Annotated in this window: 50 protein-coding genes and 1 pseudogene (1 of these 51 running past the window's edge); 36 read left to right on the top strand and 15 right to left on the bottom strand. The window is 74.4% G+C overall.

What is annotated here, in order from left to right; translation table 11 throughout:
* Together ABZ793_RS07325 and ABZ793_RS07320 are read left to right on the top strand one after the other, a co-directional pair.
* Positions 1–898, top strand: the 3' portion of a protein-coding gene (locus ABZ793_RS07325) for a Rieske 2Fe-2S domain-containing protein (protein ID WP_357453322.1). 692 nt of this gene lie to the left of the window's left edge; only the last 898 of its 1,590 coding nucleotides appear in the window; the start codon falls outside the window, past its left edge; its stop codon occupies positions 896–898.
* 112 nt (positions 899–1,010) lie between these two features.
* Positions 1,011–1,658, top strand: a complete 648-nt coding sequence (locus ABZ793_RS07320; protein WP_357453737.1) for a TMEM175 family protein — start codon at positions 1,011–1,013, stop codon at positions 1,656–1,658.
* Here the strand turns inward: ABZ793_RS07320 and ABZ793_RS07315 are convergent.
* Together ABZ793_RS07315 and ABZ793_RS07310 are read right to left on the bottom strand one after the other, a co-directional pair.
* Positions 1,639–3,234, bottom strand: coding sequence for an NAD(P)/FAD-dependent oxidoreductase (locus ABZ793_RS07315; RefSeq protein WP_357453319.1), 1,596 nt, complete (start codon positions 3,232–3,234; stop codon positions 1,639–1,641). The two genes, ABZ793_RS07320 and ABZ793_RS07315, sit on opposite strands and share 20 nt — an antisense overlap.
* 61 nt (positions 3,235–3,295) lie before the next feature.
* Positions 3,296–4,009: a TetR/AcrR family transcriptional regulator gene (locus ABZ793_RS07310; protein ID WP_357453316.1), complete on the bottom strand. Its 714-nt coding sequence runs from the start codon at positions 4,007–4,009 to the stop codon at positions 3,296–3,298.
* A 103-nt stretch (positions 4,010–4,112) separates the two neighbouring features.
* On the opposite strand from ABZ793_RS07310, the gene ABZ793_RS07305 reads away from it, so the two are divergent.
* The 15 genes from ABZ793_RS07305 (at position 4,113) to ABZ793_RS07235 (ending at position 22,849) form a co-directional block, all read left to right on the top strand.
* Positions 4,113–6,287 (top strand): MMPL family transporter, encoded by a 2,175-nt coding sequence (locus tag ABZ793_RS07305; RefSeq protein ID WP_357453313.1) that lies wholly within the window; start codon positions 4,113–4,115, stop codon positions 6,285–6,287.
* 142 nt (positions 6,288–6,429) lie between these two features.
* On the top strand, positions 6,430–6,975 hold the full coding sequence (locus tag ABZ793_RS07300) for a GNAT family N-acetyltransferase (protein WP_357453310.1): 546 nt from the start codon (positions 6,430–6,432) through the stop codon (positions 6,973–6,975).
* A gap of 46 nt (positions 6,976–7,021) precedes the next feature.
* Positions 7,022–7,225, top strand: a complete 204-nt coding sequence (locus tag ABZ793_RS07295; RefSeq protein ID WP_357453307.1) for a hypothetical protein — start codon at positions 7,022–7,024, stop codon at positions 7,223–7,225.
* A gap of 248 nt (positions 7,226–7,473) precedes the next feature.
* Positions 7,474–7,803, top strand: a complete 330-nt coding sequence (locus ABZ793_RS07290; RefSeq protein ID WP_357453304.1) for a hypothetical protein — start codon at positions 7,474–7,476, stop codon at positions 7,801–7,803.
* Complete coding sequence (locus ABZ793_RS07285) at positions 7,800–8,123, top strand: hypothetical protein (protein ID WP_357453301.1); 324 nt, start codon at positions 7,800–7,802, stop codon at positions 8,121–8,123. The genes ABZ793_RS07290 and ABZ793_RS07285 overlap by 4 nt, the downstream gene beginning before the upstream one ends.
* Before the next feature lie 65 nt (positions 8,124–8,188).
* On the top strand, positions 8,189–8,641 hold the full coding sequence (locus tag ABZ793_RS07280; RefSeq protein WP_357453298.1) for a hypothetical protein: 453 nt from the start codon (positions 8,189–8,191) through the stop codon (positions 8,639–8,641).
* 813 nt (positions 8,642–9,454) lie between these two features.
* The gene (gene dxr / locus ABZ793_RS07275; protein WP_357453295.1) at positions 9,455–10,669 is read left to right on the top strand and encodes a 1-deoxy-D-xylulose-5-phosphate reductoisomerase; all 1,215 of its coding nucleotides are present in this window, start codon (positions 9,455–9,457) and stop codon (positions 10,667–10,669) included.
* Positions 10,669–11,919 (top strand): site-2 protease family protein, encoded by a 1,251-nt coding sequence (locus ABZ793_RS07270; protein ID WP_357453292.1) that lies wholly within the window; start codon positions 10,669–10,671, stop codon positions 11,917–11,919. The genes dxr and ABZ793_RS07270 overlap by 1 nt, the downstream gene beginning before the upstream one ends.
* Before the next feature lie 9 nt (positions 11,920–11,928).
* Positions 11,929–13,101 carry a flavodoxin-dependent (E)-4-hydroxy-3-methylbut-2-enyl-diphosphate synthase gene (gene ispG, locus ABZ793_RS07265; protein ID WP_350704934.1) on the top strand — a complete coding sequence of 391 codons (1,173 nt, stop codon included), beginning with the start codon at positions 11,929–11,931 and terminating at the stop codon, positions 13,099–13,101.
* A gap of 120 nt (positions 13,102–13,221) precedes the next feature.
* Entirely contained in the window at positions 13,222–14,448 is a 1,227-nt protein-coding gene (locus tag ABZ793_RS07260) for an MFS transporter (protein ID WP_357453288.1), read from the top strand.
* A 54-nt stretch (positions 14,449–14,502) separates the two neighbouring features.
* Positions 14,503–15,342 carry a GNAT family N-acetyltransferase gene (locus ABZ793_RS07255; protein WP_357453284.1) on the top strand — a complete coding sequence of 280 codons (840 nt, stop codon included), beginning with the start codon at positions 14,503–14,505 and terminating at the stop codon, positions 15,340–15,342.
* Between the two features lie 116 nt (positions 15,343–15,458).
* Positions 15,459–16,337, top strand: coding sequence for an ABC transporter ATP-binding protein (locus ABZ793_RS07250; RefSeq protein WP_357453281.1), 879 nt, complete (start codon positions 15,459–15,461; stop codon positions 16,335–16,337).
* Positions 16,334–18,568, top strand: coding sequence for a YhgE/Pip domain-containing protein (locus tag ABZ793_RS07245; RefSeq protein WP_357453278.1), 2,235 nt, complete (start codon positions 16,334–16,336; stop codon positions 18,566–18,568). Before ABZ793_RS07250 ends, ABZ793_RS07245 begins: the two co-directional genes overlap by 4 nt.
* Before the next feature lie 38 nt (positions 18,569–18,606).
* Positions 18,607–19,200, top strand: coding sequence for a TetR family transcriptional regulator (locus tag ABZ793_RS07240; protein ID WP_350704944.1), 594 nt, complete (start codon positions 18,607–18,609; stop codon positions 19,198–19,200).
* Positions 19,201–19,303: 103 nt separating this feature from the next.
* On the top strand, positions 19,304–22,849 hold the full coding sequence (locus tag ABZ793_RS07235; RefSeq protein ID WP_357453275.1) for an ABC transporter ATP-binding protein: 3,546 nt from the start codon (positions 19,304–19,306) through the stop codon (positions 22,847–22,849).
* Positions 22,850–22,881: 32 nt separating this feature from the next.
* Here the strand turns inward: ABZ793_RS07235 and ABZ793_RS07230 are convergent, their stop codons facing one another.
* The 4 genes from ABZ793_RS07230 to ABZ793_RS07215 form a co-directional block, all read right to left on the bottom strand.
* Positions 22,882–23,949 carry an NADH:flavin oxidoreductase/NADH oxidase gene (locus tag ABZ793_RS07230; RefSeq protein WP_357453272.1) on the bottom strand — a complete coding sequence of 356 codons (1,068 nt, stop codon included), beginning with the start codon at positions 23,947–23,949 and terminating at the stop codon, positions 22,882–22,884.
* Between the two features lie 195 nt (positions 23,950–24,144).
* A complete protein-coding gene (locus tag ABZ793_RS07225) occupies positions 24,145–25,452 on the bottom strand; it encodes a dicarboxylate/amino acid:cation symporter (RefSeq protein WP_357453734.1) in 1,308 nt (435 codons plus the stop codon).
* Between the two features lie 265 nt (positions 25,453–25,717).
* On the bottom strand, positions 25,718–26,353 hold the full coding sequence (locus ABZ793_RS07220) for a DUF998 domain-containing protein (RefSeq protein ID WP_357453269.1): 636 nt from the start codon (positions 26,351–26,353) through the stop codon (positions 25,718–25,720).
* Positions 26,354–26,387: 34 nt separating this feature from the next.
* Positions 26,388–27,353: a glutathione S-transferase C-terminal domain-containing protein gene (locus ABZ793_RS07215; protein ID WP_357453266.1), complete on the bottom strand. Its 966-nt coding sequence runs from the start codon at positions 27,351–27,353 to the stop codon at positions 26,388–26,390.
* 107 nt (positions 27,354–27,460) lie between these two features.
* On the opposite strand from ABZ793_RS07215, the gene pcaF reads away from it, so the two are divergent.
* The 8 genes from pcaF (at position 27,461) to ABZ793_RS07175 (ending at position 40,391) form a co-directional block, all read left to right on the top strand.
* Positions 27,461–28,666, top strand: coding sequence for a 3-oxoadipyl-CoA thiolase (gene pcaF, locus ABZ793_RS07210; protein ID WP_357453263.1), 1,206 nt, complete (start codon positions 27,461–27,463; stop codon positions 28,664–28,666).
* A 283-nt stretch (positions 28,667–28,949) separates the two neighbouring features.
* Positions 28,950–29,768, top strand: coding sequence for an SAM-dependent methyltransferase (locus tag ABZ793_RS07205; protein ID WP_350704956.1), 819 nt, complete (start codon positions 28,950–28,952; stop codon positions 29,766–29,768).
* Positions 29,769–29,772: 4 nt separating this feature from the next.
* A complete protein-coding gene (locus tag ABZ793_RS07200) occupies positions 29,773–31,947 on the top strand; it encodes an EAL domain-containing protein (RefSeq protein WP_357453259.1) in 2,175 nt (724 codons plus the stop codon).
* On the top strand, positions 31,944–32,444 hold the full coding sequence (locus ABZ793_RS07195) for a DUF456 domain-containing protein (protein ID WP_357453256.1): 501 nt from the start codon (positions 31,944–31,946) through the stop codon (positions 32,442–32,444). The genes ABZ793_RS07200 and ABZ793_RS07195 overlap by 4 nt, the downstream gene beginning before the upstream one ends.
* Before the next feature lie 577 nt (positions 32,445–33,021).
* Positions 33,022–34,386, top strand: a complete 1,365-nt coding sequence (locus ABZ793_RS07190; protein ID WP_357453253.1) for a glutamine synthetase family protein — start codon at positions 33,022–33,024, stop codon at positions 34,384–34,386.
* A gap of 34 nt (positions 34,387–34,420) precedes the next feature.
* The gene (locus ABZ793_RS07185) at positions 34,421–35,776 is read left to right on the top strand and encodes an aldehyde dehydrogenase family protein (RefSeq protein WP_357453250.1); all 1,356 of its coding nucleotides are present in this window, start codon (positions 34,421–34,423) and stop codon (positions 35,774–35,776) included.
* 5 nt (positions 35,777–35,781) lie between these two features.
* Entirely contained in the window at positions 35,782–36,549 is a 768-nt protein-coding gene (locus ABZ793_RS07180; protein ID WP_357453247.1) for a 3-oxoacyl-ACP reductase, read from the top strand.
* Positions 36,550–36,728: 179 nt separating this feature from the next.
* Complete coding sequence (locus ABZ793_RS07175) at positions 36,729–40,391, top strand: SpoIIE family protein phosphatase (RefSeq protein WP_357453244.1); 3,663 nt, start codon at positions 36,729–36,731, stop codon at positions 40,389–40,391.
* Between the two features lie 39 nt (positions 40,392–40,430).
* On the opposite strand, the gene ABZ793_RS07170 is transcribed toward ABZ793_RS07175, so the two are convergent.
* Positions 40,431–40,748: an STAS domain-containing protein gene (locus tag ABZ793_RS07170; protein WP_357453241.1), complete on the bottom strand. Its 318-nt coding sequence runs from the start codon at positions 40,746–40,748 to the stop codon at positions 40,431–40,433.
* A 95-nt stretch (positions 40,749–40,843) separates the two neighbouring features.
* Here ABZ793_RS07170 and map point away from each other — a divergent pair, with 95 nt between their 5' ends.
* The gene (gene map, locus ABZ793_RS07165; RefSeq protein WP_357453238.1) at positions 40,844–41,701 is read left to right on the top strand and encodes a type I methionyl aminopeptidase; all 858 of its coding nucleotides are present in this window, start codon (positions 40,844–40,846) and stop codon (positions 41,699–41,701) included.
* A complete protein-coding gene (locus tag ABZ793_RS07160; protein ID WP_357453235.1) occupies positions 41,698–42,414 on the top strand; it encodes a VIT1/CCC1 transporter family protein in 717 nt (238 codons plus the stop codon). Before map ends, ABZ793_RS07160 begins: the two co-directional genes overlap by 4 nt.
* A gap of 87 nt (positions 42,415–42,501) precedes the next feature.
* Here the strand turns inward: ABZ793_RS07160 and ABZ793_RS07155 are convergent, their stop codons facing one another.
* The 7 genes from ABZ793_RS07155 to ABZ793_RS07125 all read right to left on the bottom strand — a co-directional run bounded on the left by ABZ793_RS07155 (position 42,502) and on the right by ABZ793_RS07125 (position 48,864).
* The gene (locus ABZ793_RS07155; RefSeq protein WP_357453232.1) at positions 42,502–43,239 is read right to left on the bottom strand and encodes a nucleotidyltransferase domain-containing protein; all 738 of its coding nucleotides are present in this window, start codon (positions 43,237–43,239) and stop codon (positions 42,502–42,504) included.
* 85 nt (positions 43,240–43,324) lie between these two features.
* Positions 43,325–43,825, bottom strand: coding sequence for a nitroreductase/quinone reductase family protein (locus tag ABZ793_RS07150; RefSeq protein WP_357453230.1), 501 nt, complete (start codon positions 43,823–43,825; stop codon positions 43,325–43,327).
* A 28-nt stretch (positions 43,826–43,853) separates the two neighbouring features.
* On the bottom strand, positions 43,854–46,562 hold the full coding sequence (locus tag ABZ793_RS07145) for an FtsX-like permease family protein (protein ID WP_357453227.1): 2,709 nt from the start codon (positions 46,560–46,562) through the stop codon (positions 43,854–43,856).
* Positions 46,559–47,317, bottom strand: coding sequence for an ABC transporter ATP-binding protein (locus ABZ793_RS07140; protein WP_357453224.1), 759 nt, complete (start codon positions 47,315–47,317; stop codon positions 46,559–46,561). The genes ABZ793_RS07145 and ABZ793_RS07140 overlap by 4 nt, the downstream gene beginning before the upstream one ends.
* On the bottom strand, positions 47,314–47,901 hold the full coding sequence (locus ABZ793_RS07135) for a PadR family transcriptional regulator (protein ID WP_350704982.1): 588 nt from the start codon (positions 47,899–47,901) through the stop codon (positions 47,314–47,316). Before ABZ793_RS07135 ends, ABZ793_RS07140 begins: the two co-directional genes overlap by 4 nt.
* 64 nt (positions 47,902–47,965) lie before the next feature.
* Positions 47,966–48,418, bottom strand: a complete 453-nt coding sequence (locus ABZ793_RS07130) for a ferritin-like domain-containing protein (RefSeq protein ID WP_357453221.1) — start codon at positions 48,416–48,418, stop codon at positions 47,966–47,968.
* Positions 48,415–48,864 carry a hypothetical protein gene (locus ABZ793_RS07125; protein WP_357453731.1) on the bottom strand — a complete coding sequence of 150 codons (450 nt, stop codon included), beginning with the start codon at positions 48,862–48,864 and terminating at the stop codon, positions 48,415–48,417. The genes ABZ793_RS07130 and ABZ793_RS07125 overlap by 4 nt, the downstream gene beginning before the upstream one ends.
* 230 nt (positions 48,865–49,094) lie before the next feature.
* Between ABZ793_RS07125 and rimP the strand changes: the two genes are divergently transcribed.
* The 9 genes from rimP to ABZ793_RS07080 all read left to right on the top strand — a co-directional run bounded on the left by rimP (position 49,095) and on the right by ABZ793_RS07080 (position 57,158).
* Positions 49,095–49,796, top strand: coding sequence for a ribosome maturation factor RimP (gene rimP / locus ABZ793_RS07120; protein WP_357453218.1), 702 nt, complete (start codon positions 49,095–49,097; stop codon positions 49,794–49,796).
* Complete coding sequence (gene nusA / locus ABZ793_RS07115; protein ID WP_357453215.1) at positions 49,793–50,836, top strand: transcription termination factor NusA; 1,044 nt, start codon at positions 49,793–49,795, stop codon at positions 50,834–50,836. The genes rimP and nusA overlap by 4 nt, the downstream gene beginning before the upstream one ends.
* Positions 50,837–50,852: 16 nt before the next feature.
* Complete coding sequence (locus ABZ793_RS07110) at positions 50,853–51,185, top strand: YlxR family protein (protein WP_350704988.1); 333 nt, start codon at positions 50,853–50,855, stop codon at positions 51,183–51,185.
* A gap of 93 nt (positions 51,186–51,278) precedes the next feature.
* Positions 51,279–54,275, top strand: coding sequence for a translation initiation factor IF-2 (gene infB, locus ABZ793_RS07105; RefSeq protein WP_357453212.1), 2,997 nt, complete (start codon positions 51,279–51,281; stop codon positions 54,273–54,275).
* A gap of 87 nt (positions 54,276–54,362) precedes the next feature.
* A complete protein-coding gene (locus ABZ793_RS07100) occupies positions 54,363–54,656 on the top strand; it encodes a DUF503 domain-containing protein (RefSeq protein WP_091096658.1) in 294 nt (97 codons plus the stop codon).
* 240 nt (positions 54,657–54,896) lie between these two features.
* The gene (gene rbfA / locus ABZ793_RS07095; RefSeq protein ID WP_357453209.1) at positions 54,897–55,376 is read left to right on the top strand and encodes a 30S ribosome-binding factor RbfA; all 480 of its coding nucleotides are present in this window, start codon (positions 54,897–54,899) and stop codon (positions 55,374–55,376) included.
* 101 nt (positions 55,377–55,477) lie between these two features.
* Positions 55,478–56,455, top strand: coding sequence for a bifunctional oligoribonuclease/PAP phosphatase NrnA (locus ABZ793_RS07090; protein ID WP_357453728.1), 978 nt, complete (start codon positions 55,478–55,480; stop codon positions 56,453–56,455).
* 86 nt (positions 56,456–56,541) lie between these two features.
* Positions 56,542–56,949: a hypothetical protein gene (locus tag ABZ793_RS07085; RefSeq protein WP_350680576.1), complete on the top strand. Its 408-nt coding sequence runs from the start codon at positions 56,542–56,544 to the stop codon at positions 56,947–56,949.
* Positions 56,949–57,158: a DUF6186 family protein gene (locus ABZ793_RS07080; RefSeq protein WP_357453725.1), complete on the top strand. Its 210-nt coding sequence runs from the start codon at positions 56,949–56,951 to the stop codon at positions 57,156–57,158. The genes ABZ793_RS07085 and ABZ793_RS07080 overlap by 1 nt, the downstream gene beginning before the upstream one ends.
* Before the next feature lie 413 nt (positions 57,159–57,571).
* On the opposite strand, the pseudogene ABZ793_RS07075 reads toward ABZ793_RS07080, so the two are convergent.
* Positions 57,572–57,671, bottom strand: a pseudogene (locus ABZ793_RS07075) (sugar O-acetyltransferase); the annotation flags it as partial.

Genomic DNA, 57,671 nt, shown 5'->3' with positions numbered 1-57,671 from the left:
GCAGTTCAACGACATCCACGGCGACGAGGGCAACATCTTCCCCGACCAGTCGGTCTTCCTCAGCGAGTACGCGAAGGTCGGCGGCACCAACGGCGTCGTGCTGCTCCCGGGCAGCGTCGCCGAGATCACCACCGAGAGCTGCGAGACCAGCCACCCGGTGCCGGTGGAGGAGTTCTTCGCGAACAAGGTCGCGCACCTGGAGGAGATGCGGGAACGCAAGCGGCCGGTCATCGAGGCGGAGAAGGCGTCCTGGCGGCACCCCGAGGTGGACGTGCTCGGCGAGATGAAGCGCCGGATCGAGCCGCTGCTGGACGAGTCGATCTACCTGGCCAAGGGCGTCGGCGGGCCGGTCCGCTTCGACCTGGTCGGCACCGACAGCTCAGGCGGGGAGACGGTTGAGTCAATCGTGGTGGACTTCCCGGGCAAGGAGGTCCGGCCGTACGCGGACGAGAAGGTCCGCTACCGGTTCCGCACCGAGCGGGCGCTGGTCGAGCACCTGCTGCACATCGGCGAGGTGGACTGGGTCAACTCCCTCTTCCTCTCCTGCCGCTTCTCCGCCGCCCGGATCGGCCAGTACAACGAGTTCGTCTACGCGTTCTTCAAGTGCCTCTCCGAGGAGCGGCTCCAGTACGCCGAGGGCTGGTACGACGAGCACGAGCGGACCAGCGACGCCGAGGACATCACCCTCGGCGACTGGGTGGTGCAGCGGCGCTGCCCCCACCTGAAGGCGGATCTGACCCGGTTCGGCATCGTCGACGGGGACCAGCTCACCTGCCAGCTGCACGGCTGGAAGTTCGACCTGGCCAGCGGCCGGTGCCTGACCAGCGTCGGGCACAAGATCCGCGCCCACCGCGTCGACGAGCAGACCCCCGCCCCGGCGGGTGAGGCGATCAGCTAGCGGCCGTTTCCCCGCGCCCGCCGCCCCCGCCGGGTGACCATCAGGTCGGAGAGGGGGCGGCGTGGCCGAGGGCGCGGAGAAGAGCGGGTACCGGTACCGGCGCGACCGGGAGATGGCCCGGGACGCCTCCCGGGTGGAGACGTTCAGCGACGGCGTCTTCGCGGTCGTGCTGACGGTGATGGCCGTCGAACTGCTCCAGAACGGTCCGGCGAGGGCCGGCGGGAGGGAGCTTCCCGACGCCCTCGCCCACGCCTGGCCGTCCTACCTGGCGTACGTGATCACCTTCGGGATCGCCGGCCAGATCTGGCTCGGCCACCACAACATGTGGCGGTACGTGGTCCGGGTCGACCAGGTGCTGCTGGTGTTCAACCTGCTCGTGCTGCTCTTCGTGGCCGCGATCCCGTTCACCGCCGACCTGCTGTCGGACAACCTGCGCGGCAGTCCGACCGAGCAGCGGCTGACGGCCGCCCTCTACTTCGGCAGCGTGCTCGGCGAGTCGATCTTCTTCAACCTGAGCTGGTGGTGGGCGCGGCGGCGGAGGCTGCTCCACCCCGACCTGGATCCCCGGCTGGCCCGGGCGGTCGCGCGGCGACTGCTGCTGCGCCCACTGCTCTATCTGATCGCCTTCGCCTTCGTCTTCGTCGACCCGATCCTCAGCCTCGTTCTCTACCTGCTGCTCCTCGGTCTCTCCCTCATCCGCCGCCCCGGCGACCTGCCCCCCGCCGAGGACGGCGGCAAGGTCAGCGGCCGAGGTCGGTGAGGATACGGCGGGCGGCGTTGTGGCCGGCGGCGCCGATGACACTGCCGGCGGGGTGGCAACCGGCGCTGCCGGCGTAGACGCCGTCGACGCCGGTGGCGTACGGCATCCGGTCGGTGAACGAGACGGTGTTGTCGACGTGGTGGATGTGCCCGCCGGTGATGCCGAAGTGCGCCTCGATGCCGGGCGGGGGCAGCGGCACCGCGTCCGCGATCAGGTCGGCCGTGCCGGGGGCGTACCGCTCGCAGATCCCGACCAGCCGCTCCACGTACCCGGGCAGCGCCTCGTCCCAGGTCGTGCCGGCCAGCTCGTAGGGCACCGACTGGACGAAGAGCGCCGAGGAGTGGTGCCCCCGCCCGTCCGACAGCGACGGGTCGACGGTGGTGTGCAGGTACCACTCGATCGTCGGCTCCTCGGGCAGCCGGCCCGCCTGGACGTCCGCCCACATCGCGCGCAGCGCCGCCATCGGCGACTCGCCGCCCCCGCCGATCAGCGACGTCGAGCCGGGCAGCAGGTGGATGGTCGACCCGAACGGGCTCGGCGCGTCCGCCGGCAGGCAGGAGAAGCGGGGCAGGCCGGTCAGCGCCAGGTTGAGCTTGAGGGTGGTGCCGGGGCGGCGGACCGCCGCCATCCGGTCGGCCAGCGGCGCCGGGAGCGCGCCGTCGGGCAGCAGGTCCATCAGCCGGTACGGGTCACAGGCCCCGAGCACCACCCGGGCGGCCACCTCCCGCCCGTCGGCCAGGGCCACGCCGCTGGCCGCGCCGCCGGCCAGGGTGATCGCGCTGACCGGGGTGCCGGTCAGGATCGTCGCGCCGGCGGCCCGGGCGGCGTCGGCGAAGGTGCGGGACACCGTGCCCATGCCGCCCTCGGCGATCATCCACGTGCCGTCGGAGCCGGGCAGGCGGCACATGTTGTGCACGAGGAAGTTGTGGCCGGTGCCGGGGTCGTCGGGGCCGGCGTTCAGCCCGGACAGGCCGTCGGTCACCGCGTACATGCTGAGCAGCAGCTCGGAGCGGAAGTCGAAGCGGGCGAGGTGGTCGGCGACCGAGCCGCGGACCAGGTCGACGAAGACCTGCCGCAGCGCCGGGCGGACGTACCGCTCGGCGGTCTCCTCGACCGGCAGCGGGTCGGCCAGCCAAACCGGCGCGAGGTCGGCGCGCAGCGCGGCCAGCTCGGCCTGGAGGGCGTCGTCGGCGGCCATGTCGGCGGGGGAGAAGAACTCCGCGAGCTGCGCCCGGGTGGCCGCGGTGTCGCTGCCGAACAGCAGGTACGGGGAACCCTTCGGGCCCGGGGTGGGCAGGAAGTAGTGCGGGTCGCGGCGCAGCACCGGAATGCGCACGTCCAGCGTGGCGAGCAGCTCCGGCGGCATCAACCCGAGCAGGTAGGAGCCGGTGGAGTGGCGCAGGCCGGGCACCTTCGGGAACGGGTTCTCCGTCCGGGTGGCTCCGCCGATCACGTCGGCGGCCTCCAGCACCAGCACGTCGAGCCCGGCGCGGGCGAGCAGGATCGCGGACACCAGACCGTTGTGCCCGGACCCGACGATCACCACGTCGGCCCGGGTCGGCAGCTCGTCGCTCATGCCGGGGGAGCCTAGTGCCCGCCGGCCCCGCCGGTCAGCCCTTCGCCGCCGGTCGCCGGTGTCAGCTCGCCGCCGGCGGATCGGCGCGCAGTTGGGCGGTGAACGCGGCCAGCTCCAGCTCGAACAGTGCCTCGGCCTCGGTGACCGCCCAGGCGAGCTGGCCGAAGACCTCCATGGCGACCAGCCCGTAGAGCCGGGTCCAGCCGGAGAGCAGCGCGTACGCGACCTCGATCGGCACCTCGCCGTGGCTGAGCCGCAGCGGCTCCAGCCGCCCGCCCAGGCGCTCTTGGAGCAGCTCGGCGGGCGGGGTGGGGAAGGGGGCGCGGTGCCAGAGCTCGAAGATCGGCTGCACGAAGACCGCGCCGAACCGGGCGCCCGGGTGGTCGGGGTTGACGCAGTCGTCGACGAATGCGTCCAGCCCGGGGGCCCGGGCGCCGAACATCAGCCCGAACTCGGCGGGGTGGGCCACCGACCAGGAACGGAACGCGCGGCCCATGGCCAGCAACTGGTCGACGGGCTCGGCCCCGGCGTCGTCCCGGGCCGCCTCCAGCCGCAGCCGCAGCTCGTCGTAGAGGTCGCCGGCGAGCGCCGCGACCAGCGCCTCCAGGCTGGGGAAGTAGCGGTAGATGGCTGGCGCCGTCATGCCCATGTCCCGGGCGATGGCCCGCAGCGAGATCGCCTCGACCCCGCCGGTCACCAACAGCCGCCGTGCCCCGTCCTTGATCTCGGCGAGGGTCGCCGTGCGCAGGCGTTCGCGTCGGGACGGTGCGGTCATGCGGCTAACCCCCTTGACCAAAGCGAACGCCGTTGTCATAGTTAACGCCGTTCACTCGGATGAGCGATGGTTACAGCTTAGCCGTCGGCGGAGGGGGAGGCGAATGTTCGCCTGGTGGGGACATGCGGTGGTGCGGCTGCGTTGGGCGGTGCTGGCCGCCGCCCTGGTGGTGGTCGTGCTCGGCTCGACCTGGGGGGCCGGGGTCTTCGGGCAGTTGACCGGGGGCGGATACGACGACCCGGCGAGCGAGTCCAGCCGCGCCGCCGAGCGGATCACCGCCGAGCTGGGGCCGCAGGGCGCGGACCTGGTCGTGCTCTGGACCAGCGACGGGGCGACCGTCGACCAGCCGGCCGTCCGTGACGCGGTCACGGCCACCGTCACCGGCCTGCGCGGGCGTCCCGAGGTCACCAGCGTCGTCACCTGGTACGACACCCAGGCGCCCGCGCTGCTGTCGACCGACCGGCGCGCCACCTACGCGCTGGTCCAGCTCCGGGCCGCCGACGAGGACGGCAAGACCGCCGCGTACGAGGACCTGCGACCGGCCCTGACGGCGCCCGGCGTACGGACCGAGGTCGGCGGCACGGTGGCGTTCCTGTACGAGGCGAACCGCCAGACCACCGAGGACATCACCCGGGCGGAGATCCTCTCCATGCCGGTGCTGCTGGTGCTGCTCGTGCTGATCTTCGGCGGGCTGGTGGCCGCGTTCACCCCGCTGCTGATCGGCGGGCTGTCCACCCTCGGCGCGTTCGTCGCCGTCCGGCTGGTCAACCTGGTCACCGACGTGTCGATCTTCGCCATCAACGTCATCACCCTGATCGGCCTGGGCATGGCGGTCGACTACGCCCTCTTCGTGGTCAGCCGGTTCCGCGAGGAGTTGGCCGCCGGTCACGACACGCCCGCCGCGATCCGCCGCACCATGACCACCGCCGGCCGGACGGTGCTGGTCTCCGGCCTCACCGTCGCGCTCGCCATGGCCAGCCTGCTGATCTTCCCGCAGGCGTTCCTGCGCTCGATGGGGCTCGGCGGGATGGCCGCCGTGCTGGTCGCCATGCTGGCGGCGCTGACCGTGCTGCCGGCCCTGCTCGCGGTGCTCGGCCACCGGATCGACGCGCTGCGCGTACCGCTGCCGTGGCGGCGCCGGGCGCGGGCCGGGCGGCCGGCGGCGGGGGAGACGGGCGGCGCCTGGGCCCGGATCGCGCGCAGCGTGATGCGCCGCCCGGTGCGCTACCTGGTCGGCGTGACCCTGCTGCTCCTGGTGCTCGCCGCGCCGTTCCTGCGGATCACCTTCGGCGGCTTCGACGAGCGGGTGCTGCCGGCGGACGCCACGCCCCGGGTCGTCTCCGAGCGGATCGCCGCGGAGTTCCCCGGCGGCACGGTCGCGCCGATCGACGTGCTGGTGTCCGGGGTGTCCCCGGCGCAGGCGCAGCCCTTCGCCGACCGGGTGGCCGCCGTGCCCGGCGTGACCGGCGTGCAGGTGGCGGCCAGCCGGGGCACGTCGACGCTGCTGACGGTGACCTACCCCGGCGAGCCGACCGGCGACGTCGCCCAGGACGTGGTCCAGGCGCTGCGCGACCTGCCCGCCCCGGCCGGCGCGGAGGTGCTCGTCGGCGGCCGGCCCGGCGCCGACCGGGACCTGCTGGACAGCCTCGGCGACCGGCTGCCCTGGATGGCCCTGCTGATGGCCGCCGCGACCCTGGTGCTGCTCTTCCTCGCCTTCGGCTCGGTGGTGCTGCCGGTCAAGGCGGTGCTGATGAACCTGGTGTCGATCGGCGCCTCGTTCGGCGTGGTGGTCTGGATCTTCCAGGACGGTCACCTCGCCGACCTGCTCGGCTTCACCCCGACCGGGTTCATCGAGCCCAGCAACCCGATCCTCATGCTCGCCGTGCTCTTCGGGCTGGCGACCGACTACGAGGTGTTCCTGCTCTCCCGGGTGCGCGAGGAGTGGGACCGCAGCGGAGACAACGCCGCCTCGGTGGCCGCCGGGCTCCAGCACACCGGCCGGATCATCACCGCCGCCGCGCTGCTGCTGATCGTCGTGGTCGCCGGCTTCGCCAGCGGCGCGATGGCGTACATCAAGCTCATCGGGATCGGCATGATCGTGGCGATCGTGGTGGACGCGACGCTGGTCCGGGCCCTGCTGGTGCCGGCCGCCATGCGGCTGCTGGGCCGCTGGAACTGGTGGGCCCCCGGCCCGCTCGGCCGGGTCTACCGCCGCTACGGCATCCGCGAGGCGGCAGACCCGGAGCCGGCGCCCCGGGAGCCCGCCCTCACGCCCTGACCGGCCCGTCGCCGCCATACAGGTCCCGGCCGCGCAGCGGGCGGAACGCGGCACGGGCGATCCGCCTCGCCCGCTGCCAGCCCCCACCCATCGAGGTCTCGTTTCCCCGCCGCGCCCCGCGTCACTCATAGGATTACCCGCCATGACCGTGCTCACCACCGAGCGCCTGGTCGTGCGGGAGTGGACCGCCGACCCGGCCGACCTGGCCCGGATCTTCGACCTCTACTCCCGGGCGGAGGTGACGCGCTGGCTGAACGCGACCGGCCTGCCCCTGACCGACCCGGCGCAGGCCGCCGACCGGCTCGCGCTGTGGCGGAAGCGGCACGCGGGGCACGGCGGCCGGTACGGCACCTGGGCGATCGAGGTCCACGACACCGGCGTGGTGGCCGGCACCGTGCTGCTCAAGCCGCTGCCGGGGCGGGACGAGAACGTGCCGACCGACGACATCGAGGTGGGCTGGCACTTGCACCCCGACTCCCAGGGCCACGGCTACGCGACGGAGGCGGCCCGGGCCGTGGTGGCGCGGGAACTCGCGGCCGGCACCCGGGCGGTCTACGCGGTCGTGGCGCCCGGCAACGAGGCGTCGATGGCGGTGGCCCGCCGGCTCGGCATGACCCACGTCGGCCGCCGCACCGACTGGTACGGCGGCGAGGAGGTGGAGACCTTCGTGCGCCACGCCGAAGCCTGACGGGAGGGCAGCGGCGGGCCGGCGGCCCGCCGTATCGTCTTCGGCCGTGATGATCACTTTCGAGACGCAGCCGGACCGCCGCCGTCTCACCGCCGGGCTGCGCCGGGCCTATCGCCGGATGCTGCTGCCGTTCCGTATCTGCCCGTTCGTGACCCTGCTGCCGGCGCTGGCGGGGCTGGTCTTCGGGGACCTGCTCATGGCGGGCGGCTGGGCCTGGTCGCGGCCGTCCTGGCGCTCGCCGGGCCGCTGACGCTGCGGTCCCTGGTCGCGCCAACTGGAAGATGCACGGCCTCCCGATCACCTGGACCTTCACCGACGAGGGCGTCCGCAGCGTCAACGCCGTCAGCGATGGCACACTGAGCTGGGCGGCGATCGAGCGGGCCGAGGTCATGCCCGGCTCGACTCCCGACCGAAGTGCGGAAACCGGAGCCGGCGACCATCTAGATGTGTCGGCGAGTCCCGTGAGCTGGCCACGGCAATCGCGACGCGCGCGGCCAGATGGTGAAGGCCACCCACTCCGCTGACCCGACCCGCCCGTGGACCTGGACCTTCGACCAGCGCGGCCGGATGGCCACGGCCACCGACCCGGACACCGGCACCACCCGGATGACGTACGACCACCGGGACCGGCAACTGACCGTCACCAACGCCCGCGACGTCACGGTCTGGAACGGCTACGACGAGCTGTCCCGCCCGACGCAGCAGCGGCTCGGCGACAGCGGCGGCACGCTGCTGGCCGAGTACACCTACGACTCGGTCGCCGGGCCCAGCGCGCCGGGGGACATAGCGAGCGGGTGCACATTGATGCCGACGGGAACGTCACGATGAGCGGTGACACGATGATCCATCTCGATTTTAGCGGCAACATCAAGCACACCGAGGATTTCCGCGGCTCTGGGAGCCAGATCGCCGCCTTCGACGTTCCGGAGTCGTTCGTCGACAAGCTTCGCGCCGCAGCCATAGACCAGCGCCGGCCGCCCGGTATGAGTCGGCGAACCTGGAACATTCGGAACTCGGGCAGGCCTCAGATCGATGATCCGACGAAGGGGTCGGACCTTTATGGCATTCCGTCGAACTTGTTCGGCGGGGAGAACTTCTCTGGGTTGCTTGATGCCGTGATCCCTGGTTCTGGGAGAGTGGTTCGATGACCTCTTCGCCTGAACTTGCCAGGATCGCTTTCCGTCCCGAGGCATTCCCGGATGGCCTGTTGTCGGTGTTCTACATCGAGGTGAAGGCGTGGAACGAGGCGGAGGTCTTTGGACGGCGGCTGCGGGAGTTGGTCAGGGCTGGAGTCAAGGCGGGCTTGGAGGCTGACTTTAAGGCTGAGACAATCTCGGAGACCGACGTGCCTGCTTGGGCTGCCGATGCTTGGGCGGAGGCGGCTCCAAGGTATGCGGCGCATCGGGGTGATGAGGAGTGGGCGGTTCAGGATCTCCTGTACTCATTCGAGCCGGGTCAGCGGACTTGGTCTTGGTGGGATGTGACGCTTGCGTTCGGAAACATTGTGTGCGTGTGGATTGATTCGCATGAAGAGGCAGTTTACGGCTGCGAGGAGCTACGGTGGATGGTCTATGTGGCTGGTGCGCGGTCCGTGGTTGGGCCGTTGCTGCGGGAGGTTGGGGAGTGGGAGCGGTCGGCGAGTCTCGGCAGCGGGGTCTTGCCGTGAGTCTGGCACTCCATTCGTAAGCTCCTTGCCCAACCTTCATGGGGACCTGAATTTCTCAGGATGGTCCGTATCAGAGATGCCCTGACTTGCTCAGAAAGGTTCACAAGAGGCAAGCTTTCAGTTAGGGCAATTTCCGTCTGTTGCGGGGTATGTACTCGTCGCAGCATGGGATGTTTCATGGCTGGCGTGATCATGAGTCTGTCCGGAATGAGATGGGATCACAGATGCGCACCTTTCACTGCTGACTGCTCGTAGCGATGTGTCAAGCCTCACGGCTGTTCGTCGCCGAGCTGCCAGCGAGGCGCAACTCTTCTAGAGGGCGTGATCAGCCGGAATTGGTCTGCGTCTCGGCCGCCTGAGTCATGGCCGACACTGTTCTAATCTCATGCACTCTGGATGTGCGGCCCGGAGATTGGAGGGCTATGCGCCCGGCCCGATCCCGGCGGGAAGCGATGCGCCGGCATGCAAGGGAGTTGTCGTGAAAGGTGCGACGACACCGCAGGTCGCTGGGTCCGTTGCGTGTGTCGGAGAATCAGTATGGCAGTGGCGGCGCCGGTAGAGTTCCGGGTCGATCTGCGTAACCGCCCACCATCGCCCTGTTCGAGTTGCTCAAGGGGAAGTGCCAGGCCATAAGCGCGGCGGCGGCCGGCAGCACCTTCACCATGACCGAGCCCTTCGCGTTCGCCGTCGACCCGGCCGACCTTCTCGACGAGGAGGCGCCAGCGGAAGACGAGAGAAGCCCGGAGGAGCAGGTCGACGCGGAGGGCTGAGGCTCCCAGCGGGCGCTCAGCGGCGCTGGGGAAGAATGGCCCAGTGACCTCCCCACGCGATCTTGTTCTGCTCGGCTCCACCGGCTCGATCGGCACACAGGCCGTCGACATCGTCCGGCGCAACCCGGACCGGTTCCGGGTGGTCGCGCTCGGCGCCGGCGGCGGCAACGTCGAGCTGCTCGCCGCCCAGGCCCTCGAACTGGGCGTCGAGGCGGTGGGCGTGGCGAAGGCGTCCGCCGCGCAGGACCTCCAGCTCGCCTTCTACGCCGAGGCGAGCCGGCGCGGCTGGGCCACCGGCGACTTCAGGCTGCCCAAGATCGTGGCCGGCCCGGACGCGATGACCGAGCTGGCGCAGTGGCCCTGCGACGTCGTGCTCAACGGCGTCGTCGGCTCGCTCGGGCTCGCGCCGACCCTGGCCGCGCTGCGCGCCGGGCGTACGCTCGCGCTGGCCAACAAGGAGTCCCTCGTCGCCGGCGGCTCCCTCGTCAAGGCCGCGGTGACCCGGCCGGAGCAGATCGTCCCCGTCGACTCGGAGCACTCGGCCCTCGCCCAGTGCCTGCGCGGCGGCGCCCGGGGCGAGGTACGCCGGCTGGTCGTCACCGCCAGCGGCGGCCCGTTCCGGGGCCGGCGGCGCGACGAGCTGACCGCGGTCACGCCCGAGCAGGCGCTGGCGCACCCGACCTGGAACATGGGGCCGGTCGTCACGATCAACTCCGCCACGATGGTCAACAAGGCGCTGGAGGTGATCGAGGCGCACGAGCTGTTCGACGTGCCGTACGCCGACATCACCGTGATGGTGCACCCGCAGTCGGTGATCCACTCGATGGTCGAGTTCGTCGACGGGTCCACCCTCGCCCAGGCCAGCCCGCCCGACATGCGGCTGCCGATCGCGCTCGGCATCGGCTGGCCGGACCGGGTGGCGGACGCCGCCGCCGCGGTCGACTGGACGACGGCGCACACCTGGGAGTTCGCGCCGCTGGACGACGAGGCGTTCCCGGCGGTCGCGCTGGCCAAGGCCGCCGGCGAGGCCGGGCGCTGCCGGCCGGCGATCTACAACGCGGCCAACGAGGAGTGCGTGGCCGCGTTCGTGGCCGGCCGGCTGCCCTTCCTCGGCATCGTCGACACCCTCCAGCGGGTGTTGGAGGACGCTCCCGACTTCGACGAACCAGGTACCGTCGAGGACGTGCTCGCGGCGGAGTCGTGGGCCCGCGCGCACGCGCAGGAGATCATCATCGCGGGTTCGGTGGAAGGAGCTTGATGGCGTACCTGCTCGGGGTGGTGCTCTTCGCCCTCGCGATCCTCATCTCGGTGAGCCTGCACGAGGCGGGGCACATGCTCACCGCCAAGGCCTTCGGCATGAAGGTCACCCGCTACTTCGTCGGCTTCGGCCCCACGCTCTGGTCGTTCAAGCGGGGCGAGACGGAGTACGGCATCAAGGGCATCCCGCTCGGTGGCTTCTGCAAGATCGTCGGCATGACCCCCCAGGACGACGACGTCGACCCGGCGGACGAGCCGCGCGCGATGTGGCGCTACCCGGTCTGGAAGCGGACGATCGTGATGTCCGCGGGCTCCATCACCCACTTCGCCCTCGCCCTGGTCACCCTCTGGGTGATCGCGGTCACCGCCGGCCTGCCCAACCCGGACTTCCCGAGCACCGAGGCCGAGATCCGCAAGGAGCCGGCGGTCATCCAGCTGTCGGACTGCGTGGTGCCGGAGAACACCCTGCGGGCGTGCACGACCGCCGACCCCGCCAGCCCCGCCGCCCAGGCGCAGCTGCGCGACGGCGACCGGATCACCGCGATCAACGGCGCGCCGATCAACGACTACGGCCAGCTGCTGACCACCCTGCGCGCCCTCAAGCCGGGCGAAACGGCGCAGATCGCGTACGTCCGGGACGGCCAGCCGGGCACGGCCAGCGCGGTGCTCGCGCAGACGCAGCGCCCCCCGCTGGACGACCCGAAGGGTCAGGTCGCCACGGTCGCCGCGCTCGGCGTGGGCCTCGTCCCCAGCACCCCGACCCGGGTGACGTACGGGCCGGTCGGCGCGTTCGGCGCGACCGCCGACTTCACCGGCGACATGGCGGTCAACACCTTCGAGGCGATGAAGCGCATCCCGCAGAAGGTCCCGGCCCTGTGGACGGCGATCACCGGCGGCGAGCGGGACATGGACACCCCGATCAGCGTGGTCGGCGCGAGCCGGCTCGGCGGCGAGGCGGTGGAGAACAACGCCTGGCTGCTGTTCTTCATGCTGTTCGTCTCGTTGAACTTCTTCATCGGCGTGTTCAACCTGCTGCCCCTGCTGCCGCTGGACGGCGGGCACATCGCCATCGCCTGGTTCGAGCGGGCCCGTTCCTGGGTCTACGCGCGGTTCGGCCGCCCCGACCCCGGCCGCGTCGACTACCTCAAGCTCATGCCCCTCACGTACGCGATGATCCTGATCGGTGGCGCGTTCACGCTGCTGACCATCACCGCGGACGTCGTCAACCCGATCACGCTCTTCTCAAGGTGAGTGCCTGAAGTGACCGCTGTCAGTCTCGGCATCCCGGCCGTACCGCCTCCGCCGCTCGCCCCGCGCCGGGCGAGCCGCCAGATCATGGTCGGCTCCGTGCCGGTCGGTGGGGGCGCGCCGGTGTCCGTGCAGTCGATGACCACCACCCTCACGTCCGACGTCAACGCCACCCTCCAGCAGATCGCCGAGCTGACCGCGTCCGGCTGTCAGATCGTCCGGGTCGCAGTGCCCAGCCAGGACGACGTGGAGGCGCTGCCGGCGATCGCGAAGAAGTCGCAGATCCCGGTCATCGCCGACATCCACTTCCAGCCGAAGTACGTCTTCGCCGCGATCGACGCGGGCTGCGCGGCGGTCCGGGTGAACCCGGGCAACATCCGGCAGTTCGACGACAAGGTCAAGGAGATCGCCAAGGCGGCCGGCGACGCGGGCGTGCCGATCCGGATCGGCGTGAACGCCGGCTCGCTGGACAAGCGGCTGCTGGCCAAGTACGGCAAGGCCACCGCCGAGGCGCTGGTCGAGTCGGCGCTGTGGGAGTGCTCGCTGTTCGAGGAGCACGGCTTCCGCGACATCAAGATCTCGGTGAAGCACAACGACCCGGTGGTGATGGTCCGGGCCTACCGCCAGCTCGCCGAGCAGTGCGACTACCCGCTGCACCTGGGCGTCACCGAGGCCGGCCCGGCGTTCCAGGGCACGATCAAGTCGGCGGTCGCCTTCGGCGCGCTGCTGGCCGAGGGGATCGGCGACACGATCCGGGTCTCGCTGTCGGCCCCGCCGGTGGAGGAGATCAAGGTCGGCGCCGCGATCCTGGAGTCGCTCGGGCTGCGCGAGCGCGGCCTGGAGATCGTCTCCTGCCCGTCCTGCGGGCGGGCGCAGGTCGACGTCTACAAGCTCGCCGAGGAGGTCACCGCCGGCCTGGAGGGGCTGCCCGTGCCGCTGCGGGTCGCCGTGATGGGGTGCGTCGTGAACGGCCCGGGCGAGGCCCGCGAGGCCGACCTGGGCGTGGCCTCCGGCAACGGCAAGGGCCAGATCTTCGTCAAGGGCAAGGTCGTCAAGACCGTGCCCGAGGCGCAGATCGTGGAGACGCTGATCGAGGAGGCGCTGCGCATCGCCGACGAGATGGGCGCCGAGCTGCCGGAGGAGCTGCGCGGCCTGCTGCCGGGCGCCACTGTCTCCGTGCACTGACCCACCGCGCCGTCGCGCACCGGCCCCACCGCCACCCGGCGGTCGGGGCCGGTGCGCTTTTCACGTGGTACGCCGTCGCCCGTTTACCAAACCGTACGTACGTCTTGCTAGGGTGTGGGCGTGCGGCTGCTTCCTGAACCGGGCCCGGCCCGGACCCTCACCCTCGGCACCCTCGTACGGACCGTCGGGCGCGGCCTCTGGCTGGTGGCCAGCGCGCTCTTCCTCACCCGCTCGGTCGGCCTCACCGCCACCGAGGTCGGCGTGGGGCTGACCGTCTCGGCCCTGGTCGGCCTGCTGGCCAGCGCGCCGACCGGCTACCTGGCCGACCGGCTCGGGCCCCGGGGCACCCAGGTCGCCGCGCTGGTCGCCGGAAGCGCGCTGACCGCCGCCCTGGTGACCGTTCAGTCGTTCGCCGCGTTCCTGGCCGTCGGTGCGGCCACCGCCCTGGCCGACGCCGCCGACCGGGGCGCCCGGGGCGCGCTCATCGCCGGTTCCGTCCCCGCCGACCAGCGGGTCCGCACCCGCGCCTACCTGCGCGCCACCACCAACGTCGGGATCTCGGTGGGCGCCGTGCTCGCCGGCTTCGCGCTCGCCGCCGACACCCGGGCGGCGTACGTGGCGCTGATCCTCACCGCCGCGACGACGTACCTGCTCGCCGCCGCCGTCTTCACCCGGCTGCCGGCCATCCCTCCCGCGCCCGCCCCCGCGCAGGGCCCCCGGCTGGTCGCGCTGCGGGACCGCCCGTTCCTGGCGTTCACCGTGCTCGACGGCCTGATGTCGATGCACTTCGGGCTGCTCAACATCGCCCTGCCGCTGTGGATCGTCGGGCACACCCGGGCGCCGGCCTGGGTGATTTCCGGGCTGATGCTGGTCAACACCCTGGTGGTGGTGCTCTTCCAGGTCCGGGCCGCACGGGGCACCGAGAGCCTCGCCGGGGCGGCCCGGGCGTCGCGGCGCGCCGGGCTCGCCATCGCCGCCGCCTGCGTCCTCTTCGCCGCCAGCGGCGGTCTGCCGACGGTCGCCGCCGTCGCGCTGCTGGTCGCCGGCGCGCTCGCGCACGTCGTCGGAGAGCTGTGGCACTCCGCCGCCGGCTGGGGGATCTCCTTCGGGCTCGCGCCCGAGCACGCCCACGGGCAGTACCAGGGGGCGTACAGCATGGGTTTCGAGCTGGGCCGGATGATCGCGCCGGTGGTGGTGACCACGTTGGCCGTCGGGTGGGGCGTGCCCGGCTGGTTGTTGCTCGGTGGGCTGTTCCTGCTGCTCGGTGCCCTGGTGCCCGGAGTGGTCGGCTGGGCCGCCCGCAACCGGGGCGCCGCGCCCGCGCCGCGACCGGTCCCGGTGCCGTAGTCCTCTCGCCACTCGACCGGCGCGGCGGGGGGCGGATCTGGCAGGCTGGTATCCGTGCTGACGGTGCCGGTACGGCAACTCGGGGAGTCGGAGCGCCGCGCTGTCGAGCGGCTGCTCGACCTCGACCCGTTCGCGGGCGCGCAGGTCGCGGAGCGGGTCGCCGCGCGCGGCCTGGCCTGGTGGCGCGCCGAGGGCCGGGTGCTGGGCTACGGCACCCGCCGCAACCTGGAGTCGGTCTGCTGGCTCGGCGGCAACCTCACCCCGGTGCTCGCCACCGAGCCGGCCGTCGCCGCCTACGCCGACCTGCTCGCCGGCGAGGAGCGGCTCTGCTCGTCGATCGTGGGCCGGGCCGACGCCGTGCTCGGCCTCTGGGACCGGCTCTCCGACGTCTGGGGGCCGGCCCGGGACGTACGCCCCAACCAGCCGCTGCTGGCCACCGACGCGCTGCCGGCGCTGCGGGCGGACCCGGAGGTGCGGCTGGTGCGCGGCGGGGAGGCCGACCGGCTCTTCCCGGCGGCGGTGGCCATGTACACCGAGGAGGTGGGCGTCTCGCCGCTCGCCGACGACGGCGGGCGCGGCTACCGGAGGCGGGTCACCGAACTGGTCCGGGCCGGGCGGGCGTACGCGCGGTTCGTCGACGGCCAGGTGGTGTTCAAGGCCGAGCTGGCGGTGGTGACCCGCCGGACCGCCCAGGTGCAGGGGGTCTGGGTGGCCCCCGAGTGGCGGGGCCGGGGCATCGCGACGGCGGCGATGGCGGCCGTGGTGCGCGACGCGCTGCTGCGGGTCGCCCCGACCGTGAGCCTCTACGTCAACGACTTCAACCTGCCGGCCCGCCGGGTCTACGAGCGCTGCGGCTTCCGCCCGGTCGGCACGCTCGCCACCGTGCTCTTCTGAACGCTCCCGGGCATGGCCCGGATCACCCCGGCGAGAAGTGCCGAACAGGACGGTCGGGGCTAGGCTGGGCATGTTTTTGTACTGACCAGTCAGTTCAAGAGGGTGGGCCGGGTCGGATGGTGGTCGTCGAAGCGCGCGGGCTGGGGTTGCGTACCCGGCGGGGGTGGGTGTTCCGGGACGTCGACCTGACCGCCGCCGCGGGCGAACTGCACGCGGTGACCGGCCCGCCCGGCAGCGGACGCACCTCGCTGCTGCTCGCCCTGGCGGGCCGCTTCCCGACCAGCGAGGGACGGCTGACCCGGCACGGCCCCGCCGCGCTGGGGCAGGTCGCCGGCGTGCACGAGCCCGACCCCGCGCTGACCGTCGCCGAGCATGTCCGGGAGCGGCTGCTGCTGCTCGGGCCGGTGCCCCGCCGCCGGCGGCAGCTGGTGCCGGTCGCCGCGCTGCGGGCCCGCCGGGCGTACCGGCGGGACGCCTTCGCCGCCGCGATCGCCGGGGCCGGGTTCACCGGGGAGGTGCCCTTCGACCCGGACACCCGGGGGCGCGACCTCACCCCGCTGGAACGGCAGGTGCTCGGCCTGGTCCTGGCCACCCTGGGCGGGCCCCAGCTGATCGTCGCCGACGACGTGGACGCCGGTTGCGACGCCCCGGAACGCGCCCGGCTCTGGGCGACGCTCGCCCGCCTGGCCGACCAGGGCTACGCGGTGGTCGCCAGCGCCCGCGCGGTCGAGGCGGACAGCCCCGCGATCGTGCACCGCCTCGGTGACCCGCCGGCCGCGCCGTCACCCCCCGACGAGGCGGCGGCCGGAGCGCCCGAGGCCAGCGCCCGGCCGACCGAGGAGGCGGCCGGACTGTCCGACGAGGCGGCCGGACTGTCCGACGAGGCGGCCGGATCGTCCGACGAGGCGGCCGGATCGTCCGAGGCGGCGCGGCCGCCCGCCGCCGGTCCGGGCGACGAGACCGATCCGACCGAGACCGTCGAGGTGGCCCGATGAGCGTCTTCCGACTCGCCCGGTTCGAGCTGCGCCGGCTGACCCGGGGCCGGCTGCCCCGCGCCGCGCTCGCCGTGCTCACCGTCGTCCCGCTGCTCTACGGGGCGCTCTACCTCTACGCCTTCTGGGACCCGTACGCCAAGCTGGACCGCATCCCGGTGGCGCTGGTCAACGCCGACCGCCCCGCCACCGCGAGTGACGGCACGGTCGTGCACGCGGGGCAGGACCTCGCCGACGAGCTGCTCGACCGGCGGGTCTTCGGCTGGCACGTCACCGACTCCGGGGACGCCGCCGCCGGCCTGCGCAGCGGCCGCTACCACCTGGTCTTCGCGATCCCGGAGGACTTCTCCGCCAGCCTGGCGGACAGCCCGGAGCCCGACCGGCCCGCCCGGCGGGGGGAGCTGCGGGTGGTCAACGACGACGCCACCAACTACCTCTCCGGGCTGCTGGCCCGCACGGCGTTCAGCGAGATCCGGGCCGCCGCCGCGCAGAGCGCCGCCGGGAACTACTTCGAGAAGATGCTCGTGGGCTTCACCGACGCCAAGGCCGAGACCGGCCGGGCGGCCGACGGAGCCGCGAAGCTCGCCGACGGGCTCGACTCCTCCACCACCGGCGCGGGCAAGGTAGCCGACGGGCTGGGCACGTCGCAGGACGGCGCGGGCCAGATCGCGGACGGGCTGGACGCGTCCGCGACCGGGGCGGGCAACCTCTCGGCGGGGCTCGACAAGACCGCGAAGGGCGCCGACGAACTCGCCGCCGGGCTCGGCGAACTGCGCACCGGGGCGGTGCAGCTCGCCGACGGCACCGCCCGCGCCGCGACGCAGACCCGCGCGGTGGCGGACAAGGTCAACGGCGCGGCCGGCCGGATCGAGCCGGTGCTGAGGGACAACGCGAAGCGGATCGAGGAGTCGGCCACGGCGATCGCCGAGGGGGCGCAGGCGCTCGCCGACGGGCTGGACGCCCTGCCCCGGCGGGCACAGGAGGCGGTCAGCCAGGCCGAGCAGGTCCGCGACCGGCTCGACGCGCTGGTCGCCGCGCACCCCGAACTCGCCGACGATCCCAGCGTGGTGGCCGCCCGTACGGCCGCGAAGGCCACCGTCGAGGCGGCCCGCGCGGTGGCCGGCACGCTGGACGACGCCGACCTGACCGCCCTGGAGAACCGGATGACCAGGGTCGCCGCCACCGCCCGCGAGATCGCCGCCGGGGCACCCCACCTGGCCGACGACGTCGCCGCCGCCCAGGCCAAGGTCAACGAGCTGGCCACCGGGCTGGGCACCCTCGCCGAGGGCAGCGCCAAGCTGCGCGACGGCCTCGGCACGGCGGCCACCGGTGCCGGCGAGCTGCGCGGCGGGCTGTTCCGGCTGGCCACCGGCGCCCGGGAACTCGACGGCGGCCTGCACCGGCTCAGCACCGGCGGCGAGCGGCTCGCCGACGGCCTCACCCGGCTGGAGAGCGGCGCGGGCGACCTCGCGGCCGGCCTGACCCGGCTGGGCGGCGGCGCCGGCGACCTGGCCGACGGCCTCGCCGAGGGGGAGGAGAAGATCCCCGGGTACGCCGACGCGGAGGCCCGCGCCGCCGTCCTCGGCGACCCGGTCTCGCTGGACCGCACCGCCCGCAACGCCGCCGGCGCGTACGGCGTGGGCTTCGCCCCGTACTTCCTCGGGCTGGCCCTCTGGGTCGGCGCGATGATCACGTACATGCTGCTGCGGCCGGTCAACCGGCGGCACGTGATGTCCGGCGCGCCCGCCTGGCGGGTGGCGCTGGCGGGCTGGCTGCCCGCCGCGGCGATCGGGCTGGCCCAGGCCGGGGTGCTCTTCGCGGTGGTGACCCTCGCGCTCGACCTCGATCCGGCGCGCCCAGCGGCCACCCTCGGCCTGCTCGCGCTGGCCGCGCTCGCCTTCACCGCGATCGTGCAGTGGCTCGGGGCGCTGCTCGGGCCCGCCGGCCGGCTCGCCGCGCTGGCCCTGCTGATGCTCCAGCTCACCTCGTCCGGCGGCACCTATCCGGTGCAGACCTCACCGGGCTTCTTCCAGGCGATCCACCCCTGGCTGCCGATGACCTACGTGGTCACGGCCCTGCGGCACACCGTCAACGGCGGATCGGCCGGGCCGGTCGGCACGGGGGCGCTGGTGCTGGCCGGCTTCGGCGCGGCGGCGCTCGCGCTCACCGTGGTCACCGCCCGCCGGGCGCGCCGCCTGACCCCGGCCACGCTGCACCCCGAGCTGTCCATGTGAGGATGCTGACGGGCCGGAGGTGCGGACGGGGAGGGCCAGTGACGGACGGACGGTCGCGGCGGCGGGAGGACACCCGCCAGCGCCTCTTCGAGGCGGCCGTGGAGCTCATCGCCGAACAGGGCTTCTCGGCGACCACCGTGGACGACATCGCGGCGCGCGCCGGGGTGGCCAAGGGCACCGTCTACTACAACTTCGAGTCCAAGACGGTGCTCTTCGAGGAGCTGCTCCGGCACGGGATCGGCCTGCTCACCGCCGAGTTCCGGGCCGCCGTGGCCGGGCTGCCGCCGCGTGAGGCGCTGGCCGCGCTGGTGCGCGCCGAACTGGAGTACATCCGGCGGTACCGGGCCTTCGCGCAGCTCCTGCTCTCGGAGATGTGGCGGACGAACCGGGAGTGGCAGCAGACGCTGCGGCTGCTGCGCGGCGAGGCGATCGAGGTGATCGCCGAGACGGTCCGGGCCGGGGTGGCCGTCGGTGACCTGCCCGCGGACCTGGACGTGCGGACCGCCTCGTCCGCGCTGTTCGGCGTCGGGCTGGTGGTGGCGGTGGACTGGCTGGTGTTCCAGCCGGACCGGCCGATCGAGGACGTCGAGGAGGCGCTGCTCGGCATCGTCCGCCGGGTCGCCCGGACCTGACCCGGCCGCCCCCCCCGCCCCCGGCGGGCCGTAAATGCGTTGAACCGGACACCCCCACCGAGCAGGCTGAACGTCTCCCCACCGCCTTCCCGAAGGGACTCCGATGCGTCTGCTCCGGGACCTGTGGGTCACCTCGCCCCGCCGCATGGCGGTCGTGACCTGCCTGATCGTGTTCGGCGCCGGCGGTCAGGCCGCCGCCGCCGCGCTGGCCGGTCCCGTCCTGGTGCACCGCGCCGCCGGGTTCTTCGCGCTGCTGGCGGTGGCGCTGGTCGCCGCCGTGCTCACCGACCTCGTGGTCAGCCTGCTGATGGCCGGGCTGACCGCCGACTGGTCCGCCGACGTGCGCCGCCGGCTGTGCCGGGTGGCGTTCGGGCAGGACCTGCCGACCCTGGAGACCACTCCGGTCGGCGAGCTGCTCGACCGCATCGACGGCGATGTCTACCAGGTCGCCGCCGCGGTGCGCAACCAGGGCGTACGGATCGCGCAGGCGCTGACGACGGGCCTGCTCTCGACGGTCGTCGCCCTCGCGGTCTGGTGGCCGGCCGGCGTCGGGATGCTGCTGCTCACGGTGCTGCTCGCGGTCGGCCTGCGCCGGCCCACCGCGCGGATCGCCCCGGCCCGGATGGCCGAGGAGGAGGCGTGGTCCGACCTCGCCGCCGTGATGGAGGAGGCCGTCCACGGCCAGGACGACGTGCGGACCAGCCTGGCCCGGCCGTACGTGCTGCGCCTCTACGCCCGGCGGGCGGCCGAGGTGCTCGACCGGGGCGTCCGCGTGTGGCGGATGTCGGCCCGGGTCACCACGGTGGCCGCCGGCGCGACCCTGGCCGGGATCGCCGCCGTGGTGCTCGGCGGCGCGTGGGCGCTGGTCGCCGGACGGGTCGACGGCGCCCGGCTCACCGCCGTCTGGCTGCTCGCGATCGGGTTCGGCATGACCGTCGAGCACGTCAGCCGGATGGTCCCCGAGCTCCAGTACGCCCTCGGCGCGTGGGGCCGGGTGCAATTGCTGGCGAACTCCCCGCAGGAGCCCGTGGGCGGGGCCGCCCCGACCGAGGGCGACCTGCTGGTCCGCGGCCTCACCTTCCGTTACCCGAGCGCCGAGCCGGACGGCGGGCGCGGCCCCGCGCTGCGCGACGTCCACCTGACCTTCGCCCGTGGCCGCTCGTACGCCCTCGTCGGCCGGACCGGCTCCGGCAAGTCCACCCTGGCGAAGATCCTCACCCGGGCCGTCGACGTGCCGCCGGGGACGGTCTTCCTGGCCGGCCGCGACGTGCGCGACCTCGACGTCGAGCAGCTGCGCCGGTGGATCGCCGTGGTGCCCCAGCGCACGGAGATCCTCGCCGGCACCCTCGCCGAGAACGTCGCGCTGTTCGAGCCGGAACTGCGCGACGCCGCCGCGCGGGCGCTGCACGAGCTGGGCCTGGCGGGCTGGATCGCCGAGCTGCCCGACGGCCTGGAGACCCGGCTCGGCGAGGGTGGGCACGTGCTCTCGGCCGGGCAGGAGCAACTGGTCGCCTTCGCCCGGATCCTGGTGCGCGACCCGCACGTGGTGATCCTCGACGAGGCCACCGCCCGTCTCGACCCGGTCACCGAGGCACGGGTGCAGCAGGCCACCGAGCGGCTGCTGCGCGACCGGATCGGCATCGTCATCGCGCACCGCCTCTCGTCCGTACGCCGCTGTGACGAGGTGGTGGTGATGGCCGACGGGGCGGTGGTCGAGGCGGGTCCGCTGCGGGAGTCGGCCCGCTTCGCCGACCTGCTCGCCAGCAGCCACGCCACCGCGTACGCGCACGCGGGGTCGGGGGCCCGGTCCGGCGGGCTGGACCTGCTGCCCGGCCCGCCGGACCCGTGGCCGCCCACCGGCCCCGACCCGGTGGAGCCGGCGGCCGGGCGGTCGACCGCGCCCGACGGCGACCCGACGCCGGCGGCACCGGCGGAGCCCGAGGCGACGGCCCCGGCGCCGCCCCGGGGGCTGCGGGGCCTGCGCGGGCTGCGGGAGGTCCTGCGGCTGTGCGTCAACGACGCCCGGTACGGGCTGGCCTCGCTCGCGATGTTCGTGCTGCTGGTGGTCCTCGGGATGGACGGGCCGGTGCTGCCCTGGCTCTGGGCCGACCTGGTCGACGGCGTCGGGGACCCCTGGCTGCCGGCGGTGGGGATCGTCGCCGCCCTGCTGGTCACCCTGCCGGTGCACTGGTTCACCGGCTACCGGTTCCCGCAGTGGTGGGTCCGGCAGATGCTGCGGATCAGCCTGCGGCTGGTGCACGGGCAGACCGGGCCGCGCCGGGTCAGCGGGCACACCCCGGCGGAGGTGGTGGCCCAGGGCGGCGACACCGAGCGGGTGGTGCAGCTCGCCGACAACGTGAGCGACCAGGGGATCTCGCTCGTGCTGCTGGCCGCGATGACGGCCGTGACCGGCAGCGTCGTGCCGGGGCTGTTCTTCGCCGGGACGATGGTGGTCTCCGGGCTGGCCGCGACGCTGTTCGGGCCGCGGCTGGAACGCTCCGCCCGGGCCACCGTCGCCGCGCGGGCCGCGTTCGCCACCGCCCTGGTCTCCTCGCTGTCGGCCGCCCGTACGGTGAAACTCGCCGGGGCCACCCGGCCGGTGCTGGCCCACCTGGCCGACCTCGACGTGGTCCGCAGCGACCGGCAACGCCGCGAGATCGCGGTGCAGGTGTGGTCGCGGTCGACCCCGTCGCTGGTCAGCGGCCTGCTGCCGATCGGCGCGTGGGCGCTGTTCCTGGCCGGCGAGCTGTCGGCCGGCGCCACCCTGGTCGCGGTCGCCACCCTGGCGGCGGCCCGCTGGTTCGCCTGGACGACGGCGTCGCTGATCTCGCAGATCCCCTCCGCGCGGGTGTGGACGCGGCGGACGGTGGCGATGACCGGGGTGGCGGCGTACTCGGCGGCGGTGCCGGACGTGGACCTCGGCGCGGGCACCGCGCCGGCGCCGGACGTGCCGCCCCGGCGCCCGCTGCGCCGGCTGGAGCTGACGGGCTTCGGGGTCCGGCACACCGACGGGACGGTGGCCGTCCGCGACGTCGACCTGACGGTGGAACGCGGCCAGCTGGTGCTGGTCGTCGGGCCGGTCGGCTCGGGCAAGTCGTCGCTGCTGCGGGCGCTCGCCGGCATCGCGCCGCACACCGGCCTGCTGACCTGGAACGGCGAGCCGGTCACCGAGCCGGAGCTGTTCCTGCGCCCCAACCAGGTGGGCTACGTCGGCCAGTTGCCCCGGGTGCTCTCCGGCACGGTGGCCGACAACATCACGCTGGGCCACCAGGTGGACGCCGCCGCGGCGGTGTCGACCGCCCAGCTCGACCACGACCTGGCGGCGGCCGGGGGCGGGCTCGGGCTGCTGATCGGGCACAAGGGCACCCGGCTCTCCGGCGGGCAGTTGCAGCGCCTCGCGCTGGCCCGGGCGCTTGCGCCGCGTACCGAGCTGCTGGTCGCCGACGACGTGTCCTCGGCGCTGGACGTCACCACGGAGCTGGCGCTCTGGCAGGCCCTGCGCGAGCACGGGGTGACCGTGGTGGGTTCGACCTCGAAGCGGGCGGCCCTGGTGCGGGCCGACCACGTCGTGGTCCTGCTGTCCGGCACGGTCGCCGCCCAGGGCCCCTGGCGCGACCTGGAACCGCACTGGTCCCACCTGGCCGGCTGACCCGCCCGCCCCGCCCTGGGGTGGGGATGGGGTCAGAGGGCGCGGGTGTACTGGGCGGGCCAGGCGGGGGTGGCGCCGAGCTTGGCGGCGGCGCGGTGCGGCCAGTACGGGTCGCGCAGGAGTTCCCGCCCGAGCAGGACCAGGTCGGCGTCGCCGGCGGCGACGATCTCCTCGGCCTGCTCCGGCTCGACGATCAGGCCGACCGCGCCGGTGGCGACGGCGGCCTCGCGGCGCACCCGGGCGGACAGCGGCACCTGGTAGCCCGGGCCGACGGGGATCGTGGCGGTGCTGGACGCGCCGCCCGAGGAGCAGTCGACGAGGTCGACCCCGGCACCGGCCAGCTCGCCGGCGAGCACCACGCTGTCCTCGACCGTCCAGCCGTCGGGCTCCCAGTCCGTGGCGGAGATCCGGGTCAGCACCGGCACGTCCTCGCCGACCGTCGCGCGGACCGCGCGGGCCACCTCCAGGGTCAGCCGCATCCGGCCGGCCCGGTCCCCGCCCCAGCCGTCCCGCCGCTGGTTGGTCAGGGGCGAGAGGAACTCGTGCAGCAGGTAGCCGTGCGCGGCGTGGATCTCCACGGCGGCGAACCCGGCGTCGACGGCCCGCCCGGCCGCCGCCGCGAACGCCTCGACCACGCCGGCGATCCCGGCCTCGTCCAGGGCGGTCGGCACCCGGTAGTCGGGCCCGAACGGCGTCGACCCGGGGCCGACCGGCGTCCACCCGCCCTCGGCGTCGGGCACCCCGCCCCGGCGCGGCGCCCACGGCCGGTACGTCGACGCCTTGAACCCGGCGTGCGCGAGCTGCACCGCCGGCACGGCGCCGTGCGCCGCGACGAACGCGGTCACCGGCCGCCAGGCGTCGACGTGCGCCCCGGACCAGAGCCCGGTGTCCTGGGGGCTGATCCGCCCCTCCGGCACCACCGCGGTGGCCTCGGTCAGCACCAGGCCGGCGCCGCCGGCCGCCCGGCTGCCCAGGTGCACCAGGTGCCAGTCGGTGGGCAGGCCGTCCGGGCCGGCGGTGTACTGGCACATCGGCGCCAGGGCGATCCGGTTGGGCAGGGTGACCGCGCGCAGGGCCAGCGGCGTGAACAGGACACTCATGTCGCGATCCTCTCTACCGGCCGAGGAGGACCTCCCCACGGAGGTCCTCCTCGGCGTCGACGCTCCCGTCGGTGGTGGACGTCGCCCGGACATCCCGCCAGGGTCGAGGCGGGCGTGGTCCGCCGGGGTCGTGGCGGGCGTGGTCCGCCGGGGCGTGCCGCAGCGGCGTTCCGCGTCGGCGGGCGGGAGGAGTCCTCAGGCCGGGACGGGGCTGAGGTCCTCCGGCCGGCGGGACCGGGCGTCGGCGTTGGAGTCCGCCGGGTCGAGCGGCGAGCGCCGGCCGGCCGAGTCGTACGCGGTCCGGTCCAGCGTGCCCTCGCGGGCCGCGACGACGGTCGGCACCAGCGCCTGACCGGCCACGTTGGTGGCGGTGCGGATCATGTCGAGGATCGGGTCGATCGCCAGCAGCAGGCCGGCGCCGGCCAGCGGCAGGCCCAGCGTGCTCAGGGTCAGCGTGAGCATCACGATCGCGCCGGTCAGGCCGGCGGTGGCGGCCGAGCCGACCACCGACACGAAGGCGATCAGCAGGTAGTCGGTGACGCCGAGGTCCACCCCGAAGACCTGGGCGACGAAGATCGCCGCGAGGGCCGGGTAGATCGCCGCGCAGCCGTCCATCTTCGTGGTCGCCCCGAAGGGCACCGCGAACGAGGCGTACTCGCGGGGGACGCCGAGCCGCTCGACCGAGCGCTGGGTCACCGGCATCGTGCCCACCGAGGAACGGGAGACGAAGGCCAGCTCGATCGCGGGCCAGGCGCCGGCGAAGAAGCGCAGCGGGTTGAGCCGGCCGGCGGCCAGCAGCACCAGCGGGTAGACCACGAACAGCACGATCGCGCAGCCGACGTAGACGGCGGTGGTGAACTTCGCGAGCGGGGCCAGCAGGTTCCAGCCGTACGAGGCGACGGCGTTGCCGATCAGGCCGAGCGTGCCGATCGGGGCGAGCCGGATGACCCACCAGAGCGCCTTCTGGACGATCTCCAGCAGCGCCCGGTTGAGCGCCACGAACGGCTCGGCCTTCTCGCCGACCAGCAGCGCCGCGGCGCCGACGACGAGGGCCAGGAAGACGATCTGGAGCACGTTGCCCTCGACGAACGCGCCGACCGGGTTGGTCGGCACGATGCCGGTGAGGAAGTCGGTCCAGGAGCCTGTTTTCTTCGGGGCGGCGGCGCCGGCGGTGTCCAGGGTGACGCCGCGGCCGGGGTTGGTGAGCAGGCCGAGCCCGATGCCGACGGCCACCGCGACCAACGCGGTGGCGCCGAACCAGAGCAGGGTCTTCAGCGCGAGCCGGGCGGCGTTGGCCACCCCCCGCAGACTGACGACGCTGACCACGATGGCGGTGAAGACCAGCGGCGGCACGGCCAGCTTGAGCAGCTGGACGAAGAGGCCGCCGACGGTGTCGAGGGTGCTGGTGAGCCAGCTCAGGTCGTTGGCGCGGGCGAGGAAGCCGAGCGCCACGCCGAGGACGAGGCCGAGCAGGATCTGCACGGAGAAGGGGATCTTGCGCAGGGCGGAAGCCATGAGGATGTGTCCCAGGGTCTGGAGTGTCGAACGGGGCAGCGTCAGGAGAGCGGCTGCGCCGGACAGATGCCGCTGGCCTGCAGTCGGAGGTCGACATACAGGCGCACGGTGAGGTGCCAGACGTTGGTCATCGCCCGCCGAGGCTATCCCCCCGGCCGCCCGATCGGAAGGATCGACTCCGGTGACGCTCCTTACAGCAGGTGTGGGGAAATGACCCTTTTCTCCGCCGAAGGCGTCAACAGGGTGCCCTTCCCTACCGGCGCAGGGCGATGGTGCCGGCGGTGGCGGCGGCCCAGAGGAGCGCCACCAGGAGCAGCAGTCGCTCCAGCACCCCGACCAGGGCGCCCCGGCCCACCGCGAGCATCGCCAGCCCCACCAACCCGGCCAGCGGCAGCGCCACCGCCGCCGCCCCGGCGGCCAGCCGGCGCAGCGACCGGTCGGCCCCGGGCGGGAAGGCGATCGCCAGCATCGCGAAGACCACCGCCGCGGTCGCGACGATGCTCGCCCCGCCGTGCACCAGGTCGGCCGCCGTGGCCCGCTCGAACGGCGGCAGCGGGCAGCCCGCGCTGCACGTCACCGCGCCCGAGACCAGGGTGCAGACGCTCCCGGCGGCGAGCAGCGCGGCCGCGGCCCGCAGCCCCGCCGGCAGCGCCGCCGCGAGCAGCAGCAGCGCCGCGGCGAGGGCGAAGACCCCGATCCGGTACGCCGGGGCGTACGCGCTGTCGGTGACGCCCGCCTCGCTGACGTACCCGGTCAGGCCCGGGCCGGGACCGGCGACCACGGCGACGGTCACGGCGGTCGCGCCCGCGACGATGCAGCCGGTGGCGGCCGACGCGGCGGCGGCCCGGGCCGGGGAGACGGTGGGGCCCGCCCGGCGCGGCTCGGCCACGCCCGGGGCGATTGTCGGGTCCGCCCGGCGCGGCTCAGCCACGCCCGTGCGGCGTCGTCCAGCCGGAGGTGTCGGGGCCGAGCGGGACGATGCCCGTCGGGTTGATCGCCGCGTGGGTGCCGTAGTAGTGCCGCTTGATGTGGTCGAAGTCGACCGTCTCACCGAAGCCCGGCGTCTGGAACAGGTCCCGCGCGTACGCCCAGAGCACCGGCATCTCGGTGAGCTTCTGCCGGTTGCACTTGAAGTGCCCGTGGTACGCCACGTCGAAGCGGACCAGGGTGGTGAACAGCCGCACGTCGGCCTCGGTGATCGCGTCGCCCATCAGGTAACGCCGGCCCGCCAGCCGCTCCGACAGCGCGTCGAGCCGGGCGAACAGCGCCGTGAACGCCTCCTCGTAGGCGGCCTGGGAGGTGGCGAAGCCGCACCGGTAGACGCCGTTGTTGACGTCCCGGTGGATCTCCGCCATCAGCGCGTCCATCTCCGGGCGCAGCTCCACCGGGTAGAGGTCCGGCGCGCCCGGCCTGTGCAGGCTGCGCCACTCGGTGGAGAGGTCGAGGGTGAGCTGCGGGTAGTCGTTGGTGACCACCCGCCCGGTGCGCGTGTCGACCAGGGCCGGCACGGTGACCCGCCCGGTGTAGTCGGGATCCGTGGCCAGGTACGCCTCGGAGAGGAAGCCGATGCCGAGCACCGGGTCGAACCCGTCCGGGTCGAGGCTGAACCGCCAGCCACGCTCGTCGCGGATCGGGTCGACCGTGCCGAGCGAGATCGCGTCCTGGAGGCCGAGCAGGTTACGGACGATCCGGGCCCGGTGCGCCCAGGGGCAGGCCCGGCACCAGATCAGCCGGTAGCGGCCCGGCTCCAGCGGCCAGCGGTCCTGGTCGTCGGGGCCGCCCCCGGCGGGGGAGGTCGAGTGGGGGGTGACCCGACCGGTGAACCGGTTGGGCTGGCGGACGAACGCGCCACTGCCGCTGGTCTCTGCGCTGAACTGGGCCCGGGCCATGCCGTCAACCTATCCGCTGGGCGCGCGGATATCCTGGCGGCCGGGCGACCCCGTGACCCGGAAGCGCCCGCCCCCCGCCCCTTCCCACCCCCCGAAGGATCGCGCTGATGACCGTGGCATACCTGGTGGCCGGTGTCCGCACCCCGATCGGCCGGTACGGCGGCGCCCTCGCCGGCGTCCGCCCCGACGACCTGGCCGCGCACGTGATCCGCGAGCTGGTCGCCCGGCACCCGTCCGTGGACTGGGCGCGGGTGGACGACGTGGTCCTGGGCTGCGCCAACCAGGCCGGGGAGGACAACCGCAACGTGGCCCGGATGGCGGCGTTGCTCGGCGGGCTGCCCGAGGAGGTGCCCGGCAGCACGGTCAACCGGCTCTGCGGTTCCGGCCTCGACGCCCTGGCCACCGCCGCCCGGTCGATCGTGGCCGGCGAGGCCGACCTCGTCGTGGCCGGCGGGGTGGAGAGCATGAGCCGCGCCCCGTTCGTGATGCCGAAGGCGACGACCGCGTACTCCCGCAACGCCGAGGTCTACGACACCACCATCGGCTGGCGGCTGGTCAACCCCCTGATGAAGAAGCACTGGGGCATCGACTCCATGCCGGAGACCGCGGAGAACGTCGCCGCCGAGTACGGCGTCGGCCGGGCCGAGCAGGACGAGTTCGCGTACCGGTCGCAGCAGCGGGCCGCGAAGGCGCAGGCCGACGGCCGGTTCGCCGAGGAGATCGTGCCGGTGACCGTGCCGGCGGGGCGGCGCGAGACGAAGCTCGTCGAGGTCGACGAGCACCCCCGGGAGACCTCGCTGGAGAAGTTGGCCGCGCTGCCCACCCCGTTCCGCGAGGGCGGCACGGTGACCGCCGGCAACTCCTCCGGCGTCAACGACGGCGCGGTGGCGCTGCTGGTCGCCTCCGAGGCGGCCGTGACCCGGTACGGCCTGACCCCGCTGGCCCGGTTCGCCGGGGCCGCCGCGGCCGGCGTACCGCCCCGGACCATGGGCGTTGGGCCGGTGCCGGCCACCCGGAAGCTGCTCGACCGGCTCGGCGTCGGCCTCGACGCGGTCGACGTGATCGAGCTGAACGAGGCGTTCGCCGCGCAGTCCGTCGCGGTGCTGCGCGAGCTGGGCCTGCCCACCGACGCCGAGCACGTCAACCCGAACGGCGGGGCGATCGCGCTCGGGCACCCGCTCGGCGCGAGCGGCGCCCGGCTGGCCCTGACCGCCGCGCTGGAGCTGCGCCGCCGGGGCGGGCGGCGGGCGCTCGCCACCATGTGCGTCGGCGTGGGGCAGGGCATCTCGCTGCTGCTGGAGTCCGCCGGCTGACCCCGTCGCCGGCCGGAGGGCGGCCGGCCCGTCCTGGGCCCGCCGCCCCCGCCGGCCGGAGGGGGCGCGGGGCGTGCCCGGCCGGCGCCCGGGTGTCCGGTCGGTGACGGACACCGGACGGGCCGACGAAGTGGGTCATGGGACCTCCCCGTGCAGGGAGTGGGCGGCCTAGAGTGGTGAGCACCACTCGATCCGCGGGTCGGCCGGTGTGGCTCCGCGTGCCCCCCACGCGCCCCCGACGCCGGTTCCCTCCCGCACCGCGGCGACGACATGGGGTGCAGCAGTGCAGATGCCGGACGGACTTCCCGCCGAGATCGACCTCTCCCGGCCGAGCGCGGCCCGGGTCTACGACTACTTCCTCGGCGGGGCGCACAACTTCGAGATCGACCGGCAGCTCGCCGAGCAGATCGCCGGCATGACCCCCAACCTGGCGGCCACCATGCGCGCCGGCCGCGAATTCCTGCGCCGGGCCGTGCGTACGCTGCTGGACGCCGGGATCGACCAGTTCCTCGACATCGGCTCCGGCATCCCGACCGTCGGCAACGTGCACGAGGTCGCCCAGACGGCCAACCCGAAGGCCCGGGTGGTCTACGTCGACATCGACCCGGTCGCGGTGGCGCACAGCCGGGAGCTGCTCGCCGGCAACGAGCTGACCGGAGTGATCCACGCCGACCTGCGCGAGCCGGAGCGGATCCTGACCGAGGCCCGTGAGCTGGCGCTGCTCGACTTCAGCCGGCCGCTGGGCATCCTGCTCGCCGGGGTGGTGCACTTCATCCCGGACGCCGACCGACCCGGCGACGTCCTGGCCACCCTGCGGGCCGCCGCCGCCCCGGGCAGCTTCCTGGTCATCTCGCACTCCACCTTCGAGGACCAGCCGCAGGAGATGCTCGACGCGCAGCGCCTCTCGGCGCGTACCGACACCGAGATCACGCTGCGCTCGCGGGCCGAGGTCACCAGCTTCTTCGGCGACTGGACGATCCTGGAGCCGGGCGTGGTGCACATGCCGCTCTGGCGTCCGGACTCGCCGTCCGACGTGGACGACCAGCCGGAGCGGTTCGGCGCCTTCGGCGGCGTCGCCCGGTACGACCAGCCCACCGCCTGAGCCCATGGGCGCCGTCCCGGAGCCCGGTGGCGACGACCTCAGCCGGTCGGGCGCCCTGCGGTACGCGGCCGAGTGGTCCCGGGCGGTGCGCCGGCTCGGTTTCGTGCCGCTCAGCGCGGCCGAGACCGAGCGGCTGCTGCACCTGCACACCGTCCGGCTGGCGCAGGCCGTGCTCGCCGAGCCCTTCTCGGCCCTGCCGGCCGAGAAGGTCGGGCGCGCACTGGTCGAGGAGCACCTGACGGAGCCGCGGGTGCTCGACTGGTCGGTGCGGTCCCTCGGCGAGCGCTTCCTGCCCGAGGTGCTGCCCGCCCGGGCGCACCACGACGAGACGGTGGAGCGGGTCGCGGCCGTGCAGGGCGGGCTGGCCGCCGGGTTCGCCCGCGCCCTGCGCGACCGCACCTTCGCCCAGCAGGAGCGGATCGCCCGCTCGGCGTGGCAGGCGCGGGACGAGGTGGAGCAGGCCCTGCGTGACAGCGAGGCCCGGTTCCGGGCGGTCTTCGTCGGGGCGCCCACGGGCATCGGCATCGCCGGCGTCGACGGTCGGATCATCGACGTCAACCAGGCGTTCGCGGACATGCTCGGCTACTCCGTCGCGGAGCTGCGGCAGATCAACGTGGCGTCGCTGTTCCACGCCGACGACGCGGCCGGGATGTGGGAGCTCTACCAGGAGCTGGTCGAGGGCAAGCACGACAGCGCCCGGGTGGAGAAGCGCTACCACCGCAAGGACGGCAGCGTGGTCTGGACCGACCTGTCCGTCTCGCTGATCCGGCACGACGACGGCCGGCCCCGGTTCACCGTCGCGATGATCGAGGACATCACCGAGCGGTACGAGCTCCAGCAGCGGCTGCGCTTCCAGGCGCTGCACGACCCGCTCACCGGCCTGCCCAACCGGACCCTGTTCTTCGAGACGCTGGGCCGGGTCTTCGAAACGGCCGACGCGGAGCACCGCGTCGGGGTCTGCTTCCTCGACCTGGACGGCTTCAAGGCGGTCAACGACAGCCTCGGCCACGACCTCGGTGACCGGCTGCTCGTGATGATCGCCCGGCGGCTCGCCGAGTGCGTCGCCGGGCGCGGCCACCTGGTCGCCCGGATGGGCGGGGACGAGTTCGTCATCCTGGTCGACGACGGCACCGGCATCGACGACGCGGTGGCCGTCGCCGAGGCGGCGCTGGCCGCCGTGTCCGCCCCGGTCCGGATCGGCGAGCACCAGCTCGCCGTCTCGGCGAGCGTCGGCATCGTCGAGTGTCCCGTCGGCGGGACGAGCGCCTCGGAGCTGATGAAGGCCGCCGACACCACGCTCTACTGGGCGAAGGCGGAGGGCCGCGGCCGGTGGGCGGTCTACGACCCGGAGCGCGGCGCCCGGGACATCGCCCGCTCCGCGCTGGCCGCCGGGCTGCCGGCGGCGCTGGACCGGGACGAGTTCGTGCTCCACTACCAGCCGATCGTGTCCCTGCTGGAGGGCTCGATGCTGGCCGTGGAGGCGCTGGTCCGCTGGCAGCACCCGGAGCTGGGGCTCATCGGACCGGACCGGTTCATCGGGCTGGCGGAGGAGACCGGCCTGATCGTCCGGCTCGGCGAGTGGGTGCTGCGGCAGGCGTGCCGGGACGCGGAGGAGTGGCGGCGCGAGTTCCCCGCGGCCCGGCTGGTGGTCAGCGTCAACCTGGCCGCCCGGCAGGCCGACGACCCGCGGATCGTGGAGACCGTCGCCGACGCGCTGGCCTCCACCGGGCTCCCGGCCGGGCTGTTGCAGCTGGAGCTGACCGAGAGCGCCGTGATGGGCACCGCGGGGGAACCGCTGCGGTCGCTGCACCGGCTGGCCGCGCTGGGCGTACGGCTGGCGATCGACGACTTCGGCACCGGCTACTCGAACCTGGCGTACCTGCGGCGGCTGCCGATCCACTGCCTCAAGCTGGCCGGCCCGTTCGTCGAGGGGATCCGGGGCGACGGTCCGGAGGCGGCCACCGACCACCGGGACGAGCGGATCGTGGACGCGCTGGTGCGGCTGGCGCACGCGTTGGAGCTGTGGGTCACCGCGGAGGCGGTCGAGACCGGGGTGCAGGCCGAACGGCTGCGGGCGCTGCGCTGCGACACCGGGCAGGGGCGGTACTTCGGCCCGCCGGCGCCGGCGGCGGAGATCACGGCCCGGCTGCGCGGCGGCGGGCACGGAGCCGCGGCATGAGCCTCACCGACACCGAGGCGGCCGTCGCCGTCCTCGCCGCGTTGGCCGTCCTCGCCGGGCTGGCCGGCGTGGTGGTGCCCGGCCTGCCGGCGCTGCCGCTGTGCTGGGGCGGGGTGCTGGTCTGGGCGCTCTTCGGCGGCGCCGGGCCGGGGCGCTGGGCGGTGCTCGCCGCCGCCACGGTGGTCGTCGCCGGTGGCACCGTCGTGAAGTACGCCTGGCCGGGGCGGAACCTGAAACGCAGTGGGGTGCCCACCTCGTCGCTGCTCGCCGGCGGCGTGCTGGGACTGGTCGGCTTCTTCGTCGTGCCGGTGGTCGGGCTGGTGCTCGGCTTCGTCGGCGGGGTGTGGGCGGCGGAGCGACTGCGGCTGGGCGACTCCCGGCTGGCCTGGCCGGCGACGAAGCAGGCCGTGGCGGCGGCCGGCCTGTCCATGCTGGTCGAGTTCCTCGCCGGCCTGCTCGTGGCGGCCCTCTGGGTCGCCGGTCTGCTGCTGACCTGACGGGTCCGCGCCGACCTTCACCTTCGTCGGCGTGGTGGTGGTGGGGCGGCGGCGCGGGGCGGGCGTCGGGTACGGCGCAGCGCCGCACGGGTGAGAGAGAGGTGACGTGCCCCGCGCCGCCGCGGTGCCGGGGCGGTCCGAGCGCCCGGCGGTGGCCCGTCGCGATCGGGCCTGGTCACGGGCTCAAGCATGCGGCGTACGCGCCCGGACGGCAACGCAATTTGCCCGCTCGCCGGGCCGGTCGGCGGGAGCGCCCCGCGGGCCGGCCGGCGAGTGCGCAGCCCCCTGGCTGGCCACCGATGGTCCCCTCCGCCCGCCTGTCGAGCTGCCCCATCAGGTGGGGCACCCGGCCCGGCCCGGTTACGGTTCGGCCTGGTCTGGCCAAGTTCCGCCCGGCACGTCCGGGTCCGGTCCGGGGACCGGCCGGGCTACGTCCGGCGGGGCCACACGCGGCGGGGGCCGGGCGACAGGCCGGCCAGTGCGCCCGGCGCACCCACCCGGGCGGTTGCCGGGATCCGGGGCTGGGCATTGACGGTGGTCAGGTTAGCCAGTAGACCTTGGTGATGGAGGCCCGCCGATGAGGAAAGCTCCGATCACGTTGGAACAACTGCGGGTCGCCATCGCCGAGGGCGAGATCGACACCGTGGTGCTGGCCCTGGTGGACATGCAGGGCCGGTTGCAGGGCAAGCGGTTCCACGCCCCCTACTTCCTCGACCACGTCGTCGCGCACGGCAGCGAGGGCTGCAACTACCTGCTCGCCGTGGACGTCGACATGAACACCGTCGACGGGTACGCGATGTCGAGCTGGGAACGCGGCTACGGCGACTTCGCCATGGTGCCGGACCTCGACACGCTGCGTCGGGTGCCCTGGCAGCCGGGCAGCGCGCTGCTCCTGGCGGACCTGGCCTGGCTGGACGGGTCAGGTCCGGTGGCCGCCTCGCCCCGGCAGATCCTGCGCCGTCAGCTGGACCGGATGGCGGGGCACGGGCTGACCGCGTACGCCGGCACGGAGTTGGAGTTCGTGCTGTTCCGCGACTCCTACGAGGACGCCTGGCGGCGCGGCTACCGGGAGCTGACCCCCGCCAACCAGTACAACGTGGACTACTCCCTGCTCGGCACCGCCCGGGTGGAGCCGCTGCTGCGCCGCATCCGCCGGGAGATGGCAGGGGCGGGGCTGACCCCCGAGAGCGCGAAGGGGGAGTGCAACCTGGGCCAGCACGAGATCGCCTTCCGCTACGACGAGGCGGTGGCCTGCGCCGACCACCACGTCATCTACAAGAACGGGGCGAAGGAGATCGCCGCCCAGGAGGGCATGTCGATCACCTTCATGGCCAAGCCGAACGAGCGGGAGGGCAACTCCTGCCACATCCACTTCTCCCTGCGTGACGCGGACGGCCGGTCGGCGCTGCTCGGCGACGGGCCGGCGCACCTGTCGGCGACCGGGCGGCGGGTGCTGGCCGGGCTGCTCGCCACCATGCAGGAGTTCAGCCTCCTGTTCGCCCCGAACGTCAACTCCTACAAGCGCTACCAGCCCGGATCGTTCGCCCCGACCGCGCTGCGGTGGGGCACGGACAACCGCACCTGCGCCCTGCGGCTGGTCGGGCACGGGCAGGGCATGCGGGTGGAGAACCGGGTCCCGGGGGCGGACGTGAACCCGTACCTGGCCATCGCCGCGCTGGTCGCCGGCGCCGTGCACGGCATCGAGCGCGGGCTGGAGCTGGGCGAGGAGTGCACAGGCAACGCGTACGACGACCCGGCCGCCGAGCGGGTCCCCGGCACGCTGCGCGACGCCCTCGCCCGGTGGGAGTCCTCGACGGTGGCGGGGGAGGCGTTCGGCGACGAGGTGGTGGCGCACTACGCAAACCAGGCGCGCGTCGAGCTGGCCGCCTTCGACGCCGCCGTGACCGACTGGGAGCTCTTCCGTGGCTTCGAACGCCTCTGACCTCGACCGCGTGATCGACGGGAAGGGGTGGTCCGTGACCGAGGTGGTGAATCCGGCGACGGGCGAGGTGGTCGCTGTCGTGCCGTCGGCGTCGGTCGACGAGGTCGACGCGGCGATCGGGCGGGCGGACGCGGCGTACCCGCGGTGGCGGGCGGTGGCGCCGGGGGACCGGGCGCGCCTGCTACGCCGGTTCGCCGCGCTGGTGGACGCGCACCTGGAGGAGCTGGCGCAGCTGGAGGTGCGCAACTCGGGGCACACCGTCGGCAACGCGCGGTGGGAGGCGGGCAACGTCCGGGACGTGCTCGACTACTACGCGGGCGCGCCGGAGCGGCTGACCGGGCGGCAGATCCCGGTGCCGGGCGGGCTGGACGTGACGTTCCACGAACCGCTCGGCGTGGTCGGGGTGATCGTGCCGTGGAACTTCCCGATGCCGATCGCCGCCTGGGGCTTCGCGCCAGCGTTGGCGGCCGGCAACACGGTGGTGCTCAAACCCGCCGAGTTGACCCCGCTGACCGCGCTGCGCCTGGCCGAGCTGGCCCGCGAGGCGGGGCTGCCCGAGGACGTGTTCACGGTGCTGCCGGGAGCCGGGCCAGTGGTGGGGGAGCGCTTCGTCACCCACCCCGCCGTCCGCAAGGTCTGCTTCACCGGCTCCACCGAGGTCGGCACCCGGATCATGGCCGGCTGCGCCGCCCAGGTGAAGCGGGTGACGCTGGAGCTGGGCGGCAAGAGCGCCAACCTGGTCTTCGCCGACGCCGACCTGGAGAAGGCGGCGGCGACCGCCCCGTACGCCGTCTTCGACAACGCCGGCCAGGACTGCTGCGCCCGGTCCCGGATCCTGGTCCAGCGGCCGGCGTACGACCGCTTCCTGGAGCTGCTCGAGCCGGCGGTGCGGGCGTTGCGGGTGGAGGATCCGACCCGGGAGACCGCCGAGATGGGCCCGCTCATCTCCGCCGGCCAGCGGGACCGGGTCGCGGGGTACGTCGACGGGGCGACCGTCGCCTTCACCGGCTCCCGCCCCGACGGCCCCGGCTTCTGGTACGCCCCGACGGTGCTGCTCGCCGACTCCACGGCGGACCGGCACTGGCGGGAGGAGGTCTTCGGCCCGGTCGTCTCGGTGCTCCCGTTCGACGACGAGGCCGACGCGGTGCGGCTCGCCAACGACACCGAGTACGGCCTGTCCGGCTCGGTCTGGACCCGGGACGTGGGTCGCGCCGTCCGGGTGGCGCGGGCGGTCGAGGCGGGCAACCTCAGCGTCAACTCGCACTCCTCGGTGCGGTACTGGACCCCCTTCGGCGGCATGAAGCGCTCCGGGCTGGGCCGCGAGCTGGGCCCGGACGCGCTGCACGCCTTCACCGACGTCAAGAACGTGTTCATCGCAACGGAGGAGTGAGGCGCGTGCAGGGTCGTCTTCAGGACCGGGTGGCCGTGGTCACCGGTGCGGGCAGCGGGATCGGGCTGGCCACCGTGCGGCGGTTCGCCGCCGAGGGGGCGCGGGTGGTCTGCGTGGACATCGACCCGGAGGCCGGCAAGCGGGCCGCCGACTCCGTGGGCGGCGAGTTCGTCGCGGCGGACGTCGCCGACGAGGCGGCCGTACGGGACCTCTTCGACGGGGTGGCCGAGCGGCACGGGCGGGTCGACATCGCGTTCAACAACGCCGGCATCTCCCCGCCGGAGGACGACTCCATCCTGGAGACCGGGCTGGACGCCTGGGAGCGGGTGCTGCGGGTCAACACCACGAGCGTCTACCTCTGCTGCAAGCACGTCATCCCGCACATGCGCCGGCAGGGCAAGGGCTCGATCGTCAACACCGCCTCGTTCGTGGCGCTGATGGGGGCGGCCACCTCGCAGATCGCGTACACGGCGAGCAAGGGCGGGGTGCTGGCGATGACCCGGGAACTGGGCGTGCAGTTCGCCCGGGAGGGCATCCGGGTCAACGCGCTCTGCCCCGGCCCGGTCGCCACCCCGCTGCTGCTGGAGCTCTTCGCCGCCGATCCGGAGCGCGCGGCCCGCCGGCTGGTGCACGTGCCGATGGGGCGGTTCGGCAGGCCGGAGGAGATCGCCGCCGCGGTGGCCTTCCTCGCCAGCGACGACGCCTCCTTCATGACCGCCGCGCAGTTCGTGGTCGACGGCGGCATCACCGGCGCGTACGTCACCCCGCTGTGAGCCCGCGCCCTCCGCATGGCGGGGGAGGCGCTGTCGGGCAGCCGACGGCCGGCCGAGGTGGACGTAACCAGCGACCAGGGCGTGGCATGCGTTACGTTGCTGGCCCGTCAGGGTATTGAGCGGGGCACGGCCGGACGGATCATCGGGCCGAGGCGGGCAAGGCCGGAGCGGGAGGCTGCATGAGCTCGGCCCAGGGGGGCGTGGACGAGGGGTGCCCGTCCGGCCGCGTCCGGGAAGCGGAGTTTCCCCCGCTGCTCGCCGCGGCGTTCGCGGCCGGCGGCGAGATGGGCGAGCGGATGCGCGCGTTCGACTGGTCCACCACCCCGCTGGGCACCCCGGACCGCTGGCCGGCGGCGCTCTGCGCGGCGGTCGGCATGATGCTCGCCTCCAGTGCCCAGATCGTCATGTTCTGGGGCGAGGAGCAGCTCGCCTTCTACAACGACGCCTACCGGCCGACGATCGGCGGCAAGCACCCGGACGTGCTGGGCCAGCCGGCCCGCGAGCACTGGGCGGAGACCTGGGACGTGCTCGGGCCGCTGCTGGAGGGCGTCCGGCGCGGCTGCCGGTCGTACCGGGCCGAGGACCATTCCTTCCCGCTCGACCGGCACGGCTTCCTCGAGGAGACGTACTTCGACGTCTCGTACGACCCGATCCTGGGCGCCGACGGCACCGTCGACGGCATCTTCTGCATCGTCAACGAGACCACCGGCCGGGTGCTCGGCGAGCGCCGGCTGCGGCTGCTGGCGGAGCTGGGCAGCGAGCTGGCCGAGGTGGGCAGCACGGCGGAGCTGGGCCGGGCCGCCGCCGCGGTGTTCGACCGGCACCGGCCGGACGTGCCGTTCGCCCTGGTGCACCTGCCCGACGACACCGGCCACCTCGCGCTGGCGGGGCGCAGCGGCGTCGACGCCGCTGCGGTCACCACGCCGTCCCCGGCGTCGCTCGCCGAGGTCGCCGCCGGCGGCGCCGCCACCACCGTCGCCGTGACGGACCTGCTCGCCCGGGTCCCGGCCGACGCGACCGAGCGGGCGCTGGTGCTGCCGGTCACCGCGGCGAGCGAGACCGTCGGGACGCTGGTCGTCGGCCTCGCCCGCCGGTTGCCGCTGACCGACGAGTACCGCGACTTCTTCGACCTGGTCGCCGCGCAGGTCTCCCGGGCCGTCGGCAAGCAGCAGGCGTACGAGCACCAGCGCGCCCGCGCCGCCGAGCTGGCCGCCCTCGACCGGGCCAAGACCAACTTCTTCGCCAACATCAGCCACGAGTTCCGCACCCCGTTGACCCTGGTGCTCGGCCCGCTGGAGGACCTGCTCGCCGACCCGGCGCTGCCCGGGGCGTACACGGACCGGCTCACCACCATGCACCGCAACGCGCTGCGGCTGCTCAAGCTCGTCAACACGGTGCTCGACTTCTCCCGGCTGGAGTCCGGTCGGCTGGCCGCCCACTACCAGCCGACCGACCTGGCGGACTACACCTCCCGGCTGGCCAGCACGCTCCGTTCGGCGACCGAGCGGGCCGGGCTGCGCCTGGTGGTGGACTGCCCGCCGCTGCCGGCACCGGTCTTCGTGGACCGGGACATGTGGGAGAAGATCGTCCTCAACCTGGTGTCGAACGCGGTGAAGTTCACCTTCGACGGGGAGATCCGGGTGCGGGTCCGCGCCGTCGACGGCGCCGCCCGGCTGGAGGTCGCCGACACCGGCGTCGGCATCGTCCCCGAGGAACTGCCGCAGGTCTTCGAGCGCTTCCACCGGGTGCCGGGGGCGCGCTCGCGCACCCACGAGGGCACCGGGATCGGTCTGGCGCTGGTCCGCGAGCTGGTCGAGATGCACGGCGGCGAGGCGGCCGTCAGCAGCCGCGTCGACGAGGGCAGCACGTTCACCGTGACCGTCCCCTTCGGCACCGGGCACCTGCCGCCCGAACGGGTCGCCGACGCCGGCCCCCCGGCGCCGGTCGAGCTGGTGCGGGCCGACCAGTACGTGGCGGAGACCGCCCGCTGGGCCGACGCCGCGGGAGCCGGGGCGACCCGGGTGGCCGGGGCGGGTGCCGCCGGGCGGATCCTGGTCGCCGACGACAACGCCGACCTGCGCGAACACGTCACCCGGCTGCTCTCCCCGTCGTGGGAGGTGGTCGCGGTGACCGACGGCGTGGAGGCGCTGCGGCTGGCCGTCGACGGCGCGTTCGACCTGGTGCTGACCGACGTGATGATGCCCCGGCTGGACGGCTTCGGGCTGGTCGCCGCGCTGCGTGCGGACGCGCGTACCCGGCACGTGCCGATCGTGCTGCTCTCGGCCCGTGCCGGCTCCGCCGAGGCGGTCGCCGGGCTCTCGGCCGGCGCCGACGACTACCTCACCAAGCCCTTCTCCGGCCAGGAGCTGATCGCGCGGGTCCGGGCCAACGTCGAGCTGGGCCAGCTGCGCGGCCAGATCATCCGCGGGCTACGGGCGCTGGCCGACGCCGCGGTGGCGGTCAACACCGCCCGATCCACGGCCGACGTGCTCCAGGTCGCCGCGCGGCACGCGCTCAGCCTCGCCGAGGCCGCCCGGGTGGTGGTCTCGGCGACCGGGATGCGCTTCGAGGCCGACGGCGGCGGGTCGACCCCCGTCGAGCCGTCCTTCGTGCTGCCGCTGACCGGCACCGTCGGCGAGCAGCTCGGCGAGCTGCGGGTCTGGCGGCCGGACGGCGACGGCGCCCACACCGACGAGGCCGCGCTCACCCAGCTCGCCCGGCTGGTCGGCGTGCGGCTGGAGAACGCCCAGCTCTACGAGGCCGAGCACCGCATCGCCACCACGCTCCAGCACAGCCTGCTGCCCCGGTCGCTGCCGCAGCTGCCGGGCGCCGTCGTCGCCGGCCGCTACCTGCCGGGCAGCGCCGACGTGGAGGTCGGCGGAGACTGGTACGACGTCGTCGCCCTGGGCGACGACGAACTGGTGCTGGCCATCGGCGACGTGGTGGGCAAGGGCGTCCGCGCGGCCGCGGCGATGGGCCAGCTCCGCAACGCGCTGCGGGCGTACGTGCTGGAGGGGTTCGACCCGGGGGAGTCGCTGACCCGGCTCAACCGGCTGGTCGGGACGACGGAGGCGCGCTCCTCCGCCACCGTGCTCTGCCTCTGGTTTAGCCCGCGCACCGGCCGGCTGCGGTACGCCAGCGCGGGCCACCCCTCGCCGCTGCTGATCCGGGGAGACGACGTGGCGTTCCTGCACGACCGGGCACTCGGCCCGCCCGTCGGGGCGATCCCGGACACGTCCTACCGGACGGTCGAGGGAGAGCTGACCCCGGGCAGCCGGCTGCTGCTCTACACCGACGGGCTGATCGAGGACCGGCAGCTCGACATCGACGACGCGCTGGCCCGGCTCAGGCAGGACGCGGCGACGCCCGGCGAGCACGTGACGGACGTGATCGACGCCGTGGTCCGGCGGATCGCCGGGCGGCCCCTGCGCGACGACGTCGCGGTGCTGGCCCTGGAGGCGGCGGAACCCAACCGGTTCGCGCTGCGGCTGCCGGCCGACCCCGCCCGGCTCAGCGTGCTGCGCAAGCGGCTGGAGGACTTCCTCGTCGCCCACTTCGTCAACGAGACGGACCTGTTCGACCTGACCGTCGCCGTCTCCGAGGCGGCCGCCAACGCCATCGAGCACCCCGTCGACCCCGCGGAGCCGACGATCGCCGTCGAGGTGGTCATCGAGGATCGCACCGTGCTGGCCACCGTGCGCGACAGCGGGCGGTGGCGGGAGTCGACCGGGTCGGGCTTCCGCGGGCGGGGGTTGTCCCTCATCAAGGCGCTGGGGGAGCTGTCGGTCACGCGTACCCCCGAGGGGACGGAAGTGACGCTGCGCCGGCGGCTGGCGGACTGAGCACCCGCCCGGCGGCGGCCGGAGCGGCGCGGCCCGAGGTCAGGCCGGGTGGAGCCAGGTCTGCTCGCCCAGCCCGGCGATGTCCAGCACGCGGCGGACCTGCCGGGACGGCAGGACGGCGAGGGCGTCGGGGAACTGCTGGGCGAGCCGGACCACGGCGTGGATCGCCGCCGAGTCGAAGAAGGTGACCGCCCGCAGGTCGAGCGTCACCCGCTCGGCCGGCTCCCGCAGCACGGTCTGGACCATCGTGTCGGCGGTGGCCATGTCGACCTCGCCGGTCACCACGACGCGGACGTGACCACCGTCGGCCTCCGCGCTGGCGGAGAATACGGGAGGCGCGCCGTCCCCTTGATCCACGCAGCCACAATGGCACAGCCTCCCGGGCGCGGCAACAACCGGGCCGGGCGGGCGGTGGCGGGGGCCGCCCGACCCCGCGGCGATAGGCTTGCGTCATGACCGTCCGTGCGCCGCTGACCCCAGGCACGCTCTCCCCGTTGCGGCCCGTGCCCGCCCACATCGTCCGCCCGGAGTACGTGGGCAAGAAGCGTCCCCAGGAGTGGCGCGGCTCGCACGTGCAGACCCCGGAGACCGTCGAGAAGATGCGGATCGCGGGTCGGCTCGCCGCCCAGGCCACCCAGCTCGCGGGTGAGCACTGCAAGCCCGGCGTGACCACCGACGAGATCGACCGGGTCGTGCACGAGTTCCTCTGCGACCACGGCGCCTACCCGTCGACGCTGGGCTACAAGGGCTTCCCCAAGTCCTGCTGCACCAGCCTCAACGAGGTGATCTGCCACGGCATCCCCGACTCCACCGTGCTCGCCGACGGCGACATCATCAACGTCGACGTCACGGCGTACATCAACGGGGTGCACGGCGACACCGACGCCACCTTCTGCGTCGGCGAGGTCAGCGAGGAGGCCCGACTGCTGGTCGAGCGGACCCACGAGGCGATGATGCGCGGCATCCGCGCGGTCGCCCCGGGCCGCCAGATCAACGTGGTCGGCCGGGTCATCGAGTCGTACGCGAAGCGCTTCGGCTACGGCGTGGTCCGCGACTTCACCGGCCACGGCATCGGCGAGTCCTTCCACAGCGGGCTCTACGTGCCGCACTACGACAGCCCCCGCCCGACCGACGTGATGGAGCCGGGGATGACGTTCACGATCGAGCCGATGATCACCCTCGGCACCCACCAGTACGACATGTGGGACGACGGCTGGACGGTGGTCACCAAGGACCGCAAGTGGACCGCGCAGTTCGAGCACACCATCGTGGTGACCGAGGACGGCCACGAGATCCTCACACTGCCGTGACCGACACCCCGGCGGCGCTGCGCGAGGCGCACCACGCGGACGTGTCCGGCGGCTGGCTGCGGCCCGCCGTCTTCGGCGCGATGGACGGCCTCGTCACCAACATCGCCCTGATCGCGGGCGTCGGCGGCGGCGGGGTGTCGCCCCGCAGCATCGTGCTCACCGGCACCGCCGGCCTGGTGGCCGGCGCCATCTCGATGGGGCTGGGGGAGTACACGAGCGTCCGCTCGGCCAACGAGCAGGTCGCGGCCGAGGTGGCCAAGGAACGCCGCGAGCTGGAGCGGCACCCCGAGGCGGAGGCGCGCGAGCTGGCCGAGGCGTGGGTCGCCCGGGGCCTGCCGCACGACCTCGCCACGCAGGTCGCCGAGGCCGTGCGGCGCAACCCGGAGGAGGCGCTGCGGGTGCACGTCCGGGAGGAGCTGGGCGTCGACCCCGACGACCAGCCCAGCCCGTGGGCGGCCGCGATCTCGTCGTTCCTGTTCTTCTCGGTCGGGGCCCTGGTGCCGCTGCTGACCTACCTGTTCGGCTCGACCAGCCTCTGGCTGGCGCTGGCCGTCGGTGGGCTCGGGCTCTTCGCGGCCGGGGCGGTGGTCGCCCGGTTCACCGCCCGGGCCTGGTGGTCCGGCGGCCTGCGCCAGCTCCTGCTGGGCGCCGCGGCGGCCGGCGCCACCTACCTCGTCGGCGCCCTCATCGGCGTCCAGGGCGCCCTCGGCTGATCCCCGCCGCGCCCCGGGTCGGCGCGGAGCCGGTCGTACGCGCTCCGGTTCGTCCGCAGGGGCGGCATACCGCCGCCGCGCGGCGGGTCAGCCGTCGAGAAGGTCGTCGACCGTGCCGTCGACGGGTCGGCCCCGCGCCGTCAGCTCCGCCGCCTGGCGGGCCAGCACTGCGCCCACCTCGGTCATGTCCGCGCCGGCCAGGCCGGTGCGCCGCACGGCGTCCCCGGGGTCGCGGAAGTAGGTGCGGCTGAGCAGCCCGTTCACGGTGGCCGCCGCCAGCCGTGCCTCGCCGAGCATCAGCAGGGCCTGGTCGGTCTCGTACCACCCGGCCAGCCGGGCCGCCCGGGCGTGCGCCGCGCTGCCCCTGTACCACGCCTGCCGGGCCGCCGTGCTGAACTCGGCCGGCCGGGCACGGGCCAGCCGGCCCAGGTGCTCGTCCCGGAGCGTGCGCAGCCAGCCGGTCGGGTCGTGCAGCGCCCGGGTGCTGACGTACCGGTCGGCGGTCAACGGCCAGAGCGGGGAGATCAGCCGGGCCTGGCGGAGGTAGTCGTCCGCGCCGGCCACGGTCAGGTCGACCAGCACGCCGTCGACCCGCCGGGTCGCCGGGGGCGGGCCGCCGCCGGGCCGGTAGGTCACCACCAGCAGCCCGACCTCGCCGTCCCCGCCGCCGTCGTCGTCGCCGTGCGCGAGCGGGCCGTGCACGGCGACGGCGAGCACGTCGGCCGGGAAGCGCCGGCGGGCGGCGTCGGCGACCCGCTCGGCCACCGCCCAGCGTGGATCGCCCAGGTGCGGGTCGCCGCCGGAGGCCACGTCGTCCACGTCCACGCCGACCACCTCACGCCCTCGCCGACCGGGCCGCCCGTCGCGAGCCGGCCCGCGGTGTCGCGGCGGCGCAGGTCACCGCACCAGCCTAGTCGCGCCCGCCCGATCCGCCCGGCCCGCCGCGCCCGGTGGGGACCAGCCGGAAGAGGAGGATCTCCCGGCCGCCGGCCCGCCGCACGTACGTCTGGTAGGCGGGCCACTGGTCGACCAGCAGCCGCCACAACCGCTCCCGTTCGGCGCCCGTGGCGGCCTCGGCGCGTACCGGGACCCGACGGCCCTTCACGTCCACCTCGGCGGCCGGGTCGGCGAGCAGGTTCAGCGCCCAGCCCGGCTGGTGGGTCTGGCCGAAGTTCGTGCCGACCACCACGTACGCGCCGCCGTCGGACACGTACAGCAGGGGGTTGCTGCGCGGCCGGCCGGAGCGCCGGCCGGTGGTGGTGATGACCAGCGACGGGACGAGCCCCAGCGCGACCACCCGGCCCCGGGTGAGCCGCCCGACCACCCGGTCGGCGGGGACGAGCAGGCGGACGGCGGCGCCGAACCACCGGTGGTGGCCGACGCGGCGGGTGAGGGCTCCCAGGACGGGCACGGGCACCAGTGTGCCCGGTACCGGCCGGTCAGTCGAGGCGTCGCTCGACCGGCAGCCGGGACCGGGTGAACAGTCCCGCGCCGAGCATCGCGACCAGCGGCACCACCACCAGGACGCCGAGGGTGCTCCACGGGACCACCACCGGGTACGGGTCCTGGACCGGCCACGAGTCGGCGTACCGGCGGTTCAGGGCGGTCAGGATGATCACGGCCGAGCCGAGGCCGGCGACGATGCCGAGCGCCGAGCCCAGCACGGCGATCACCCCCGCCTGGCACAGCGACAGGAGCCGGCGCAGGCCGGGGCCGGCGCCCACCGCGGCCAGCGTGGACAGGTCGGCGCGCCCCTCGGCCGCCGCCAGCCCGGTGGCGATGCCGGCGGCACCCACGGTGATCACTCCGGCCGCGGCGGCCAGCAGGAGCAGCACCGGCCGCCCGTCGTCCGACCGGTCGCCCTGCTCGATCTCCACGTGGGCGTCGAGCGGGCGCAGCGCGGTGGCGAACCGGTCCCGCCGGCCCTGGTCGGGTGCCCCGTCGGTCGCGACGGCCCAGCCGATCGGGCGGGTGGCCAGCCCGAGCCGGTCGGCCGCCCGCCGCGAGAGCAGCAGCCGCTCCGTCGGCACCCCGGTGCGCAGCGCGTACGCGGCGACGGCGGTGGGCGCCGAGGTCATCGGCCCGGCCGGTCCCGACCCGTTCACCACCACCTCGATCCGCCCGTCCACCACGTAGCGCGGATCGGTCACCACCGCGCCGCCGGCGCGCAGCACGGCGGTCGCGGCGGCGACGTCGGCCGGGTCGGCGCCGGTGAGCAGCGGCAGGGCTCGGCCGTCGTCCACCAGCACCTGGAAGTACGCGCCGTGGAGGTCCTCCGGCCGGCCCCGGCAGCGGTCGTCCGCACGGGCCTGCTGCCGCTCGGCCTCGCTCAGGCCGTCGCCGACCGGCCAGGGACACGCCCGGTGCGGCGGCAGCACCGGAGCGACCGAGCAGGGCTCGGCCTCCGTCGTGCACCGCACCCCGGCCACCGGTGCCACCGTCGTGGCACCGAACTGGTCGCGGGCCGCCTCGGTGACCCGGGCCAGGGCCGGCGCGGTGTCCAGGTCCGCCCGGTGCACCAGCACGGTGCCGACGGGCAGGGTCGGCTCGTACGTCGCCATACTCCGCGCGTGGTCGCTGGCCAGGTACACCCCGACCGCGACGCTGCCGGCGACCGCCGCCATCACCGCCGAGATCGCCGGGGCGGCCGAGGAACGGTTGCGGCTGGCGTCGCGCAGCGCGATCCGGGGCGCCAGCGGGAGCGACCGCCCGAGCCGGGCGAGCAGGCCGACCAGCGTCGGGGTGGCGAAGACCAGCCCCAGCTCGCCGAGGACCAGACCGGCGAGGATCACCGGCGGCGACGTCCGGGCGGCCCCGAACGCGGCCACCGCCGCCCCGCCGGCCGCCATGCACACGCCGGCCGTGAGCCAGCGCCGCCGGTGCGCGGGCGGGGTGCGGCGGCCGGCCAGCCCGGCCACCACGTCCTGCCGGGCCGCCGCCCAGGCCGGGGCCAGCGCGGCCAGCACGCCGGACAGCACCGCGACGGCCGCGATCGCCACCAGGGCCTCCGGCCAGCAGCGGTAGCCGTCGAAGCGCGCGCCGTAGAGGTGCTGCTCGACCAGCGGCCGGGCGGCGAACGCGGCGGCGACGCCGAGCGTGAGCCCGGTAGCCGCCCCGAGGGCGCCCAGCACCACGCCGTCGGCCAGCACGATCCGGCGCAGGTGGGCGTCGTCGCCGCCCGCCACCGCGACCAACGCGAGGTCCCGGCGCCGCCGCCGCACGCCGACCGCGAAGGCCGGGCCGACGAGCAGCACCACCTCCAGCAGCCCCAGCCCGCCGACGAGTACCGAGATGCTCATCCCCTCGACGTCGACCGAGGAGAACGGTTCGGGCCCGCCGACGTCCACCCCCGAGGGCGGGGCGGGGGTGCGGGCGTGGACCAGGACGCCGTGGCCGTTGAGCCGGCGGAACAGTGTCTCGTCCACCGTCCCGGGCAGGTCCACCAGCCAGGTCATGTCCGGCTCGGCGTCCGTCGGGCCCGCGGTCGCCGGGTGCAGCGTGACGATCGGTCCCAGGTCGTCCGGGTACTCGACCACCCCGACCACCCGCCACGAGCGGGAGCCGTCCCCGGACGTGACGGTGCCACCGGGACGGACGTCGAGTCGGCGCAGCGCGGCGGGGCTCACCGCGATCTCGTCCGGCCCGGCCGGCGCCCGGCCGGAACGGAACCGGGCCAGCCCCCGGCCGAGCGGGTCCGCGAGGTCCACGGCGCGGCCGGTGACGTCCCGTTCGACCCGGTCGCCGACCCGGGCGTCGAAGCTCACCCAGCGGCGCAGCGGGACGACCCGGCTCCCGGCCGGCAGCAGGGCGGTGACCTGTTCGGCGGTGACCCGCCCGGCCGGCGGCGTCGCGTCGTGGTCGGACACCCAGCCATCGCCCCAGGAGTCCTGGGTGACCGGCCCGCGCGCCACCCAGAGCAGTTCCGCGTCGGCGACGCCGAGCCGTTGCTCGGTCCGCTCGGCCCGGGTCAGCTCGGACATGTCCCAGCTCACCGCGGTGAAGGTCAGCACCAGCACCGGCAGCGTGATCATCGCGAGCACCAGCGCCGTACGCCCCCGCGCCCGGCGGGCCTCCCGGCGGGCGATCCGCAGCGCCACCCACCAGGAGCCGACGGCGCCCGCGAGCCGGCCGCCCCGGCCCGCCGTCACCGACCGCTGCCGGTCAACAACTGCTCCACGCTGCCCAGCGGGGCCGTCGAGTCGACCAGCACCCCGTCGCGGAGGAAGATCACCCGGTCGGCCCAGGCGGCGTGCCGCGCCTCGTGGGTGACCAGGACCGCCGCGGCCCCGGCGTCGACCCGCCGGCGCAGCAGGTGCAGCACCGCCTCGCCGGTCTGCGAGTCCAGCGCCCCGGTGGGCTCGTCGGCGAGCACCAGCCGGCGCTCGCCGACCAGCGCGCGGGCGATCGCCACCCGCTGCTGCTGGCCGCCGGAGAGCTGGTCGGGGAACCGGTCGCCCAGTTCCGGCAGGCCCACCTCGGCCAGCGCGTCCAGCGCCAGCCGGCGCGCCCGCCGGACGCCGGTCCCGTCGAGTTCCAGGGGGAGCGCGACGTTCTCCACGGCGGTGAGGCTGCCGAGCAGGTTCAGGTCTTGGAAGATGTAGCCGATCCGGCGGCGACGCACCTGGGCGAGGCGGCGCCGGTCCAGGGCGCCGAGGTGCTCGCCCTCGACGAGCACCTCCCCGGCGGTCGGGCCGTCCAGCCCGCCAGCGAGGGCCAGCAGGGTGGACTTCCCGGAGCCGGAGGGCCCCATCACCGCGACGAGCTCGCCCGGGTGAACGACGAGGCTCACGCCGCGCAGCGCGTGCACCGCCGCCGGCCCGGTGCCGTGGGTGCGGTGCACGTCGCGTACGTCGAGCACGGCCGGGGCCGGGCTGCCGCCCGCCGGCCCGCTGCCTACGCTCACCGTCGCGCCTCCTCGTCCGCCCGGTCCACCGCCTCGGCGGGCGTCGTCGGCGCGCGGCCGGGCCCCGTCGGACGGTAGCGCACCAGGCTCGTCTCGCAGTGGTCCAGCCAGCGCACCTCGGCCTCGGCCTGGAAGACCATGGCGTCCAGCACCAGCCGCCACGGCAGGTCCTCCGGGCGGTCGCTGGCGTACTTCAACCGGGTCAACTCCTGCAGCGTCCGCATGGTCGCGCTGCGCTGGGTCTGCACCACCGAGCGCACGTCGACGCCGGGCGTGGTCAGCGCGAGGGCCAGCTTGATCGCCAGTTCGTCGCGGGGCCGGTCGGTGCGGCTGATCGGGGTGGCGAACCACAGCGCCAGGTCCGTCCGCCCGGCGTCGGTGATCTCGTACGGGCGCTGCCCGGCCTCGCTCTCGGGGAGCGAGCGGACCAGCCCGTCCCGCTCCAGGCGGGACAGGGTGGTGTAGACCTGCCCGATGTTCAGCGGCCAGGTCGAGCCGGTCGACTCCTCGAACGCGGCGCGGAGCTGGTAGCCGTACATCTGGCCGCGTTCGAGCAGGGCGAGCAGCCCGTGACGGATGGACATGGCTCCGGAGTATGCATACCTGGTATGCGACCCGCAACCGGAGCGTCACCGCCGGCAGCGGCGGTCAGGCGGGCCGGCCGGGGAACGGCACGGTCAGCGGGGTGATCCCGGCCGTCCGGCGCCAGCGGGTCGCCCGCAGGGCGTACTCGACCAGGGCGGCCAGCGCCCGGTCGCGGTCGGCGCCGGTGGTGGCGGGCACCGCCGCCCGCCAGAATGCCGCGGTGCGCTCCTCCACCTCGACGGCGAGCCGCAGCGCGCTCGCCCGGTCGGTCACCGGGAACGGCAGGGCGTAGCCCGCCCGGTCGGCCGGGACGGCGCCGCCGCCCGCGCTGAGCTGCATCACCAGGTCGTCGCGGCGGCGCCGGTGCGCGGCCTCCGCCTCGCGGGCGGCGGTCCGGGCCGTGCCGGTGAGGCGTACCCCGATGGGGCCGTAGGCCCAGATCGCCGCGTACTCGGCGGTGAGCGCCGCGCCCAGCGCCCCGGCCGGCCCGGTCGGTGTCGGTGTCGGTGCGGTCACTTCAGTGCCTCCACGTGCGTGGCCCGGGCGGCGGCGATCGAGGCGAGCAGGGCGGCCCGCTCCGCCGGCGCCGCCGCGCAGGCACTGGTCGCCGTCTCCCGGCCGGTGCGCTCGCGCTCCCGCAGCGCGGCCCGGGCGGCGGCCGGGTCGGCCGCCGGGGCGGGGGTGGCCGCGGCGGGCGCCGAGGGCAGCGGCACGCCGATCACCCGGGCCAGCTCGGCCGCGTGCGCGCCGTGCGCCTCGGCGATCGGGGTGAGCAGGTCGGCCAGCGCGGGGTGCGCCGCGGCGGCGTCGCGGTGCCCGGCGGCGAGCCGGAGCGCCTCGTCGAGCAGCGGCGTGAGCGGGTCGGGCCCGGGACTGGGATCGTCGTCGCGGTCGAGAAGATCACAGCCGGTCAGCGGCGCCGTCGCGCCGCCGAGTGCCAGGAGTGCCCCGGCGCGCAGCACCGTTCGCCGGGAATGCCCGGTTGCTCCGCCGCGTTGTGTCGTTCTGCCCGTCGCCACCGGACAAGTCAACACCATCACCGGCCGTACGTGGGCCACCGGCGTCGGTGCGCCGCCCGGTCCGGTGCCCGGCGGGCGCGTTACGCTCTGCGCAGCCACCGGCGCGTCAGCTCCGGTGGCGTGCCGGCATGGCGACCGATCGGGGCGCCGTCGATCACGAGAAGGGTGCGGAGATGACGCAGCGTGGCCGTGCCACGAGGTCGACGGGTCCGGCGGGCAGACCCCGGCGCGCCGACGCCCCCCGGGGCGGGGAACGCGCCGCCGGCCCGCGCGGCGACCTCGCCGCCCGGCGGGCCCGGCTGCGTGAGGTCATCGAGCCGGTGGTCGCCGGCGCCGGCTACGACCTGGAGGAGCTCACCGTCTCCCGGGCCGGCCGCCGGCACGTGGTGCGGGTGATCGTGGACGCCGACGGCGGGATCAACCTGGACGCCGTCGCCGAGGTCTCCCGGGCCGTCTCCGCGGCCCTCGACGCGGCCGAGGAGTCCGGGGGTGACATCGTCGCCGGGGAATACCAGCTGGAGGTCAGCTCCCCGGGCGTGGACCGGCCGCTGACCCTGCCCCGGCACTGGCGGCGCAACGTCGGGCGGCTGGTCAAGGTGACGGCCCGCGGCGCGGGCGCTCCGCCCGGGCAGCGTGCCGGGCAGCCCGCCGGCGACCGGCAGGTCACCGGCCGGGTGGTCGAGGCCGACGACGAACGCGTGGTGCTGGAGACCGACACCGGCCGCACCGCGTGGACCTACGCCGAGCTCGGCCCCGGCCGGGTGCAGGTCGAGTTCCACCGCCTCGACGAGATCGAGGAGACGGACGAACCCGACGACATGGACGACACCGACGACTTCGACGACGAAGATGATGTGGAGGACGAGGAGAGGTGAACATCGACCTCGCGGCGCTGCGCGCACTCGAGCGCGAGCGGGAGATCCCGTTCGACACGATCCTCGCGGCGATCGAGACCGCGCTGCTGACGGCCTACCGGCACACCGAGGGGGCGGAACCGCACGCCCGGGTGGAGATCGACCGTAAGTCCGGCGCGGCCCTGGTCTACGCGCAGGAGCTGGACGACGACGGCACGGTGGTGCGGGAGTGGGACGACACCCCGCACGACTTCGGCCGGATCGCCGCCATGACCGCCAAGCAGGTGATCCTCCAGCGGCTGCGGGAGGCCACCGACGAGGTGCACTTCGGCGAGTACGTCGGCCGCGACGGCGACCTGGTCACCGGCGTGGTGCAGGCGCACGAGGCGCGGGCGGAGAAGGGCATCGTCACCGTCGACCTGGGCAAGCTGGAGGGCGTCCTGCCGCAGTCGGAGCAGGTGCCCGGCGAGCGGTACGTCCACGGCGAGCGGATCCGCTGCGTGGTGGTGCACGTGGCCAAGGGGATGCGCGGCCCGCAGATCACCCTGTCCCGCTCCCACCCGGCGCTGGTCAAGAAGCTCTTCGCGCTCGAGGTGCCGGAGATCGCCGACGGCACGGTCGAGATCGGCGCGATCGCACGTGAGGCGGGTCACCGTACGAAGATCGCGGTCCGCTCCACCGCCCAGGGCGTGAACGCCAAGGGGGCCTGCATCGGCCCGATGGGCCAGCGGGTCCGCGCGGTGATGAGCGAGCTGCACGGCGAGAAGATCGACATCATCGACTGGTCGGACGACCCGGCGACCTTCGTCGGCAACGCGTTGTCGCCGGCCAAGGCGCTGCGGGTCGAGGTGGTCGACCTGGCCACCCGGACGGCCAGGGTGACGGTGCCGGACTTCCAGCTCTCCCTCGCCATCGGCAGGGAGGGGCAGAATGCCCGGCTTGCTGCCCGGCTGACCGGTTGGCGGATCGACATCCGGTCCGACGCGGAGCAGGCCGGGGCGAGCGGCCGGAGCGGGGCTGATCACGTCCCGGAGCCGGGCAGCGCGATCTCGGGCGCCTAGGGGTAGACTTTCTCCAGTGGTACGACGCGCGCTGCCGGAGCGCACCTGTGTGGGTTGCCGGCGACGTGCGCCGGCCAGCGAATTGCTGCGGATCGTCGCGGTCGGCGACGAGGCTGGTCACAGCCTCCGGCCCGATCCGGCCCGCAGGCTGCCGGGTCGGGGAGCGAACATGCACCCGGATCCGGCCTGCTTCGCGCAAGCGGTGCGGCGGCGCGCCTTCGGGCGGGCGCTGCGCGTCACCGGGGTCCTCGACCACGGTGAGCTCGCGGAGCACGTCGATGCGCCAACCACTACGTCCGGTCAGCCCGACCGGGCGAGGGTCGCTAGCAAGGTAGGACGACCGACATGAGCACACGATGAAGTCCCTGAAATGACCAGGCTTCAAGTGCACGAGTGAGGTCGCTGCGGGTGCTGCCCGCACGACCTCGGAGTGAGGAGTGCAGTGGCAGGTAAGGCCCGCGTACACGAGCTTGCGAAAGAGCTCGGGGTCGAAAGCAAGACCGTTCTCGCCAAGCTCAAGGAGATGGGCGAGTTCGTGAAGTCCGCGTCCAGCACCGTCGAGGCGCCCGTCGCCCGACGTCTGCGTGGCGCATTCGTCGCGTCCGCCGGTGGGTCCTCGGCGCCGGCCGCCCCTCCGGCGGCTGCCCCGAGCCCGGCACCGACCCCGACGCCGTCCCCGACCCCGGGTGCCCCCCGGGTCTCGGCCAAGCCGATGCCGCCGCGGCGGCCGGCCGCGCCGACCCCTGGACCGAAGCCCAAGGGCCCGGTCCCCGGCCCGCCGCAGCCGGCGACCCCGGTCGCCAAGCCGGCGAGCGCGCACGACATCGAGGTGGCGGCCGCCGAGGCGCGCGCCGCCGCGCTGAAGGCTGAGCAGGAGGCCGCGGTCAAGGCCGCGCAGGCCGCCCGCCAGCAGCAGCGGGAGAACGTCCGACGGGAGCCCCCGACCGAGGGCGGTCCCCGTCCGGGTCCGCGTCCCGGCCCGAACGCCGTGCCGCCCCGTCCGGGTTCCCCGGCAGCGGGTCGTCCCGGCGCCCCGCAGCCGGGCCCGGGTGCCCGGCCGGGTGGTCGTCCGCCGGCGCGCGGCGCCGGCAACAACCCGTTCGGCATCCAGGGCGGTCAGCAGCAGCGGCCGCCGGCCGCCGGTGCCGGCGGTCCCCGGCCCAGCCCGGCGGGCATGCCGCCGCGGCCGAGCCCGGCCTCCATGCCGCCCCGGCCCAGCCCGGCCTCCATGCCGAGCCAGCGGCCCACCACGGGTCGCCCCGGCGGTCCCGGTGGCGGGCGTGGCGGCCCCGGCGGCGGCGCGGGTCGTCCCGGTGGCGGTGGCTTCCGTCCCGGTGGCGGCGGCGGTGGCGGTGGCTTCCGCGGCGGTCCCGGTGGCGGCGGCGGTGGCGGTGGCTACCGTGGTGGCCCCGGTGGTGGCGGCGGCGGTGCTCCCGGCGGCGGTTTCCGTCCGGGTGCCCCGGCCGGTGGCGGTGGTCGTCCCGGTGGCGGCGGTCGCGGCCGTGGCGGTGGCGCCGCGGGTGCCTTCGGGCGTCCGGGTGGCCGGCCGACTCGTGGTCGCAAGTCCAAGAAGCAGCGCAGACAGGAGTTCGACAACCTGTCGGCCCCGACCATGAGCTCGGGTGCCCCCCGGGGTCAGGGTCAGGTCATCAGGCTCTCCCGTGGCGCCTCGCTGTCGGACTTCGCCGACAAGATCAACGCCAACCCGGGTTCGCTGGTCCAGGAGATGTTCAACCTGGGCGAGATGGTCACCGCGACCCAGTCGTGCTCCGACGACACCCTGCAGCTGCTGGGTGAGCACCTCGGCTTCAACGTGCAGATCGTCAGCCCGGAGGACGAGGACCGCGAGCTGCTCGCGCAGTTCAACATCGACCTCGACGCCGAGGTCGCGGAGGACCGTCTGGTCAGCCGTGCGCCGGTCGTGACCGTCATGGGTCACGTCGACCACGGTAAGACCAAGCTGCTCGACGCGATCCGCAAGGCGAACGTCGTGGCCGGCGAGGCGGGTGGCATCACCCAGCACATCGGCGCGTACCAGGTCCACGTCCCGCACGAGGGCGAGGACCGGGCGGTGACCTTCATCGACACCCCGGGTCACGAGGCGTTCACCGCCATGCGTGCCCGTGGTGCCCAGGTGACCGACATCGTGGTGCTGGTGGTGGCGGCCGACGACGGCGTGATGCCGCAGACGATCGAGGCGTTGAACCACGCCAAGGCGGCCGACGTGCCGATCGTGGTGGCGGTCAACAAGGTCGACAAGCCGGAGGCCAACCCGGACAAGGTCCGCCAGCAGCTGACCGAGTACGGGCTGGTCGCCGAGGAGTACGGCGGCGACACGATGTTCGTCAACGTGGCGGCGAAGCCCGGCATCGGCATCGACGACCTGCTCGAGGCGGTCCTGCTGACCGCCGACGCGTCGCTGGAGCTGACCGCTCCGATCGACGGGCCGGCGCAGGGTGTGGCCATCGAGGCGCACCTGGACAAGGGCCGCGGTGCGGTGGCGACGGTGCTGGTGCAGAAGGGCACCCTGCGGGCGGGCGACTCGATCGTCGCCGGTGGGGCGCACGGCCGGGTCCGGGCGATGCTCGACGAGAACGGCAACCAGGTCGCCGAGGCGGGTCCGGCCCGTCCGGTCCTGGTGCTCGGTCTGACCGCGGTGCCGGGTGCGGGTGACACCTTCCTGGCGGCCGAGGACGACCGCACGGTGCGCCAGATCGCCGAGCAGCGGCAGGCGCGGCGGCGGGCGGCGGCGTTCGCCAACTCCCGTGGCCGGGCCACCCTCGAGACGCTCATGGAGCAGCTCAAGGAGGGCGAGAAGACCTCGCTCAACCTGGTGCTCAAGGGCGACGTCTCCGGTTCCGTGGAGGCCCTCGAGGACGCGCTGTTCAACCTCGACATCCCGGAGGAGGTCCAGCTCAGGATCATCCACCGGGGCGTGGGCGCGATCACCGAGAGCGACGTCATGCTCGCGAGCGCCTCGTCCGAGGCGGTCACGATCATCGGCTTCAACGTGCGGGCCTCCAACAAGGTCCGCGAGATGGCCGACCGCGAGGGCGTGGAGATCCGGTACTACACCGTCATCTACCAGGCCATCGAGGAGATCGACGCCGCCCTCAAGGGGCTGCTCAAGCCGGAGTACGAGGAGGTCGAGCTGGGCACCGCGGAGATCCGCGACGTCTTCCGCTCGTCCAAGGTCGGCAACATCTCCGGTTGCATCGTTCGGTCGGGCATCATCCGGCGCAACGCCAAGGCGCGCCTGCTGCGCGACGGCTCGGTGGTGGCGGACAACCTCACCATCAGCTCGCTCAAGCGGTTCAAGGACGACGCCACGGAGGTGCGCGAGGGCTTCGAGTGTGGTCTGACCCTGGGTGGTTACAACAACGTCCAGGTCGGCGACATCATCGAGACCTTCGAGATGCGGGAGAAGGCTCGCGCCTGATCCGGTGAACCACTGATCAAGGGGTTTACGCCGAAAGGCGTAAACCCCTTGATCATGTGGGGGTACGTCCGGGTATCGTCCGGGGCGATGTTCACCGGAACCGCGGTCTTCGACCTGCTGCTGCCGGGCGACTCCCGGTCGCTCAAGGCCAAGAGATCATACGTACGCCCGATCGTGGCGGCCCTGCGCCGCTTCGAGGTCTCGGCCGCCGAGGTCGGGGCGCTCGACCTGCACGGTCGGGCCGAGATAGCCGTGGCCGTGGTGGCCGCCGAGGCGTCGCACGTCCGCGAGGTGCTGGACTCCTGCGAGCGCCTGGTGGCCGGCCGACCGGAGGCCGAGTTGCTCTCGGTGCGCCGGCGGCTCTACGGCGAGGAGGACTGACGCCGGCGCGGGTGCGCGCGTCCGGCGGGCGGTGAAACGTCCGGCGGCGCGGGTGCGCGCGGCGGGCGGTGACGACCCCGGCGGTGCGGGTGTGCCGGCGTCGTGCCGGGGCCGGCGCACCGCCGGCGACGCGCGGCGGCGGTCGCCGCGCGGGTAGTGTTCGAGATGTTGGCCGGTCGGCTCCGGGGCGCTCCGCGTCGCCGGTGACGGCCGGGAACGGGACGCCGTGGAGGTGGCGAAATGTCGGATCCGGCCAAGGTACGCCGGCACGCGGAGCGGGTGCGTGAACTGGTCGCGTCGGTGGTGCGCAGCCAGATCAAGGACCCCCGGCTCGGCATGATCACCATTACCGACGCCCGGATCACCGCCGACCTGCGCGACGCGACCGTCTTCTACACGGTGCTCGGCGACGCGGCGGCCCAGTCCGGCACCGCCGCGGCGCTGGAGAGCGCCAAGGGCATGCTGCGCAGCACCGTCGGCAAGGCGCTCGGCCTGCGGCACTCGCCGACCCTGACCTTCGTCCTCGACGACGTCCAGGACCAGGTCAAGCACATCGACGACCTGCTCGCCCAGGCCCGCACCGCCGACGCCGAGGTGCAGCGGCTCGCCGCCAGGGCCGAGTACGCGGGCGAGGCCCAGCCGTACCGGCTGGACTCCGAGGACGAGTCCCACGACGAGGACGAGGACGAGACTCCGCCCCGGGGCGGGGACCAGCGGTGACCGAACCGTCCGGCGGTCCGGCCGGTGGCGCCCTCGCCGAGGCGAAGCCGCCGGCCGACTCCGGCCCCGCCGAGGCGGACTGGGCGGCGGCCGTCGCGGCGGTGCGGGGGCTGCCGCCGGACGGGCGGGTGCTGCTGATCTGCCACGTCAACCCGGACGGCGACGCGCTGGGCAGCATGCTCGGCTTCGGGCTCGGGCTGCGCCGGCTGGGCGTACGACGGATGCAGGCGACCTTCCCCGGCCCGCCGGAGGTGCCCGAGCCGTTCCGCAGCCTGCCCGGGCTCGACCTGCTCGTGCCGGCGACCGAGGCGTACCCGGACCCGGATCTGGTCGTCTGCTTCGACGCGGCCAGCGAGTCCCGGCTCGGCGAGCTGGTCGACCGGCTGGGCGCGGCCGGCGGCGCGCTGGTGCTCGACCACCACGCGTCGAACACCCGCTTCGGCCGCGTCAATCTGGTGGACCCGCACGCGGCGGCCACCTCGGTGGTCGCCGAGGGGCTGCTCGCCCGGCTCGGCGTCGCGCTGGACGCGGAGATCGCGGAGTGCCTCTACGTCGCCCTGAGCACCGACACCGGCTCGTTCCGGTTCGAGGCGACCACGCCGGCGGTGCACCAGCTCGCGGCCCGCCTGATCGCCACCGGCATCCGTCCCGGTGAGATCTCCCGCCGGATCTTCGACACCCGGCCGTTCGGCGCCGTCCGCCTCTTCGGCGAGGTGCTCGGCCGGGCGCGCCTGGAGCCGGCCGCGGCCGTCGGGCACGGCCTGGTCTGGACGTACGCCACGCAGGACGACCTGGCCCGGCACGGCCAGCCGGCGTACGTGCTGGAGGCGCTGATCGACTCGGTGCGGTGCACCGCCGAGGCCGACGTGAGCTGTGTGGTCAAGCAGACCGCGACCGGCGACTGGGCCGTGTCGATGCGCAGCAAGGGCGCGGTGGACGTCAGCCGGGTGGCGGTCGCGCTGGGCGGCGGCGGGCACCGTTTCGCCGCCGGATTCACCGGGCGGGGGACGGTCGACGAGGTCGTCGACCGGATCCGCGCGGAGCTCGACGGCGCGCTGACCGGGCCCGACCGGCGCTGACCCGGCGGGCCCGCACAGGAAGATCAGGGTCAGCTCCGGGGAGTGTCCGTCTTCCGGGGCTCGGCGAGTCCGGGGAGAATCGCGGGATGGAGCAGCCCCACGACCTCACCGTCGAGGCGCCCCGCGCCTGGGACCGTCCCGCCGTCACCGTGCCGGTGCTCGTCTGCCTCTCGCTGGTCGGCGGCCGGTTCCCGTCGTTCTCGACGGAGGCCAACCTCTGGACCCTCGGCACCGGCGGCGTGTTGATCTGGCTGGGCCTGAGCAACCGGGTGCCCCGGCGACCCGCCCCGCGCCGGCTCGGCGCCCCGGCGGCCTGGTGGGCCCTTCCGGTGGTGGTCTTCGGCGTCTTCGAGGGGGCCACGTTCGTGCTGGCGGTCGGGGACGACTTCCCCACCTTCTCCCGGCTGGCGGATCCGATGCTGGAGGACCGGCTGGTCCGGTCGGCCGCCTGGCTGGCCTGGCTGTCCGCGTTCTGGGGGTTGGTGCGGCGATGATGCGGGCGATGGCGATCGGCGGTTTCCTGGCGGCGCTGGTGCTCTTCGCCGCCGTCGAGTGGGCGGCCCGGCGCGAGGGCTCCCGGATCCCGACGCTCGGCGAGGTCTGCGCGTACGTGATGCGCTACGAGGTGGGGTCGGTGCCCGTCGGCCGGATCGGGCTCTTCGGCTTCTGGTGGTGGCTCGGCTGGCACTTCCTGGCCCGCTGACCGCCGGCCTCCCTCCGCCGGTCCGGGAACCGGGACGGCCCGACGGACCAATGTGAGTCCAGATCGCGGGAACCGTGGGCAGCATGTGGACCTGAACGATAACTTGGGAATCGGCCGGCGTCGTGTGGCGGTGCCGGTCGTGGGCGGTGGGGCCACACCCGGCAACGCCTCCCTCCAGGGTCGGACCGACCCGGGCTCACACGCTGCCCACCAGCCGCTCCGGTGACCCCGGACCGCTGCCGGGCGTTCAGCACGCCGCCCGTGAGGGCCGCCGTCGCGTCGGCGGCCCGCGCCCTGGAAAGGGGACCACCACCATGCCGAGCAAGCCCAAGCCCGAGACCACCGACGAGGCCCGCGAGCAGATGCGCCGCGCGCTGCAGACCTCGATGGACACCCGTCAGTGACCCAGGCCGACCGGCGGTGACGCCGGCGAGCACGATCGCGCCGCCGCCGAGCCAGACGTTGTCGCCGATGGTGATCGGCTTGGCCGCCTCCCACTTGTCGCGGCGCGGC

The organism is Micromonospora sp. NPDC047465 (assembly GCF_040643125.1).
GTDB lineage: Bacteria > Actinomycetota > Actinomycetes > Mycobacteriales > Micromonosporaceae > Micromonospora.
The sequence above is the reverse complement of the archived record's forward strand: the minus strand, read 5'-3'. Positions and strand labels throughout refer to the sequence as shown.

Bases quoted from the DNA above. Each gene is read 5' to 3' on its own strand.
- ABZ793_RS07235 (WP_357453275.1), top strand. From the start codon at position 19,304: ATGCGTCTGCTCCGGGACCTGTGGGTCACCTCGCCCCGCCGCATGGCG.
- ABZ793_RS07100 (WP_091096658.1), top strand. From the start codon at position 54,363: ATGTTCACCGGAACCGCGGTCTTCGACCTGCTGCTGCCGGGCGACTCC.
- ABZ793_RS07190 (WP_357453253.1), top strand. From the start codon at position 33,022: ATGAGGAAAGCTCCGATCACGTTGGAACAACTGCGGGTCGCCATCGCC.
- rimP (WP_357453218.1), top strand. From the start codon at position 49,095: ATGACGCAGCGTGGCCGTGCCACGAGGTCGACGGGTCCGGCGGGCAGA.
- ABZ793_RS07310 (WP_357453316.1), bottom strand. From the start codon at position 4,009: ATGACCGCACCGTCCCGACGCGAACGCCTGCGCACGGCGACCCTCGCC.
- ABZ793_RS07315 (WP_357453319.1), bottom strand. From the start codon at position 3,234: ATGAGCGACGAGCTGCCGACCCGGGCCGACGTGGTGATCGTCGGGTCC.
- ABZ793_RS07215 (WP_357453266.1), bottom strand. From the start codon at position 27,353: ATGGCCCGGGCCCAGTTCAGCGCAGAGACCAGCGGCAGTGGCGCGTTC.
- ABZ793_RS07085 (WP_350680576.1), top strand. From the start codon at position 56,542: ATGGAGCAGCCCCACGACCTCACCGTCGAGGCGCCCCGCGCCTGGGAC.
- ABZ793_RS07230 (WP_357453272.1), bottom strand. From the start codon at position 23,949: ATGAGTGTCCTGTTCACGCCGCTGGCCCTGCGCGCGGTCACCCTGCCC.
- ABZ793_RS07305 (WP_357453313.1), top strand. From the start codon at position 4,113: ATGTTCGCCTGGTGGGGACATGCGGTGGTGCGGCTGCGTTGGGCGGTG.
- ABZ793_RS07200 (WP_357453259.1), top strand. From the start codon at position 29,773: ATGGGCGCCGTCCCGGAGCCCGGTGGCGACGACCTCAGCCGGTCGGGC.
- rbfA (WP_357453209.1), top strand. From the start codon at position 54,897: ATGTCGGATCCGGCCAAGGTACGCCGGCACGCGGAGCGGGTGCGTGAA.
- ABZ793_RS07080 (WP_357453725.1), top strand. From the start codon at position 56,949: ATGCGGGCGATGGCGATCGGCGGTTTCCTGGCGGCGCTGGTGCTCTTC.
- ABZ793_RS07270 (WP_357453292.1), top strand. From the start codon at position 10,669: ATGGCGTACCTGCTCGGGGTGGTGCTCTTCGCCCTCGCGATCCTCATC.
- ABZ793_RS07195 (WP_357453256.1), top strand. From the start codon at position 31,944: ATGAGCCTCACCGACACCGAGGCGGCCGTCGCCGTCCTCGCCGCGTTG.
- map (WP_357453238.1), top strand. From the start codon at position 40,844: ATGACCGTCCGTGCGCCGCTGACCCCAGGCACGCTCTCCCCGTTGCGG.
- pcaF (WP_357453263.1), top strand. From the start codon at position 27,461: ATGACCGTGGCATACCTGGTGGCCGGTGTCCGCACCCCGATCGGCCGG.
- ABZ793_RS07250 (WP_357453281.1), top strand. From the start codon at position 15,459: ATGGTGGTCGTCGAAGCGCGCGGGCTGGGGTTGCGTACCCGGCGGGGG.
- ABZ793_RS07320 (WP_357453737.1), top strand. From the start codon at position 1,011: ATGGCCCGGGACGCCTCCCGGGTGGAGACGTTCAGCGACGGCGTCTTC.
- ABZ793_RS07290 (WP_357453304.1), top strand. From the start codon at position 7,474: ATGGTGAAGGCCACCCACTCCGCTGACCCGACCCGCCCGTGGACCTGG.
- ABZ793_RS07175 (WP_357453244.1), top strand. From the start codon at position 36,729: ATGAGCTCGGCCCAGGGGGGCGTGGACGAGGGGTGCCCGTCCGGCCGC.
- ABZ793_RS07285 (WP_357453301.1), top strand. From the start codon at position 7,800: ATGAGCGGTGACACGATGATCCATCTCGATTTTAGCGGCAACATCAAG.
- ABZ793_RS07135 (WP_350704982.1), bottom strand. From the start codon at position 47,901: ATGTCCATCCGTCACGGGCTGCTCGCCCTGCTCGAACGCGGCCAGATG.
- ABZ793_RS07245 (WP_357453278.1), top strand. From the start codon at position 16,334: ATGAGCGTCTTCCGACTCGCCCGGTTCGAGCTGCGCCGGCTGACCCGG.
- ABZ793_RS07300 (WP_357453310.1), top strand. From the start codon at position 6,430: ATGACCGTGCTCACCACCGAGCGCCTGGTCGTGCGGGAGTGGACCGCC.